Origin of the sequence: Methylobacterium ajmalii, from assembly GCF_016613415.1 — a bacterium.
In the GTDB taxonomy this organism is placed as follows: domain Bacteria; phylum Pseudomonadota; class Alphaproteobacteria; order Rhizobiales; family Beijerinckiaceae; genus Methylobacterium; species Methylobacterium ajmalii.
In genome coordinates this window covers 1-56659 of sequence record NZ_JACWCT010000062.1, presented here as the reverse complement: position 1 = coordinate 56659, position 56659 = coordinate 1, and the positions used below count along the sequence as shown (strand labels likewise).

49 protein-coding genes, 5 tRNA genes, 3 pseudogenes and 1 CRISPR repeat array (1 of these 58 cut by a window edge) are annotated in these 56659 nt (G+C 72.1%); of the genes and pseudogenes, 30 read left to right on the top strand and 27 right to left on the bottom strand.

All coding sequences use genetic code 11. The features are described 5' to 3' along the window. On the bottom strand, positions 1–491 hold the 5' portion of the coding sequence (locus tag HPY23_RS11980; protein ID WP_236012765.1) for a LysE family translocator. Its footprint begins 136 nt before the window's first position; only the first 491 of its 627 coding nucleotides appear in the window; the start codon lies at positions 489–491; the stop codon falls past the left edge of the window. Between the two features lie 125 nt (positions 492–616). On the opposite strand from HPY23_RS11980, the gene HPY23_RS11975 reads away from it, so the two are divergent. Beyond that, entirely contained in the window at positions 617–1093 is a 477-nt protein-coding gene (locus HPY23_RS11975; protein WP_060847342.1) for an Lrp/AsnC family transcriptional regulator, read from the top strand. Positions 1094–1212: 119 nt separating this feature from the next. Beyond that, a complete protein-coding gene (locus tag HPY23_RS11970) occupies positions 1213–1983 on the top strand; it encodes a class I SAM-dependent methyltransferase (RefSeq protein WP_200601852.1) in 771 nt (256 codons plus the stop codon). A 95-nt stretch (positions 1984–2078) separates the two neighbouring features. On the opposite strand, the gene HPY23_RS11965 is transcribed toward HPY23_RS11970, so the two are convergent. The 8 genes and pseudogenes from HPY23_RS11965 to HPY23_RS11930 form a co-directional block, all read right to left on the bottom strand. Beyond that, the gene (locus HPY23_RS11965; RefSeq protein ID WP_091888940.1) at positions 2079–3482 is read right to left on the bottom strand and encodes a sulfatase family protein; all 1404 of its coding nucleotides are present in this window, start codon (positions 3480–3482) and stop codon (positions 2079–2081) included. A gap of 80 nt (positions 3483–3562) precedes the next feature. Next, positions 3563–4039, bottom strand: coding sequence for a VOC family protein (locus HPY23_RS11960; RefSeq protein ID WP_091888974.1), 477 nt, complete (start codon positions 4037–4039; stop codon positions 3563–3565). Positions 4040–4057: 18 nt separating this feature from the next. Continuing rightward, positions 4058–4522 carry an SRPBCC family protein gene (locus tag HPY23_RS11955; RefSeq protein WP_091888938.1) on the bottom strand — a complete coding sequence of 155 codons (465 nt, stop codon included), beginning with the start codon at positions 4520–4522 and terminating at the stop codon, positions 4058–4060. Between the two features lie 57 nt (positions 4523–4579). Continuing rightward, entirely contained in the window at positions 4580–5005 is a 426-nt protein-coding gene (locus HPY23_RS11950; protein WP_060847346.1) for a VOC family protein, read from the bottom strand. Between the two features lie 82 nt (positions 5006–5087). After that, positions 5088–6358, bottom strand: a pseudogene (locus HPY23_RS11945) (RNA polymerase sigma factor). Continuing rightward, complete coding sequence (locus HPY23_RS11940; RefSeq protein WP_091888936.1) at positions 6355–6756, bottom strand: YciI family protein; 402 nt, start codon at positions 6754–6756, stop codon at positions 6355–6357. The pseudogene HPY23_RS11945 and the gene HPY23_RS11940 overlap by 4 nt, the downstream one beginning before the upstream one ends. A 102-nt stretch (positions 6757–6858) precedes the next feature. Further along, entirely contained in the window at positions 6859–8184 is a 1326-nt protein-coding gene (locus HPY23_RS11935; RefSeq protein ID WP_060847349.1) for a methyl-accepting chemotaxis protein, read from the bottom strand. A gap of 352 nt (positions 8185–8536) precedes the next feature. Continuing rightward, entirely contained in the window at positions 8537–11830 is a 3294-nt protein-coding gene (locus tag HPY23_RS11930) for an Rne/Rng family ribonuclease (protein WP_091888934.1), read from the bottom strand. Positions 11831–12638: 808 nt separating this feature from the next. Between HPY23_RS11930 and HPY23_RS11925 the strand changes: the two genes are divergently transcribed. The 9 genes from HPY23_RS11925 to HPY23_RS11885 all read left to right on the top strand — a co-directional run bounded on the left by HPY23_RS11925 (position 12639) and on the right by HPY23_RS11885 (position 22497). Beyond that, entirely contained in the window at positions 12639–13982 is a 1344-nt protein-coding gene (locus tag HPY23_RS11925) for an N-acetylmuramoyl-L-alanine amidase (RefSeq protein WP_418888695.1), read from the top strand. Positions 13983–14185: 203 nt separating this feature from the next. After that, positions 14186–16615, top strand: coding sequence for a penicillin-binding protein 1A (locus HPY23_RS11920; protein ID WP_060847351.1), 2430 nt, complete (start codon positions 14186–14188; stop codon positions 16613–16615). A 142-nt stretch (positions 16616–16757) separates the two neighbouring features. After that, complete coding sequence (locus tag HPY23_RS11915; protein WP_091888932.1) at positions 16758–17156, top strand: helix-turn-helix domain-containing protein; 399 nt, start codon at positions 16758–16760, stop codon at positions 17154–17156. Positions 17157–17240: 84 nt separating this feature from the next. After that, positions 17241–18369, top strand: a protein-coding gene (gene prfB / locus HPY23_RS11910; RefSeq protein WP_099053402.1) for a peptide chain release factor 2 whose coding sequence is annotated in 2 segments (ribosomal slippage) — positions 17241–17309 and positions 17311–18369 — 1128 coding nt in all. Because the reading frame shifts where the segments join, the coding sequence is not laid out codon by codon here. Positions 18370–18529: 160 nt separating this feature from the next. After that, complete coding sequence (locus HPY23_RS11905) at positions 18530–19429, top strand: polysaccharide deacetylase family protein (RefSeq protein ID WP_091888930.1); 900 nt, start codon at positions 18530–18532, stop codon at positions 19427–19429. 4 nt (positions 19430–19433) lie between these two features. Beyond that, positions 19434–19727, top strand: a complete 294-nt coding sequence (locus HPY23_RS11900) for a hypothetical protein (protein ID WP_091888928.1) — start codon at positions 19434–19436, stop codon at positions 19725–19727. Then, entirely contained in the window at positions 19724–20764 is a 1041-nt protein-coding gene (locus HPY23_RS11895) for a CobW family GTP-binding protein (protein ID WP_091888926.1), read from the top strand. Before HPY23_RS11900 ends, HPY23_RS11895 begins: the two co-directional genes overlap by 4 nt. Positions 20765–20814: 50 nt before the next feature. Beyond that, positions 20815–21141 carry a hypothetical protein gene (locus HPY23_RS11890; protein ID WP_091888924.1) on the top strand — a complete coding sequence of 109 codons (327 nt, stop codon included), beginning with the start codon at positions 20815–20817 and terminating at the stop codon, positions 21139–21141. A gap of 141 nt (positions 21142–21282) precedes the next feature. Next, a complete protein-coding gene (locus tag HPY23_RS11885) occupies positions 21283–22497 on the top strand; it encodes an MFS transporter (RefSeq protein WP_244537642.1) in 1215 nt (404 codons plus the stop codon). 15 nt (positions 22498–22512) lie between these two features. Here the strand turns inward: HPY23_RS11885 and HPY23_RS11880 are convergent, their stop codons facing one another. From HPY23_RS11880 to HPY23_RS11815, 14 genes and pseudogenes are all read right to left on the bottom strand, one after another. Then, complete coding sequence (locus tag HPY23_RS11880) at positions 22513–23355, bottom strand: alpha/beta hydrolase (RefSeq protein ID WP_091888922.1); 843 nt, start codon at positions 23353–23355, stop codon at positions 22513–22515. Then, the gene (locus tag HPY23_RS11875) at positions 23355–23798 is read right to left on the bottom strand and encodes a RidA family protein (protein ID WP_091888920.1); all 444 of its coding nucleotides are present in this window, start codon (positions 23796–23798) and stop codon (positions 23355–23357) included. The genes HPY23_RS11880 and HPY23_RS11875 overlap by 1 nt, the downstream gene beginning before the upstream one ends. Then, complete coding sequence (locus HPY23_RS11870) at positions 23795–25381, bottom strand: AMP-binding protein (protein ID WP_236012938.1); 1587 nt, start codon at positions 25379–25381, stop codon at positions 23795–23797. Before HPY23_RS11870 ends, HPY23_RS11875 begins: the two co-directional genes overlap by 4 nt. 153 nt (positions 25382–25534) lie before the next feature. Then, positions 25535–26680, bottom strand: coding sequence for an acyl-CoA dehydrogenase family protein (locus tag HPY23_RS11865; protein WP_091888916.1), 1146 nt, complete (start codon positions 26678–26680; stop codon positions 25535–25537). A gap of 194 nt (positions 26681–26874) precedes the next feature. After that, the gene (locus HPY23_RS11860; protein WP_175540027.1) at positions 26875–27708 is read right to left on the bottom strand and encodes an enoyl-CoA hydratase family protein; all 834 of its coding nucleotides are present in this window, start codon (positions 27706–27708) and stop codon (positions 26875–26877) included. 204 nt (positions 27709–27912) lie between these two features. Further along, positions 27913–28161, bottom strand: a pseudogene (locus HPY23_RS11855) (MarR family winged helix-turn-helix transcriptional regulator); the annotation flags it as partial. Between the two features lie 47 nt (positions 28162–28208). Beyond that, the gene (locus tag HPY23_RS11850; protein WP_060847360.1) at positions 28209–28970 is read right to left on the bottom strand and encodes an SDR family NAD(P)-dependent oxidoreductase; all 762 of its coding nucleotides are present in this window, start codon (positions 28968–28970) and stop codon (positions 28209–28211) included. A gap of 184 nt (positions 28971–29154) precedes the next feature. Beyond that, positions 29155–30411, bottom strand: a complete 1257-nt coding sequence (locus tag HPY23_RS11845) for a flavin-dependent oxidoreductase (RefSeq protein WP_060847361.1) — start codon at positions 30409–30411, stop codon at positions 29155–29157. A 4-nt stretch (positions 30412–30415) separates the two neighbouring features. Next, a complete protein-coding gene (locus tag HPY23_RS11840; protein ID WP_091888912.1) occupies positions 30416–30874 on the bottom strand; it encodes a cupin domain-containing protein in 459 nt (152 codons plus the stop codon). A gap of 24 nt (positions 30875–30898) precedes the next feature. Further along, a complete protein-coding gene (locus tag HPY23_RS11835) occupies positions 30899–31594 on the bottom strand; it encodes an ABC transporter ATP-binding protein (RefSeq protein ID WP_091888910.1) in 696 nt (231 codons plus the stop codon). Then, entirely contained in the window at positions 31594–32346 is a 753-nt protein-coding gene (locus HPY23_RS11830; protein ID WP_091888908.1) for an ABC transporter ATP-binding protein, read from the bottom strand. The genes HPY23_RS11835 and HPY23_RS11830 overlap by 1 nt, the downstream gene beginning before the upstream one ends. Then, the gene (locus tag HPY23_RS11825; RefSeq protein WP_236012936.1) at positions 32343–33311 is read right to left on the bottom strand and encodes a branched-chain amino acid ABC transporter permease; all 969 of its coding nucleotides are present in this window, start codon (positions 33309–33311) and stop codon (positions 32343–32345) included. Before HPY23_RS11825 ends, HPY23_RS11830 begins: the two co-directional genes overlap by 4 nt. A 17-nt stretch (positions 33312–33328) precedes the next feature. Further along, positions 33329–34252: a branched-chain amino acid ABC transporter permease gene (locus HPY23_RS11820; protein ID WP_091888904.1), complete on the bottom strand. Its 924-nt coding sequence runs from the start codon at positions 34250–34252 to the stop codon at positions 33329–33331. A gap of 221 nt (positions 34253–34473) precedes the next feature. Further along, positions 34474–35670: an ABC transporter substrate-binding protein gene (locus HPY23_RS11815; RefSeq protein ID WP_091888902.1), complete on the bottom strand. Its 1197-nt coding sequence runs from the start codon at positions 35668–35670 to the stop codon at positions 34474–34476. A 389-nt stretch (positions 35671–36059) separates the two neighbouring features. On the opposite strand from HPY23_RS11815, the gene HPY23_RS11810 reads away from it, so the two are divergent. From HPY23_RS11810 to HPY23_RS11780, 7 genes are all read left to right on the top strand, one after another. After that, a complete protein-coding gene (locus HPY23_RS11810) occupies positions 36060–38426 on the top strand; it encodes an oxidoreductase (protein ID WP_091888900.1) in 2367 nt (788 codons plus the stop codon). A 173-nt stretch (positions 38427–38599) separates the two neighbouring features. Then, on the top strand, positions 38600–40285 hold the full coding sequence (locus HPY23_RS11805) for a methyl-accepting chemotaxis protein (protein ID WP_091888968.1): 1686 nt from the start codon (positions 38600–38602) through the stop codon (positions 40283–40285). A gap of 648 nt (positions 40286–40933) precedes the next feature. Further along, the gene (locus HPY23_RS11800) at positions 40934–42505 is read left to right on the top strand and encodes a 2-isopropylmalate synthase (RefSeq protein WP_091888898.1); all 1572 of its coding nucleotides are present in this window, start codon (positions 40934–40936) and stop codon (positions 42503–42505) included. Positions 42506–42641: 136 nt separating this feature from the next. Then, positions 42642–42717, top strand: a tRNA-Lys gene (locus HPY23_RS11795). Positions 42718–42815: 98 nt separating this feature from the next. Beyond that, positions 42816–42891 (top strand) — tRNA-Lys (locus tag HPY23_RS11790). Between the two features lie 98 nt (positions 42892–42989). After that, a tRNA-Lys gene (locus HPY23_RS11785) sits at positions 42990–43065 on the top strand. 19 nt (positions 43066–43084) lie between these two features. Continuing rightward, on the top strand, positions 43085–43795 hold the full coding sequence (locus HPY23_RS11780; RefSeq protein WP_091888896.1) for an esterase/lipase family protein: 711 nt from the start codon (positions 43085–43087) through the stop codon (positions 43793–43795). On the opposite strand, the gene HPY23_RS11775 is transcribed toward HPY23_RS11780, so the two are convergent. After that, positions 43782–44111 carry a hypothetical protein gene (locus HPY23_RS11775; RefSeq protein ID WP_060847370.1) on the bottom strand — a complete coding sequence of 110 codons (330 nt, stop codon included), beginning with the start codon at positions 44109–44111 and terminating at the stop codon, positions 43782–43784. The genes HPY23_RS11780 and HPY23_RS11775 overlap by 14 nt on opposite strands. Before the next feature lie 674 nt (positions 44112–44785). On the opposite strand from HPY23_RS11775, the gene cas5c reads away from it, so the two are divergent. From cas5c to cas2, 6 genes are all read left to right on the top strand, one after another. After that, positions 44786–45460 (top strand): type I-C CRISPR-associated protein Cas5c, encoded by a 675-nt coding sequence (gene cas5c, locus HPY23_RS11770; RefSeq protein WP_289052626.1) that lies wholly within the window; start codon positions 44786–44788, stop codon positions 45458–45460. Further along, positions 45457–47283 (top strand): type I-C CRISPR-associated protein Cas8c/Csd1, encoded by a 1827-nt coding sequence (cas8c, locus tag HPY23_RS11765; protein ID WP_200602074.1) that lies wholly within the window; start codon positions 45457–45459, stop codon positions 47281–47283. The genes cas5c and cas8c overlap by 4 nt, the downstream gene beginning before the upstream one ends. Next, entirely contained in the window at positions 47273–48208 is a 936-nt protein-coding gene (gene cas7c / locus HPY23_RS11760) for a type I-C CRISPR-associated protein Cas7/Csd2 (protein WP_091888892.1), read from the top strand. The genes cas8c and cas7c overlap by 11 nt, the downstream gene beginning before the upstream one ends. Before the next feature lie 35 nt (positions 48209–48243). Then, complete coding sequence (locus HPY23_RS33020; RefSeq protein ID WP_244537641.1) at positions 48244–48414, top strand: CRISPR-associated endonuclease Cas1; 171 nt, start codon at positions 48244–48246, stop codon at positions 48412–48414. Between the two features lie 260 nt (positions 48415–48674). After that, positions 48675–48989 (top strand): CRISPR-associated endonuclease Cas1, encoded by a 315-nt coding sequence (locus HPY23_RS11750; RefSeq protein WP_329618776.1) that lies wholly within the window; start codon positions 48675–48677, stop codon positions 48987–48989. A gap of 9 nt (positions 48990–48998) precedes the next feature. After that, positions 48999–49289, top strand: coding sequence for a CRISPR-associated endonuclease Cas2 (gene cas2, locus HPY23_RS11745; protein WP_060847372.1), 291 nt, complete (start codon positions 48999–49001; stop codon positions 49287–49289). A gap of 186 nt (positions 49290–49475) precedes the next feature. After that, positions 49476–49768: direct repeats of the CRISPR family, unit length 31 nt; unit sequence GTCGCCCCCTCACGGGGGCGCGGATCGAAAC. Positions 49769–49825: 57 nt separating this feature from the next. On the opposite strand, the gene HPY23_RS34050 is transcribed toward cas2, so the two are convergent. Continuing rightward, positions 49826–52114 (bottom strand): CRISPR-associated endonuclease Cas3'', encoded by a 2289-nt coding sequence (locus HPY23_RS34050; protein ID WP_413231097.1) that lies wholly within the window; start codon positions 52112–52114, stop codon positions 49826–49828. Between the two features lie 258 nt (positions 52115–52372). Between HPY23_RS34050 and HPY23_RS11730 the strand changes: the two genes are divergently transcribed. Together HPY23_RS11730 and HPY23_RS33015 are read left to right on the top strand one after the other, a co-directional pair. Beyond that, a tRNA-Arg gene (locus HPY23_RS11730) sits at positions 52373–52449 on the top strand. A gap of 195 nt (positions 52450–52644) precedes the next feature. Continuing rightward, positions 52645–52930: pseudogene (locus tag HPY23_RS33015) on the top strand (transposase); the annotation flags it as partial. Between the two features lie 430 nt (positions 52931–53360). On the opposite strand, the gene HPY23_RS11715 reads toward HPY23_RS33015, so the two are convergent. Next, a tRNA-Thr gene (locus HPY23_RS11715) sits at positions 53361–53436 on the bottom strand. A 236-nt stretch (positions 53437–53672) separates the two neighbouring features. On the opposite strand from HPY23_RS11715, the gene HPY23_RS11710 reads away from it, so the two are divergent. From HPY23_RS11710 to HPY23_RS11695, 4 genes are read left to right on the top strand one after another with little or no spacing between them, the layout of a single operon-like run. After that, positions 53673–54155 carry a tellurite resistance TerB family protein gene (locus HPY23_RS11710; RefSeq protein WP_060847373.1) on the top strand — a complete coding sequence of 161 codons (483 nt, stop codon included), beginning with the start codon at positions 53673–53675 and terminating at the stop codon, positions 54153–54155. Next, positions 54155–54904 carry a glutamine amidotransferase gene (locus HPY23_RS11705; protein ID WP_091888890.1) on the top strand — a complete coding sequence of 250 codons (750 nt, stop codon included), beginning with the start codon at positions 54155–54157 and terminating at the stop codon, positions 54902–54904. Before HPY23_RS11710 ends, HPY23_RS11705 begins: the two co-directional genes overlap by 1 nt. Further along, the gene (locus HPY23_RS11700; RefSeq protein ID WP_091888888.1) at positions 54901–55272 is read left to right on the top strand and encodes a CidA/LrgA family protein; all 372 of its coding nucleotides are present in this window, start codon (positions 54901–54903) and stop codon (positions 55270–55272) included. Before HPY23_RS11705 ends, HPY23_RS11700 begins: the two co-directional genes overlap by 4 nt. Continuing rightward, a complete protein-coding gene (locus HPY23_RS11695) occupies positions 55269–55985 on the top strand; it encodes an LrgB family protein (RefSeq protein ID WP_091888886.1) in 717 nt (238 codons plus the stop codon). The genes HPY23_RS11700 and HPY23_RS11695 overlap by 4 nt, the downstream gene beginning before the upstream one ends. A 150-nt stretch (positions 55986–56135) precedes the next feature. Here the strand turns inward: HPY23_RS11695 and HPY23_RS11690 are convergent. After that, on the bottom strand, positions 56136–56659 hold a 524-nt coding region (locus HPY23_RS11690), incomplete at its 5' end, for a glutamate ligase domain-containing protein (protein ID WP_420891335.1).

Sequence of the window (56659 nt, the reverse complement as noted above, 5' to 3'; positions counted from 1 at the left end):
GCGAGCCCGGCCGCGACGAGGACGGCGCCGAGCACGACGAAGCGGGCGGACGCGTTCGCCTGGTCCGAGCGCACGAATTGCGGCAGCAACACGGAGCAGAACAGCAGCGCCTTCGGGTTGAGGATGTTGGTCACGAGGCCGCGCAGGAAGGCCGCCGCCGGCGAGAGGACGGGAGCGCCCCCCAGCTCGGGCAGCGCGACCTCGGCGCGCCACACCCGCCATCCGAGCCAGACGAGATAGGCGGCCCCGGCGAGGCGCAGCCACCCGAAGACGACGGGCGACGCCACCAGGAGAGCGGCGAGCCCGACGGCCGACAGGCTGACATGGACCGTGCGGGCCACGGCGAGGCCGAGGGCCACCGCCCGGGCCGCCCCCCGCCCCTGGGCCGCGCCGGTGCGCAGGATCAGCACCATGTCGGGGCCGGGCACCAGGAAGGCGACGGCCAGGAAGGCGAGGAAGACGACGAGATCGGTCATGGTGGGATCGGTCATGGCGGGCCCTTGGGCGAACGGCCGGACCCTAGCGCTCCCGGACTGGCCGATCCGGCCGAATGCGGCTTCGCGCGCGGCGATCTTTGGCATACCGTGCCAAGAAATCCGTTTCGGAAGCCGCACAGATGCCAAAAATGGTTCTCGACGCCATCGATCGGCGCATCCTGGCGGCGCTGCAGCGGGACGGGCGGCTGACCAACGTGCAGCTCGCCGAGGAGGTCGGCCTGTCGCCCTCGCCCTGCCTGCGCCGCGTCCGCCTGCTGGAGGAGGCCGGGGTCATCGGCGGCTACCGGGCGACGCTCGACCGGGCCGAGCTCGGCCTCGGCCTCACCGTCTTCGTCGGAGTCAAGGTCGTCCGCCACGACGAGAGCGGGGCGGCGGCGTTCCGGGGCGCGGTGCGCCTCCTCCCGAGCGTGGTGGCCTGCCACCTCGTTTCCGGCGAATCCGATTTCCTGCTCCAGGTCGTCGTGCCGGACCTCGCCGCCTACGAGCGCCTGCTCCTCGACACGCTGATGCGCCTGCCAGGGGTCAGCGACATCCGCAGCAACTTCGCGATCCAGACGGTCAAGGCCGAGGGCCCGCTACCCCTCGACCATCTCTGATCGCGGCGTCGCCGACCGGGCTTGCCCCGGCCCCTCTCCACCCGGATACCGGGCGTGCCGGGCGTGCCGGGCGTGCGACGCCGAACCCGGCCGGCCTGTTCCGCCAGGGGAGGACACCGATGACCGACCTGCATCCCGCCGCCGCGACCGGTTTCGCCTCCGGCGCCGAGACCTACGCGCGGGGCCGGCCCGACTATCCGGCGGCGCTCGGCGCCTGGCTGCGCGACGCCCTGCGTCTCGGTCCCGGCCGCAGGGCCGCCGATCTCGGCGCCGGGACCGGTAAGTTCACCCGCCTCATCGCCGCGACCGGCGCCGACGTGACGGCGGTGGAGCCCGTCGCAGCCATGCGGGACGCGCTCGCCGGCTCCCTGCCGGGCGTGACCGCGCTCGCCGGCTCCGCCGAGGCGATGCCGCTCGCCGATGCCAGCCTCGACGCGCTCGTCTGCGCCCAGGCCTTCCACTGGTTCTCGACGAAGGCGGCGCTCGCCGAGATCCGCCGGGTGCTCAAGGTCGGCGGCCGCCTCGGCCTCGTCTGGAACGTCCGCGACGAGGGCACGCCCTGGGTGGCGGATCTGACCGCGATCATGAACGCCCACGAGGGCGACGCGCCGCGCTACCACACCGGCGCGTGGCGGGCGCCGTTTCCGGCCGAGGGATTCGGGCCCCTGCACGAGGAGGTTTTTCCTCACGGCCATGCCGGCGCTCCCGAGCAGGTGATCCTCGACCGTGCCCTGTCGGTGAGCTTCATCGCGGCCTTGCCGGAGGCGGAGCGGGCGAGGGTGGCGGCGAGCGTGCGGGCGCTGATCGATCGCACGCCGGAGCTCGCGGGGCGGCCGGAGGTGACCTTCCCGTACCGGACGCACGCGTACTGGTGCGAGCGGTTGCACTGACCCGCCGCGTGTCCCGACGATCGGCGTCGTTCATCCCGGGGGCCGCGCGGCGGCCCCGCAATGCCGGGGAGCGGGTGCGCTCGCACGCCCGGACGTCATTTCCCCGCCGGCGCCCCGACCCCGAAATGGTCGGCGAGCTGCGCGCCCGTGTAGCTCTCGGTGAAGCTGTCCGACCGCTCCGGCAACATGCCGGCGCTCCAGGCGGTCCAGGCCGTCTGAAGTCGCGAAAAGTCCTCCGGACGGCGGTTCTTCAGGTTCGCCCGTTCCAGCGGATCGGCGACCACGTCGAACAGGAACGTGTTGTCCCGGATCTTGAGGTACTTGAGGTCGCCGTCGCGCATCGCCGCCTGGGCGTTGGCGCGGTAGCGCCAGAAGAACGTGCGGGGCCGCTCCGAGGCCTGGCCGGTCAGGATCGGCAGGAGGTCGATGCCGTCGGACGGATAGGCCGGATCGGGAGCGGAGCCGGCGGCGGCGAGCAGCGTCGGCAGCCAGTCCATGGTGATCATCGGCTGGGTTGAGACCGCGCCCGCCTTCAGCCGCCGCGGCCACGACACGATCGCCGGGATGCGCAGGCCGCCCTCCAGCAGCTCGGTCTTGCGGCCGGTGAACGGCCAGGTGTCTGAGAAGCGCTCGCCCCCGTTGTCGCTCGTGAACACCACGATCGTGTCCTCGGCGATGCCGTTGGCCTCGAGGGCGTCGAGGACGCGGCCGATCTGGGCGTCCATCTCGCCGACGATCCGGCGGTAGGTGGCTTGGGTGCCGCCGTCGAAGTGGCGCAGGTTGCTGCCGGCGATCCGGCGCGATTCGGCCTCGTCGTCGGGCGTCTCCCACGGCCAGTGCGGCGCGTTGAAGTGCAGGCTGAGGAAGAACGGCCGTCCGGCCTTCGCCGAGGCCGCGATCGTCTCGACGGCGCGCTGGCCCAGGAGGTGGGTGGCGTAGCCGGCCTCCTCGATCCGTACGTCGCCGTCCCACAGGTCCGGCTTGTCGTCGGTGCCGCGGTGGCTGAAGTAATCGATCGTGCCGCCGCGAAAGCCCCAGAACGCGTCGTAGCCGCGCTGCAGCGGCCCGTATTCCTGCACGCTGCCGAGATGCCACTTGCCGATGAGCGCGGTGCGATACCCGGCCTGCCGCAGCAGGCCGGGCAGGGTCGGATGCCCCGCCGGGATGCCGCCCGCGAACCGGGTCGTCACCGGCTCCTCGAGCCCGACGGCCAGGCGGTACTGGTAGCGTCCGGTGATCAAGGCCGTGCGGGTGGCCGAGCACACCGCCGAGTTGGCGTAGGCCTGCGTGAACCGCATGCCGCGGGTGGCGATCCGGTCGATGTGCGGGGTGGCGAGGTCGGGCCGGCCGTAACAGGCGACGTCGGCGTAGCCGAGGTCGTCGGCCATGATGAACACGATGTTCGGGGCGTGCGCCGCCCGTGCCGCCCGTGGCCCGGCGAGCGCCGCCGCCCCGGCGGCCGCGCTGCCCAGCACGCGCCTGCGCGTCACTCCCGCCATGGTCGATCCTCCCGCGCCGTTGCGGGTACGCTACGGGGCGAGGCACCGACGGGCAACCGGTCCAGGCATCGGCCCGCGGTTCAGCCCGCGGCCGCCCGCTCCAGCGCCGCCCCGTCGATCCGCACCATGCCCTGCATCGCGGAAAACACCCGGGCGGCGACGGCGGGGTCCGGGTGCGCGAGCAGGCGCGGCAGCACTTCCGGGAAGATCTGCCAGGGCATGCCCCAGCGGTCGCGCAGCCAGCCGCACTGGATCTCGGTGCCGCCCCCGGCGAGGAGCGCGTCCCATAGGCGGTCGACCTCCCTCTGGTTCGGGCAGGCGACGGCGATCGAGGCGGCGGTGCCGTAGTCGGCCCTCGTGCCGCCGTTGAGCGCCTGGAAGCTCTGCCCGCCGAGGGTGAAGCTCACCAGGATCGCGGCGCCGGGCTCGCCCCCGGGCCAGGGACCCGGCGCACGCAGGATCGGCCCGAGCTGCGAATCCGGGACGAGGGCGACGTAGGTGCGCACCGCCTCCTCGGCGTCGCGCGCGAACCACAAGCAGGTGCTGACGGAAGTCATCATGCGTCTCCTCGACGGTCAGAGGCGGGCTGCGAGATCGGCGAGCTGATCGGCGCAGCGGCCCCAGCCGTCGTGGAACCCCATCGCCTCGTGGGCGGCGCGATCCTCCGCCGTCCAGTGCCGGGCGAGCGCGGTGTAGCGGGTGCCGCCGTCCTCGGGCGTGAAGGTGATGATGCCGGTGAAGAACGGCTTCTCCGCCGGCTCCCAGGCGCATCCATAGGCGTCGGTGAAGACGATGCGGGCATTCTCGACCAGCTCGAGATAGACGCCGCGGCTGGTAAACTCGCTCCCGTCCGGCCCCCGCATGACGATGCGGGTCGCGCCGCCGGGGCGGGGATCGGTCTCGGCCTGCGCGACCGTGAAGGGATGCGGGGCGAACCACCGCTTGATCAGCTCCGGCTCGGTCCAGGCGCGGTAGAGCGCGGCGGCCGGGGCGGGGATCAGGCGGGTGAGGACGAGATCGCGTCCGGTCGGATCGGTCATCGGAGGGCTCGACGGGTGGGCGTGGGAGATCGGCGGTGTCCGGTTCCGGCGGCGGCTTCAGCGCTTCGGCTGGTTCATCGCCCAGACCACTCCGAAGGGATCGCGCAACTGGCCGTAGCGGTCGCCCCAGAACATCTCGGCCGGCTGCATGATCGCGGTGGCGCCGGCCTCGACGGCGCGGGCATAGCGGGCGTCGATGTCCTCGACCATCAGCGTCAGGGCGAAGCTCTGGGGCGGCAGAAGCGGATGGCCGTGCTCCGGATAGGCGTCGCACAGCATCAGCGACGAGCCGTTGACGTGGAGATGGACGTGGCAGGTCCGTCCCTGCTCGTCCGCCGGCAGGGCGGCGACGGTCTCGGCCCCGAAGGCACGGGCGTAGAATTCCGCCGCCTTCAGGGCGCCGTCCACCGTCACGTAGGTGACGAGGCCGCCCTTCACCGGAGGGATCGTGTCGGACGGGGTTTCGGACGTTTCGTCTCTCATGGTCCTCTCCGGGGTCGGGCCGGTCGTCGGTGCGGCCTCGTTGCAAGGACGGGCGGCGGGGGCCGTCCCCGACAGCCCCGCTTCAGATTCTTTCGCGGTCCTTCGACCCGTCCCCGGCCAGCCGGTCGAGCTGGAGGCGGATATGCGCGGCCTCGGCCGGGGTGCCGGCGAGCGCGATCGCCCGGCCCATCGCCTCCCGGGCCTCGGCGGTGCGGCCGAGCTGCTGCAGCAGGGCGCTGCGCAGGCCATGGAAGTGGAAGTAGCCCTGCAGCGGCCCGGCCAGGGGCTCGACGAGGGCGAGCCCGGCCGCCGGGCCGGCGACCTTGGCGGCCGCGACGGCGCGGTTGAGCGTCACCACCGGCGAGGGCTGCATCCGTTCGAGCGTCGCGTAGAGCGCGTCGATGCCGGCCCAGTCGGTGTCCCGCGGCCGCGCGGCCCGGGCGTGCAGGCCGGCGATGGCCGCCTGGAGCTGGTAGGGGCCGGGCGCGCGGTGGCGCATCGCCTTGTCGACGAGGGCCAGCCCCTCGGCGATCGGGGCCTTGCGCCAGAGCCCGCGATCCTGGTCCTCCAGCAAAACGATCTCGCCGTCGGCGTCGAAGCGCGCCGGGGAGCGGGCGTGCTGGAGCAGCATCAGGGCGAGGAGCCCCATCGTCTCCGGGTCGGTCGCGAATAGCCGCAGCAGCAGGCGGCCGAGGCGGATCGCCTCGTCGCACAGCTCCGCCCGCTCCGTGCCGGTCGCGGCCGAGTAGCCGGCGTTGAAGACGAGGTAGAGCATCGCCGAGACGGCGGCGCGCCGCTCCGCCCGCTCGGCCGGGCCCGGCGCGCCGTAGGGCACCGGGCTCTTGGCGATGCGGGCCTTGGCGCGGGTGATCCGCTGCTCCATCGCCGCCTCCGAGACCAGGAAGGCGCGGGCGATGCGCGGCACGGAGAGCCCCGAGACGATGCGGAGCGCCAGCGCGATCTGCTGCGTCGCCGGCAGGTCCGGATGGCAGCAGACGAACAGGAGCCGCAGGATGTCGTCGCGATAGCCCCGGCGTCGATCGTCTCGGCGAGCGGCGTCTCGGCGTCGCCGAGATCGGACAGCGCGTCGTCCGACGGCAGGGGAGCGAGGCGGGCGAGGTGGCGCCTGCCGTCGAGGGCGGCGTTGCGGCCGAAGAGGATCAGCCAGGCCGCCACGTCCCGCGGCGGTCCGGTGCGGGGCCAGGTCCGCAGCGCCCGCAGGCTCGCCTCCTGGAAGGCCTCCTCGGCGGTGTCGAGGTCGCGAAACACCCGCGACAGCGCGGCGACCACCCGGGGCCTCGCCGCCGCCAGGGAGGCGGCGAGCCAGGCGGCATCGGGCGAGTCCCCGCTCACCGGGGCCCGCCCTCGGGGCGCCCGTCCCGGGCCGGGCGCGGGTCCGGATTGTAGAGCAGGACCGGCCGCAGCTCGTAGGCGCCGCCCGGATTGGCCGCGGCGAGGTCGCGGGCGATCTCCAGGGCCTCGTCGAGGTCGGCGACCTCGACGACGTAGAAGCCCAGCAGCTGCTCCTTGGTCTCGGCGAACGGGCCGTCGATCACCAGTGGCGGCTCGCTCGCCTTGCGCAGGGTGGTGGCGGTGCTCGTCGGCAGGAGCCGCAGCGACGGGCCGAGCTTGCCGTCCCGCTCCAGCCGCGCGTGCACGTGCCCGAGCCGGTCCATCACGGCGGCGTCGTCCGCCGCGCTCCAGGCGGCGACGACGTCCTCGTCCTTGTAGCAGAGGATGGCGTAGAGTATGGCGGCGATCCCTCTCCGTCCCGGGACGCGCGAGGCGGCCCGGATCCGACGAGGATCGCCGAAATTTCGCCCGGTGGCGAACCCGCTCCGGGGCCCCGTGCTTCAGTGGCGCGTCGCGCCCTCGGCGGCGGTCACCAGCGTCTTGGCGGCGGCCTCGAAGGCCTGGAAGGCCGGGATCGCCTTGTCCCAGGCCCCGGCGCCCAGCGCCTCGACCATGGCGGCGGCGTGGCGGCGCGCCTCGGTGCAGGCCGCGACGATCTGGGGCGCGGCCGGGTGCGAGGCGTCCAGCCCGAGCTCGGCGGCGTCGCCCGTGGCGAAGGCCGGCACCGCCGCGGAGGCCTGGCCGAGCCCGACCAGGGCCGCCGCGAGGCGGCGCTTCCACATCCCCATGTCGGCGGGCAGGCGCAGCAGGCGGTAGCCCGGCAGGTCGCGCGTGGCGCCGGCGTCGAGGACCTCCTGGGCCTTGGTCTCGGCCCGCACCAGGATCGCCATCAGGCCCTTGATCTCGTCGCTCGTCTTCTGGGCCTTGCCGGCGACCTGCTGCACGCCCGACGAGATCTCGGCCGTGGCGGCCTCCTGCTGGCCCAGCACCTCGGCCAGCGCCCGGATCCCCTCCGCCGAGCGGGCGACCGCGTCGCCCTCCTGCACCACCCGGGCCTCGACCCGGGCCACCGCGGCGGTGCCGCTCGCCACGGCGTGGCGGCTCTCGGCCACCGCGGCCTGGATCGCCGCCAGCTCCTGCAGCAGCACCGCCAGGCGGCCGCGGATCTGCTCGGTCGCCCGGGCCGTCTGGCCGGAGAGCTGCTTGACCTCCGCCGCCACCACGGCGAAGCCGCGGCCCGCCTCGCCGGCGCGCGCCGCCTCGATCGTGGCGTTGAGCGCCAGCAGGTTGGTCTGGCTCGAGATCGCCTCGATCGTGCCGGCCATCTCCTGGATCTGAAGCGCCGCGCTCTCGAACCCGGTCAGGCGCTGCTCGATCTGCCCGGCATGGGTCTCGATCGCCGCCATCGTGCTGCTGGCCTCGCGCATGTCCGCCGCGCAGGACGCGATGCCGCCGCTCGCCCGCTCGGCGACTTCCGCGCTCGCCTGCGAGCGGCCCGCGAGCTCTCGGGTGGAGGCCGCGACCTCCTCGACCGCCGCCGCCATCGCTCGGGTCTGGCCGGCGATCTCGCTGGCGTCGTGCGTCATCCAGCCCAGCACCGTCGCGGCCTCGGAGGCCTCGGCGGCGACGCGGGCGGTGCTGCCGAGATCCGCGGCAGCGGCCACTTGCAGGCGCCCGACGAGCTGACCGAGGGAGCGGGCGAGGCGGCCGGAGCCCAGGTCGGACCCGCTGGCGCCGGCCCGCTCGACGAGACCGGCGAGGCGCTCCTCCACCATCTCCGGGGTCTCGACGGGAACGGGCGCAGGGGCGTGACGGGAGCGGAACATGGCGAGGATCCAGGGTGAGATGGCTCGATTTCCCCCGATCCCCGTATCGTTTCCGTTAACAGCCGGCCCGAACCCTGGTCTAGCGTGTGAGATGACGCATCGTCGTCTTAGGTTCCCCTGACGGTTCTGGCGCACGCCGAGCTCCGCGACATTACTCGTTCGCTCCGCGACAGAAGACCGGCAATCACTCCGTCCTGTATAAAATGCCGCGCTGTTCGGTCATCCGTCCTAGGCCGTACGCCCTATGGTGCACCGCCGCAACGGAAAGGGCCGCGCTCCTCTCGGAGCGCGGCCCGCATGCCTCGTCGTCACGCCCCGGCGGGGGTGGGGCTCCGCGCCCGCCCCGCGGCGGTCACTCGCCGCCGATCGCCGCCTTGGTGCGGGACCACCAGCCGGCCCGCTTCGGGCGGTCCGGATCCGACGGGGGGGTGAGCACGACGGCCACCGGCTCGGGCTCCGGCTCGGGGGCGGGCGCCGGCTCGGCCGGTGCCGGCTCCGCCGCGCGGGCGGGCTCGGCCTCGCCGAGCGGGGCCTCGATCGCCTCGGCAGCCAGGGCCTCGCGCTCGACGGCCGGGAGGTCCGGCGTCGCGACCGGATGGCCGATCGCCTCGGGCGCCGAGCCGGAGATCTCGTCGAGGGCGACGATCTCCTCCGCCAGGGCGTCCTGCACCAGGCTGCCCCCGGCCTCGCCGGGCTCGGTGCCGGCGACGACCTCGTCGCCGATCGTGCCGCCGGTCTCCTCGAAGCGGTCGCGGCCGCGACCGCCGCGGCGCCCGCGCCGGCGCCGCCGGCTCAGGGCGTCCTCGCGGCTCTCGCGCTCGTCGCGGGGAGCCGCCGCACCGTCTTGGGTGATCGGGATCGACACCGCCTCGCCCTCGACGGCCTGCTCGCGCGGCGCCTCGCCGGACTCGTCGCCCTCGTCCTCGTGACCCTCGGCCTCGCCGTCCTCGGACCCGGAGCGCTCGCCCCGGCCCCGCCGGCGGCGACGGCGGCGACGGCGCTTGCCCCCGCCCTCGTCCTCGCCCCGCGGCGCGCCGTCGCCGGCCTCCTCGTCGGTCTCTGCCTCGGCGTCGCCCTCGGCCTCGGCGGTCTCCTCGACCTCCTCGGCCTCCTCGACGATCTCCTCGTCCTCGTCATCCTCCTCCAGCGGCGGCGGCAGCACCGCCTCGGCCCGGATGCTGGTCACGGTCCGGGGCTCGACCCGCTGGGCCGGGTCGCCGCGATCGAGGTGGAAGGCCGAGGTCGCGGCCAGCCGGTCGTCGGCCGCGATGATGATCGCGACGCCGAAGCGCATCTCGAGCTCGTGCAGGTGCGCGCGCTTCTGGTTGAGGATGTAGAGCGCCACCTCGCTGCGGGTGCGCAGCACGAGGTTGTGGGTGCTCGACTTGATCAGCGCCTCCTCGATCGCCCGCAGGATCAGGAGGGCCACCGAGGCGGTCGCCCGCACGAAGCCCGAGCCGCCGCAATGCGCGCAGGGCACCGACGAGGATTCGAGCACGCCGGTGCGGATGCGCTGGCGCGACATCTCGAGCAGGCCGAAGGGCGAGATCCGGCCGACCTGGATGCGGGCGCGGTCGTTCTTCAGGCACTCGTTCAGCTTCTTCTCGACGGCGCGGTTGTTCCGCTTCTCCTCCATGTCGATGAAGTCGATGACGATGAGGCCGGCGAGGTCGCGCAGGCGCAGCTGGCGCGCCACCTCCTCGGCGGCCTCCAGGTTCGTCTTGTAGGCGGTGTCCTCGATGTCGTGCTCGCGGGTGGCGCGCCCCGAGTTCACGTCGATCGAGACCAGCGCCTCGGTCGGGTTGATGACGAGGTAGCCGCCCGAGCGCAGGGAGACGTGGTTGGAGAACATCGCGTCGAGCTGCTGCTCGACCCCGAAGCGGGCGAAGACCGGCGTCGGGTCGCGGTAGGGCTTCACCACCTTCGACTGCGTCGGCATCAGCATCCGCATGAAGTCCTTGGCCTCGCGGTAGGCGTCCTCGCCCGCGACCAGAACCTCGTCGATGTCCTTGTTGTAGAGGTCGCGGATGGCGCGCTTGATCAGCGAGCCCTCCTCGTAGACCAGCGCCGGCGCGGCCGAGGACAGGGTGAGCTCGCGCACGCTCTCCCACAGCCGCATCAGGTACTCGAAGTCGCGCTTGATCTCCGGCTTGGTGCGCGAGGCGCCCGCCGTGCGCAGGATGACGCCCATCCCCTCGGGCACCTCGAGGTCGGTGGCGATCTCCTTCAGGCGCTTGCGGTCGGCCGCGCTGGTGATCTTGCGCGAGATGCCGCCGCCCCGGCCGGTGTTCGGCATCAGCACCGAGTAGCGGCCGGCCAGCGACAGGTAGGTGGTGAGCGCCGCGCCCTTGGTGCCGCGCTCCTCCTTGACGACCTGGACCAGGATGACCTGCCGGCGCTTGATCACCTCCTGGATCTTGTAGTGCCGGCGCGGGGTGCGGGGACGCTCCGGGATCTCGGCCAGCGCGTCGCCGCGGCCGCCGACCTGCTCGACGATCGCCTCCTCGTGGTCGTCGTCCTCGTCGTCCCCGTCCTGATCGTCGTCCTCGTCGTCCTCGGACTCGTCGTCAGACTCCTCGTCGTCCTCGTCGTCCTCTTCCTCGTCCTCGTCGGACTCCGTGGCGTCGACCGGCTGCGAGGCGGCGACGGGCTGGGGCAGGACGCCCGCGTCGTCGCTCTCGCCGGCGGTGTCGGCCTGAACCGTGGTCTCGACGGGCTCGGACGCGACGGCAGCGGCCTCGGTCGCGTCCGCGACGGGGGCGGGCTCCGCCGACACGGCGGCGGCGATCGCCGCCGGGGTCTCGGCGCCGGCCTCGCCCTGCAGCGGGGCGGCCTCGACGGGGTGATGCTCGGCAGAGGTCTCCTGAGCGTGGGTCTCCTGGGCCTGGATCTCCTGGGCAGAGTTCTCCTGGGCCGGGCTCTCGTGAGCCTGGGTCTCCGGGATCAGGTTGTCCTGCGCGACGGCGTCGCCGGCCTGGGCCTCGGCCGGAGCCTCGTGGGCGGCCTGCGCCGGATGCTCGCCGCTCTCGGGCTGGCCGGGCGTCCCTTCGCTGAACGTCCCTTCGCTAAAGGTCTCCTGGGCGAGCGTCTCGCGCGGGTGCGTGTCCTGCCAGCCGGTCGTCTCGACAGCGCTCGTCTCGACACCTGTCTCCTGACCGGTCTCCTGGCCGGCCTCGTGCAGATCCTCCGCCGGGGCGCTCACCACGGCGTCGGACGGGCGCGACGAGGCCTCGGCCCGGCGGCCGCGGCGGCGGCGGCGGCGGGGCTGGTCGCCGCGCTCCTGGCGCTCGCCACGCTCCGAGCGCTCGCTGCGCTCACCGCGCTCCTGGCGTTCGGGGCGCTCCTCGTGCTCGCGCTCGGCCCGCGCCTCCTCCTCGAGGAGCGCCATCCGGTCGGCGATCGGAATCTGGTAGTAGTCGGGGTGGATCTCGCTGAAGGCGAGGAAGCCGTGGCGGTTGCCCCCGTACTCGACGAAGGCGGCCTGCAGCGACGGCTCGACCCGCGTGACCTTGGCGAGATAGATGTTGCCGCGCAGCTGGCGGCGGCTAGCGGACTCGAAGTCGAATTCCTCGACCTTGGAACCCTTGACCGTCACCACCCGGGTCTCTTCCGGGTGGGCGGCATCGATGAGCATCTTGTTGGCCATGACGAACTTTCGGCATGGCGACCGACGGCAGCGCCGCTGGACGGGGGCATCCGGGAACGGACCCTGAGGCGGGTGACCTCAGGGATCCTGGCCGTGCGCGGGAGGACGAGCCTCCGTAGTCCGGTGCCGCCCCGGGCGCGGAAACCTGCGCCGGGAGGGCTCTCCCGTGCCGTGCCCTTCCGGGCCCGGCGGATGATGTCGTGCGGGGGATGCCGTCAATCGCCGCTGCGCGCATCCACGCGCGCGAGGGGTTGACGATGGCCGGGGGCAGGGGGCGCGGACGGGCGCGACGCGGAGCGCGTGCGCCGGGGACGGCAGCTTCGAAATCCGAGGCTGTGCGTCCACGCATACTCCCACCGACCTTTCGAATCAGGGCGCGCGAGCCTGGAAGGCCCCGCGGCCGTTGGAAAACGGGCGACGACGTTCGGGAACGCCGCCGCGGATCACGCGACTCCTGCCCGGCACGCTGATCGTCGGACGATCTGCCGGCGGCCGGCCAACGCCGAAGCCGCTGCGAGAGCGTCCGGGCGGGCCCGCGGGCCGCGGCGGAAGAGCCGGCGGCATCGGGCAAGGGTCCATACCATTACAGAGTGTCGCGGCGAATTTGCAAGCATGTTCGCTCGCTTGTCCTGCCCGCGCGTCGCCGGTCCCCCGCCGGCCTCTTGCTGATCCCCCGCCGGCCCGGGCGTCCCTCCCTGTACCCGCCCGGCCACAGGCGCCGGGCGGACGATCCGATCGGCTTTGCGAAGCGTTAACCATGGCGCGGTTATCGCGTAACCGGGATGCCGCCAGAAGTCGCCGCGAGACCATGCCGACACGCGCACGTCCGATCCGCCTGCCGCTCCGCGCCGCCCTCGTGGCGCTGGGCCTCCTCGCGCCGCTGCCCGGCCTCGCCGCGCCGGAGCGTCCGGCCGTCGAGCGCCAGATGCCCGAGCGTCAGGCCGCCGAGCGCGCCGCCGCCGACCGGCCCGCGGTGGCGATCGGCGCCGAGATCTCGGCGGTCCCGGAGGGCACCCGCCTGACGGTGGTTTTGTCCCGGCCGGTCGAGGCCCGGGCCTTCGTGATGGAACGGCCCGACCGGGCGATCGTCGACCTGCCGGAGGTCAACTTCCAGTTGCCCTCCGAGGCGGGCCGCAAGCGCGACGGCCTCGTCGCCTCCTACCGCTACGGCCTGTTCGCCCCCGGGCGCTCGCGCATCGTCATCGACCTCGCCCAGGCCGCGACCGTGGCGCGGGTCGCGACCACGACCCGGCCGCGGGACGGGGCGACGCTGCTCACCATCGATCTCGCCCGCAGCGACCGCGAGGCGTTCCGGCGCGCCGCCCAGCCGGCCGCGCCCGCCCGCGCCGAGGGCCCGCCGGCCCGCGATCCGGTCGATTCGCGGCCCCTCGTCATCGTCGACGCCGGCCATGGCGGCATCGATCCGGGCGCCATCGCGGGCAACGGCGTCTACGAGAAGGACATCGTGTTCGGAGTCGCCCAGGGGCTGGTCCAGCGCCTCGAGGCCACCGGCCGCATCCGGGTCCAGATGACCCGCGACCGCGACGTGTTCGTGCCGCTCGCCGAGCGGGTGCGCATCGCCCGCGACGCCCGCGCCGACCTGTTCGTGTCGATCCACGCCGATTCGATCTCGGCCGCCCCGCAGGTGCGCGGCGCCACGATCTACACCGGCTCCGAGAAGGCGACCGACGCCGAATCGGCGCGGCTGGCCGACCGCGAGAACAAGGCCGACGCGGCCGCCGGCGCCGACCAGGGCGAGGGACCGGGCGACGTCGCGACGATCCTGCAGGAGCTCACCCTGCGCGAGACCCGCGGGTTCTCGGCGCGGTTCGCGCAAGGGTTGCTCACCAACCTCTCCGGCGTGATGGAGATGAGCGTGAAGCCCCACCGCGAGGCGGGGTTCCGGGTGCTGCGGTCGCCCGACGTGCCCTCGGTGCTGGTCGAGCTCGGCTACCTGTCGAGCAAGCGCGACCTCGACCTGCTGCTCTCCGACGAGTGGCGCACCAAGGTCACGGCGCAGATGGCCGGGGCGATCGAGCGCTTCTTCGCCGGCCGGCTGCCGCCCGCCGGCCAGGCGATGACCGCGCTGAACGCCGACGGCTTGCGCCTCAGCCGGGCCGCCGAGCACGCACCCGCCCCAGTTTCACCATAGATCCCGTGTCGATAGGGCTCTGTCGGCCCCTCGCTGTCCTGGCTTTCGCGCCCGTCCTCCGCTAATCGCGGGAGCGGCTGCGCGTCGTCATGGCGGGTAGCGTTCCGGTGGGGAGCCGCGCCGAGGCGTGGCCGTCCGCTGCGGGCCTCGGGCTTTCGATCGGCCAGAGGGCCGCCGCGGCATCATCGACGGATCGGGTTTCGATGCGCTTCATCCTCCGCTTCTTCGGCTTCCTGTTCAGCATCGCGGCGATGCTCTTCGTCGTCGGCGCGGCCGCGGGCGGCTACTTCTACTGGAAGTACTCGCGCGACCTGCCCGACCACGCGGCGCTCGCCAATTACGAGCCGCCGGTGATGACCCGCGTCCACGCGGCCGACGGCAGCCTGCTCGCCGAGTATGCCCGCGAGCGCCGGCTCTACCTGCCGATCCAGGCGATGCCCAAGATCGTCGTCGCGGCCTTCCTGTCGGCCGAGGACAAGAACTTCTACAAGCACGGCGGCATCGACCCCGAGGGCATCGTCCGGGCGATCGTCACCAACGCGTCCAGCGGCAAGAAGCAGGGCGCCTCGACCATCACCCAGCAGGTCGCCAAGAACTTCCTGCTCTCCTCCGAGCAGACCCTCGACCGCAAGGTCCGCGAGGCGCTGATCGCGCTGCGCATCGAATCGACCTACTCGAAGGACAAGATCCTCGAGCTCTACCTCAACGAGATCTTCCTCGGCACGATCGTGCCGGGCCGCAACCTGCACGGCATCGCGGCCGCCGCCCTCGACTACTTCGGTAAGTCGGTGCACGAGCTGACGATCCACGAGGCGGCCTATCTCGCGGCGCTGCCCAAGGGCCCGAACAACTACCACCCCTACCGCCGCACCCAGCAGGCGCTGGCGCGCCGCAACGAGATCATCGGCCTGATGGCCCAGAACGGGTACATCACCAAGGAGGAGGCCGAGTCCGAGCGCAAGCAGCCGCTCGGCGTCAACCCGCGCACCATCTCGCCCAACACCGCCAACGCGAACTACTTCGCCGAGGAGGTCCGCCGCGAGATCTCCGAGCGCTACGGCGAGAAGAAGCTTTACGAGGGCGGACTGTCGGTGCGCACCACCCTCGACCCGAAGATGCAGGCGATGGCCCGCAAGGCGCTGGTCGACGGCCTGGTGCGCTACGATCAGGCCCGCGGCTGGCGCGGCCCGAAGAGCCGCGTCGAGCTCGCCGGCCGCGACTGGGGCATGGCGGTGGCCGAGGTGCCGGCGCTCGGCGACGTGCAGCCCTGGCGCCTGGCCGTGGTGCTCGACACCTCCGGCGGCCGCGCCACGATCGGCCTGCAGCCCAAGCGCGAGAGCTCCGGCCAGGTCTCGAAGGACCGCGAGACCGGGATCATCTCGGCCGAGGGCGTGCGCTGGACCGGCCGCAGCGTCGCGGCGGCGCTCAATTCCGGCGACGTCGTCTACGTCGAGCGCATGGAGGGGGCCGGCAACACCTACCGCCTGCGCCAGATCCCGGAGGTCTCCGGCGCGATCGTGGCGATGGACCCCTACACGGGACGCGTCCACGCGATGGTCGGCGGCTTCTCCTACGACGAGAGCGAGTTCAACCGCGCCACCCAGGCGATGCGCCAGCCCGGCTCGTCGTTCAAGCCGATCGTCTACTCGGCGGCCCTCGACAACGGCTACACCCCGTCCTCGATGGTCCTCGACACGCCGATCACCATCGAGGCGGGCCCCGGCCAGGAGGCCTGGACCCCGACCAACTACGGCGGCAAGGCCGGCGGCGGCCCCCACACCCTGCGCTACGGCATCGAGCATTCGAAGAACCTGATGACGGTGCGGCTCGCCAAGGATGTCGGCATGCCGCTGATCGCCGAGTACGCCCGCCGCTTCGGCGTCTACGACGACATGCTGCCCGTCCTGCCGATGTCGCTCGGCGCCGGCGAGACCACCGTGATGCGGATGGTCACCGCCTACTCGATGCTCGACAACGGCGGCCGGCGCATCCGCCCGACCCTGATCGACCGGATCCAGGACCGCAACGGCGAGACCATCTACCGCCACGACACCCGCAAGTGCATCGGCTGCGACGCCGACAAGTGGTCGGGCCAGGACGAGCCGAAGCTGGTCGACGAGTCCGAGCAGGTCCTCGACCCGCTCACCGCCTACCAGATCGTCTCGATCATGGAGGGCGTGGTCCAGCGCGGCACCGCCACGATCCTGAAGGAGATCGGCAAGCCGCTCGCCGGCAAGACCGGAACCACCAACGACTCCAAGGACGCCTGGTTCGTCGGCTTCTCGCCGGATCTCGCGGTCGGCATCTACATCGGCTACGACAAGCCCCGCTCTCTCGGCGACAGCGCCACCGGCGGCGGGCTCGCCGCCCCGATCGCCCGCGACTTCCTGAAGGCCGCCCTCAAGGACAAGCCGCCGACGCCGTTCCGCGTGCCCCCGGGCATCAAGCTGATCCGCGTCAACGCCGCCAGCGGCACCCGTGCCGGCGGCTCGGAGGGCGGGCTGCTCGAGGCCTTCAAGCCCGGCACCGCCCCGCCCGACAGCTACTCGGCCCCGCCGAGCGCCCAGCCGGCGGCGCCGGCGGCGGTACCCCCGGACGCGGACCGGGCGGCCCAGGCGGGCGGGCTGTACTGACGGCGACAGGGAGGGCGGGGCGCCGGCGGGTGCCTCGCCCTTCGCGTCAGAGCGCTTCGGCATGTCGCGACGAGCCCTGTCCGGGAAAGAAGAGGCGCGGGTTTTCCTCGGACCGTCCAGCATCCCTCTGCGAGGCTCGCTGATGACCGAACAGATCTCGGACTTCGATCCCGCCGCCTCGCTGAGTTCGAACGAGGCCATCGCGGTGTTCCTGTCCGATGCCTTCGAGGCCGGAGCCGCATCCCACGTTGCGTCGGCTCTCCGCGTGGCGGTTCGTGCCGCACACCAGACCCGAACCGTCGAAGCGGCCAGCTTGCCGCACTGCGACCTCGACCTCGACGATCTGCCTCTCGCGACTGAGCTCTCGGTGCTGAAAGCTCTCGGCTTGCGTCTCACCGTCGATCTCGCCGACCCGGCTCCAGACAAGCCGCGCCGCATCCCGATCGCCGAGCTTCTCGTCGGTGCCGAGCACCTGCCCGAGATCTGCCCGGATATCGCCGGCACGCTCGACGGTCCTCCCGTCGGGCGCGAACTCGGCTGACCGAGGCGCTGCCCCGCCGTTTACACCCGCGCCCCCCGGCGCTATCACCCAGCACCCCACCTCACGCGAGTGAACCCACACCAGATGCGCGCCGAGATCGAGCAACTCTCGGATGCCGCCAAGCAGTCGATCGGACTGCTGAGGAGGCATCTTTGACTGGGATACCGTTGACAAGCGCCTCGCGGAGCTGAACGCCCGCTCGGAGGACCCCTCGCTCTGGAACGATCCGGAGGAGGCCCAGAAGGTGATGCGCGAGCGCACGCAGCTCGACGACGCCGCGACCGCGATCCGCCGCCTCGAGCAGGGGCTGGAGGACGGCGCCACGCTGATCGAGCTCGGCGAGATGGAGGCGGACGCCGCCACCATCCGCGAGGGCGAGGAGCAGATCCGCGCCGTGCAGGTCGAGGCGGCCCGCCGCCAGATCGAGACCCTTCTCTCCGGCGAGGCCGACGGCAACGACACCTATGTCGAGGTCCATGCCGGCGCCGGCGGCACCGAGAGCCAGGACTGGGCCAACATGCTCCAGCGCATGTATTCCCGCTGGGCCGAGCGCCGGAAGTACAAGGTCGAGATCGTCGAGTGGTCCGACGGCGAGGAGGCCGGGATCAAGGGCGCCACGCTCCTGATCAAGGGCCACAACGCCTATGGCTGGCTGAAGACCGAATCGGGCGTCCACCGCCTGGTGCGGATCTCGCCCTACGATTCCAACGCCCGGCGGCACACCAGCTTCGCCAGCGTCTGGGTCTATCCGGTCATCGACGACCGGATCACGATCGAGATCAAGGAATCGGACTGCCGGATCGACACCTACCGGTCGTCGGGCGCGGGCGGACAGCACGTCAACACCACCGACTCGGCGGTGCGCATCACCCACAACCCGACCGGGATCGTGGTGGCGTGCCAGCAGGAGCGCTCGCAGCACAAGAACCGGGCCACCGCCTGGAACATGCTGCGCGCCCGCCTCTACGAGCTCGAGCTGAAGAAGCGCGAGGAGAAGGCCAACGCCGAGGCGGCCTCGAAGACCGATATCGGCTGGGGCCACCAGATCCGCTCCTACGTGCTCCAGCCCTACCAGCTGGTGAAGGACCTGCGCACCGGCGCCCAGTCGACCAGCCCCGACGACGTCCTCGACGGCGACATCGACGACCTGATCGAGGCCTCGCTCGCCCACCGGGTCTACGGCGGCGCCGAGGCGGTCGCGGATATCGACTGAGGACCCGCACGTCTCTTCGGTCTGAGATCAGGGCGCGGCGTCTCCCCCGGACCGGGGGAGGGGCCGCGCCCTTTTTATGGTCCGGTGCCGGGCCTGTTACGGCTTGACCCCGCCGCGCCGCCGGTTGTCAGATGCCCGCCGGGCAGGCGGGATGACGCGCATGGCGAAAGAGATCTTCGTGTCCTACGGCGTCGACGTCGACGCGGTGGCGGGCTGGCTCGGATCGTATGGCGGCGAGGACAGCCCCTGCGACATCTCCCGCGGGGTCTTTGCCGGCAGGGTCGGGTCGCCGCGGCTGCTGCGGATGTTCGCGCGCTGGGGCATCCAGACGACCTGGTTCATCCCCGGCCACTCGATCGAGACCTTTCCAGAGGAGATGAAGGCCGTGGCGGCGGCGGGCCACGAGATCGGGATGCACGGCTACAGCCACGAGAACCCGATCGCGATGACCCCCGAGCAGGAGGAGGCGATCTTCGACAAGTGCGTCGGGCTGATCAGCGATCTCGCCGGCAAGCCGCCCCGCGGCTACGTCGCTCCCTGGTGGGAGTTCGGCCCCAAGACCAACGAGCTCCTGCAGAAGAAGGGCATCCGCTACGACCACTCGCTGATGCACAACGACCACCATCCCTACTACGTGCGGGTGGACGAGAGCTGGACCAAGATCGATTACTCGCAGCATCCCTCGACCTGGATGCGCCCGTTCGAGCACGGCACCGAGACCAGGCTGATCGAGATCCCGGCCTCCTGGACCCTCGACGACCTGCCGCCGATGATGTTCGTCAAGGCGGCGCCCAACAGCCACGGCTTCGTCAACCCGCGCGACATCGAGCAGATGTGGCGCGACCAGTTCGACTGGGTCTATGCCAACTACAACTATGCCGTCTTCCCGATCACCATCCACCCGGACGTCTCGGGCAAGCCGCACGTGCTGCAGATGCACGAGCGCCTGTTCCAGCACTTCAAGGCCCATGACGGCGTGCGGTTCGTGACGATGGAGACCATCGCCGAGGACTTCGCGAAGCGCTTCCCGTTCGAGGGCACGGCGCGGCCGGAATCCTGATTCGATGTGCGGCCTGTGCGGCGCCTTCGGGGCGCCCGACCACTGGAGCGACGGGGTGGCCCGCCCGGGCCCGGCCCAGGCCGGGCGGCGGGCCCGGGCGGAGGCCGCCAACCGGGTGCTCGGCCTCTACGGCTTGCGCCTCGCGGCCTGGGCCGATCGCTACACCCTGTCGGGCCGCACCGGGCGGACCGCGCTGGTCGACCATCTCGGCACCCTGTGGCCGGCCGCCGAGCGCCTCGCCGGTCGTCCCTGCGATCCCCTCGATCTCGCGATCATCGTCGCCCTGGAGGCGCGGTGACCCGTCCTCCGGCGACGCCCATCACCCTGCTCACCGGCTTCCTCGGCGCCGGCAAGACGGCCCTGCTCGCCCGCCTCCTGCGCTGGCCGGCGCTACGCGACACCGCGGTCCTGATCAACGAGTTCGGCGAGGTCGGCCTCGACCACCTGCTGGTCGAGCCGCTCGCGGGCGAGGTGGCGCTCCTGCGCGGCGGCTGCGTCTGCTGCAGCATCCGCGGCGACCTGAAGGCGGCGCTGATCGACCTGCACGACCGGCGCCGGCGCGGCCTGGTGCCGGATTTCCGCCGGGTGGTGGTCGAGACGACGGGCCTCGCCGATCCGGGCCCGGCCGTCGCCACCCTGGTGGCCGATCCGGTCCTGCGCCACGCCTTCACGACGGCTGCCATCGTCACGGTGGTGGACGCGGTGAACGGCGCCCGCACCCTCGACATGCACGAGGAGGCGGTGCGGCAGGCGGCCTGCGCCGACCGCCTGATCCTGTCGAAGACAGACCTCGCCCCGCCCGCGGTCGCCGCCGCCCTGCGGGCGCGGCTCGCCGCCCTCAACCCCCTCGCGCCGGTCACTGACCTCACCCTCGACGACGCGCCGGAAGCGGCCCTCCTCACCGACGACCCGACCGGAACCGCGAGCGCCCGGCGCTGGCTCTGCGCCGAGATCCCATCGCAACCCCACGGCGCAGCCGGGGCGGTGACGATCGAGAGCGGGCCGGTGGACTGGACCCGGTTCGGCCTCTGGCTCGGCATGCTGCTCAACCGTCACGGCGCCCGGATCCTGCGGCTCAAGGGGCTGGTGGCGGTCGAGGGCGTCGCGACGCCGGTGGTGATCCAGGGCGTGCAGCACCTCGTCCATCCGCCCCGGCACCTGGCCGAATGGCCCGAGGGCGGGGCCCGCACCCGCCTGGTGCTGATCGGGCACGACCTCGACGGTGCCCTGCTGCGCCGCTCCTACGCCGCCTTTACCGGCGCGCAGCCTCCCGCCACCTCGCCGGGCGTCCCGGAGGCGCACGCCGCCGCCGCACCGGCGGCAGCCGATCGTTAACCCTGCGGGTCCTACACCTCCGCTCTGTCCGGCCGTCGGGAGGGTGAGGCGTGAACGCACTGGTGCCGAAGGAACTCGCCGCGAAGCTGAGCGCCCTGCCGCGCCGCCCCTGCGCGCTGGGCGAGGCCGGGCACGAGCCGCACAAGCCGGTCTTCGCCGAGATCCTCGACCGGTCCGGCCACGGCACCGGCCACTTCGTCCGCCTGCCCCAGAGCATGGTGGAGATGATCACCCGCGAGGCCAAGGCGCCCGAGGCGGTGCAGGGCCTGGAGAAGGAGCCGGCAAGCGAGCCGGTGCGCGAGCCGGAGGCCGCCGTACCGGCGGCAAGGCCCCGCCGCAAGCCCGCCGCCAAGCGAGCGCCCGCCAAGGCGGAGTGATCGGAAGCGGGCTCGCGCCGGTGCGTCCCCGCCCGCGGTCCCCCGCATCGGTGCGGGGTTGCAAACTTGCCGGTCCTCAGCCCTGCTCCGGGACGGTATGACCCCTCTCAACGCGCGCCACGCGCGAGGGGAGGACGGCCGGTGCGGACCATCGAACGGGAGCCGGACATCGCTGCCGCGCGGCCGGGGAGGGCTGGGCTCCACCCGGTCCTGATCGGCCTCGGGCTGATGCTGGTGGCCTTCAACCTGCGGCCCGCCCTGTCGAGCGTCGGCCCGCTCCTGCCGGGCATCCGCGCCGAGACCGGCCTCTCGGGTGCGCTCGCCGGGGCCCTCGTCACCGTGCCGGTCCTGTGCCTGGGGGTGTTCGGCCGCCTCGCGCCCGTGCTGGTGCGGCGCGTCGGGCCGGATGCCGGCGTGCTGGCGGCGCTCCTCGTCCTGGCGCTCGGCCTCGGCGTGCGCGGCCTCGGCGGCCTGCCGTCTCTCTTCCTCGGTTCGGTGATCGCCGCGGCGGCGATCGGGATCGTCGGCGTCATTCTGCCGGGCATCGTCAAGCGCGACTTTCCCGACCGGGCCGGCCTGATGACCGGGCTCTACACCGCGCTCCTCTGCCTCGGCGCCGCCGCGGGGGCGGGCTTCACCGTGCCGGCGCGCCATGCCCTCGGCCTCGGCTGGGAGGGGGCCCTGATGCTCTGGGCCGCCCCCGCCCTCGTCGCCGCGGCGGCCTGGCTGCCCTTCGCGCGGGGCCGCGACAGACCCGACGGGGGCGCGGCGCGGCCGAGCGGGGCGCTGTGGCGCGATCCCCTGGCCTGGCAGGTCACCGCCTTCATGGGCCTGCAATCCTCGCTCGCCTACATCGTGTTCGGCTGGCTGCCCGCGGCCCTGGTCGACCGGGGCCTCGACATCGTGGCGGCCGGCCTCGTCGCCTCGGTCTCGGCGCTGGCGCAGGGCGTGCTCGCCCTCGTGGTGCCGACGCTGGCGGCGCGCCGGCCCGACCAGCGGCCCTGGGTGGTGCTCGTCGTCAGCCTGCCGCTCGTCGGCTTCGTCGGCCTGCTCGTAGGTCCGCTCGCCTTCGCCTGGGGCTTCGCGCTGCTGCTCGGCCTCGGCCTCGGCGGCTGCTTTGGGCTCGCCCTCACGCTGATCGTGCTGCGGGCCGGCGACCCCCGGGCCGCCGCCGAGCTCTCCGCCATGGCGCAGGGCGTCGGCTATTGCGGGGCGGCGCTCGGCCCGTTCCTGGTCGGGATCGCGCATGACTGGAGCGGCGGCTGGGGCCTGCCGGCGGCGCTCTATGCCGCCGTGTGCCTCTCGGCCGGAAGCTTCGGCCTGCTCGCCGCCCGCAACCGGACGGTGCGGATCTGAAGGAAGCGGGCGGCCTCAGCCGCCCGCCAGCGCCCGCGTCAGCGCGCTGGCCGAATCGGCCAGGTCCTCGACGACGCCGAGGTGGTGACGCCCCGGGATCTCGAACGCCTCGGCCCGCGCCCCGAGCCCGTGCCAGATCGTCGGCAGCAGCAGGTTCTGGCGCAGGAATTCGGGCAGCTCGTCGCCCCCCGCCACCGCGATCAGGTGCGCGCCGGGACGGGGCTCGCGCAGGGCCGGGCTCTCGGCTCGGGCCTCCCCGGGATCAAGGCGCAGGGTCGCGTTCATGGCCGTGCCGAGGAGCGGGCGCAGGTCGTGGACGCCGCTGATCGACACCACCCGGTCGATCCGGCCGGCGCAGGCGAGGGTGATGTCGGTGCAGAGCATCCGGCTGACGAGGTGCCCGCCCGCGGAATGGCCGGCGAGGCGGATCGGCCCCGCCACCTCGGCGCTCGCCCGGTCGAGGAAGGCGGCGATCTCGGCGGTGATGTCGGCGATGCGGGCCTCGGGGCAGAGCGTGTAGCTCGGCACCGCGACGGCGTAGCCGTGGGCGAGCGGCCCGGCGGCGAGGTGCGACCAGACCGAGCGGTCGAACGCCTTCCAGTAGCCGCCATGGACGAACACCGCGAGGCCGGCGGGTGTGCCCTCGGGCAGGAAGAGGTCGTAGGCGTGGCGCGGGCCCGCCCCGTAGGGCAGGCCCAGGCGAGCGCGCCCTTGCGCGACGAGGCCTTCCCGGAACGCCGCAGCCGCCGCGATCCAGCGCGGCGGATAGGTCTTGGCGTCCAGGATGGCGCCGAGATTGTCGTAGGCGCGGTCGATGTCGCCGAGCGTCCCGCCGGTCGTCCAGGAGACGGGTCGCATCACGCGGCGTCCGGCACGATCGCGGTGGCCTCGATCTCGACGAGCGCGCCCGGCTCGACGAGGTCGGCGACGCCGACGAGCGCCATGGCGGGGAAGTGGCGGCCCATCACCCGGCGGTAGACCGGCCCGAGCTCGGGCAGGCAGGCGCGATAGGTGTCGACGCTGCGCACGTACCAGGTGAGCCGCGCGACGTGCTCCGGCCCGCCCCCGGCCTCGGCCAGGACGGCGAGGATGTTGCGCAGGATCTGCTCGACCTGGGGGAGGAAGCCCTCGGCCAGCACCTCGTTCTCGTCCCAGCCGATCAGGCCCCCGGTCATCACCACGGTACCGCGGCCGGCCATGCCGTTGGCGTAGCCCTTCGGCTTCTTCCAGCCCGGCGGCTGCAGGGTGGTGAGCGCGGGCGCCTCCGTCGCGGGGCGGAGCGGGATCGGGCTGGCGGTCATGCGGTCTCTCCCTGGACGGTCGCCGCCTCCGCCTCGGCCTGCCGGCGCAGGGCGAAGCGTTGCAGCTTGCCGGATTCGGTCTTGGGCAGGGCGGGCACGTAGTGCACCGCCCGCGGGTACTTGTAGGGCGCGAGGTCGGTCTTCACGTGCTCCTGCAGCGCCTTGGTCAGGGCCTCGGTCCCGTCGAAGCCGGGGTTGAGCACCACGTAGGCGGCGACGATGCGGCCGCGCTCGGGGCAGGGTGCGGCGACCACGCCGACCTCCGCCACCGCCGGATGGGCGAGCAGGCTCGCCTCCACCTCGGGGCCGGCGATGTTGTAGCCGGCCGAGACGATCATGTCGTCGTTGCGGGCCTGGAACCAGAAATAGCCGTCGGCGTCCTGCAGGTAGGTGTCGCCGGTGACGTTCCAGCCGTCCTGCACGTAGACGATCTGGCGCTCGTCGGCGAGGTAGCGGCAGCCGATCGGCCCGCGCACCGCGAGCCGCCCCGGCACCCCGGGCGGGCACGGCCTGCCGTCGAGATCGATCACCCTGGCCTCGTAGCCCGGCACCGGCCGGCCGGTCGCGCCGGGGCGGATCTCGTCCTCGGGCGAGGCGATGAAGATGTGCAGCATCTCGGTCGCGCCGATGCCGTCCATCAGCTTGAGGCCGGTCGCCTTCGCCCAGGCGTGCCAGGTCGGCGCCGGCAGGGTCTCGCCGGCCGAGACGCACTTGCGCAAGCTCGACAGGTCGTGCTGGCCGATCAGGCCGAGCATCGCCCGGTAGGCGGTGGGCGCGGTGAACAGCACCGTCGCGCGGTAGCGCGCGATCGCCGCCGCGAGGTCGGCCGGGCCCGCCCTCTCGAGCAGCACCGCCCGGGCGCCGACCCGGAACGGGAACAGCACCAGTCCGCCGAGGCCGAAGGTGAAGGCGAGCGGCGGCGAGCCGATGAATACGTCGTCTTCCGTCGCCCGCAGCACCTCGCGGCCATAGGCGTCGCAGATCACCAGGAGGTCGCGGTGGTAGTGGATCGTCGCCTTCGGCAGGCCGGTGGTGCCGGAGGTGAAGCCGAGCAGGCACGGATCGTCGGCCCGGGTGAGGGGCGGCTCGAACCGGTCGGAGGCGTCGCGGAGGAGGTCGCCGAGTTCGCCCCCGGCGGTGCCGCGCCAGGTGACGACCCGCACCGGTTCGGCGCGCCCGTCCGCGGCCTTCGCCATCTCGTCGATCAGGCCGGCATCGCAGAGCGCGAGCGGGATCCGGGCCTTGTCGAGGATCTGGGTCAGTTCCCGCGCCCGCAGGAGCGGCATGGTCGCGACCACGATTCCGCCCGCCTTGATGATCGCGAGGTAGAGCGCGACCTTGGTCGGGTTGTTGGCCGAGCGCAGCAGCACCCGCCCGCCCGGGACGAGGCCGAGCCGGTCGACCAGCACGTTCGCCATCCGGTCGATCCGGCGCGCCAGCTCGGCATAGGTCCAGGTCACGTCCGGCCCGACGAGGGCCACCCGCTCGCCGCGCCCCTCTGCGACGTGCCGGTCCACCAGTTCGACCGTGGCGTTCAGGTGCTCGGGATAGCCGAGCCGGTCGAGGTTGACGAAGTCCGGCATCCGGTCCGGCGGGGGCAGGTTGTCCCGCACGAAGGGGTCCGGCCGCCGGGCCCACGGGCTGCCGCCCGGGCGGGGAGCGTCCCCGGCGACGGCTTCGGGATACGCGATGGGACGAGTTTCCGGCACGGCAGCCTCCATCGGACGAACCTCCTCTCAGGCGAGAATCTGGCGGGCGATGACGAGCTTCTGGACCTCGGTGGCGCCCTCGTAGATCCGCAGCGCCCGGATCTCGCGGTAGAGCGTCTCCGGCACCGAGCCCGAGCGGACGCCCTCGCCGCCGTGGAGCTGCACCGCCCGGTCGATCACCTCTTGCGCGGCCTCGGTCGCCACCATCTTGGCCATCGCGGCCTCGCGGGTGATGCGGGGCGCCCCCGAATCCCGGGTCCAGGCGGCGCGGTAGACGTGGAGCGCCGCCGTATCGATCGCCGTCGCCATCTCGGCGAGGCTGGTCTGGGTCAGCTGCATCGCGGCGAGCGGCGCCCCGAACAGCGTGCGGTTCTGCGCGCGGGCGAGCGACGCATCGAGGGCGCGGCGGGCGAAGCCGAGCGCGGCGGCGCCGACGGTGGAGCGAAACACGTCGAGCGTCGCCATCGCGACCTTGAAGCCGGCGCCCGCCTCGCCGATGCGGTTCTGCGCCGGCACGCGGCAATTCTCGAAATGCAGCCGTGCGAGGGGATGGGGCGCGATGGTGTCGAGCCGCTCCGCGATTCTTAGGCCGGGCGTGTCCGCCGGCACGAGATAGGCCGAGAGGCCCCGCGCCCCCGGCGCCTCGCCGCTGCGGGCGAAGACGACGTACGTGTCGGCGATGCCGCCATTCGAGATCCAGGTCTTCTCGCCGTCGAGCCGGACCATCCCGTCGCCGGCCGGCTGCACCGCGAGCGCGATCTGGGCGACGTCGGAGCCGGCCTCGGGCTCGGTGAGCGCGAAGGCGGCGATGCGGCGGCCCGCCCGCACACCGGGCAGCACCGCCTCGCGCTGGGCCGGCGTGCCGGACAGCGTCAGCGCCCCGGTGCCGAGGCCCTGCATGGCGAAGGCGAAATCGGCGAGGCCGTCGTGGCGGGCGAAGGTCTCGCGCAGGAGGCAGAGCGCCCGCACGTCGAACACCCCGTCCTCGGGGGCGGCGAAGCGCAGGAACCCCGCCTCGCCGAGCGCCGCGACGAGCCGCCGGCACGAGCCGTCGACGTCGTGGTGGTCGACGAGGGCCGGCACCGTGCGGGCGGCCCAGTCGTCGGCCTGCGCGGCGAGGTCGCGGTGGCGCGGCTCGAAGAACGGCCAGTCGAGGAAGGTCCGGTCGGGCATGGTCAGGGCCTTCCCACTTGGTTCATCCTACCCACGACCTCATCCTGAGGTGTCAGTCGATCGATGATCGACTGACCTCGAAGGAGGGCTCCAGGAACCACGGCGATGTCTGGAGCCCTCCTTCGAGGCTCCCTGCGGTCGCACCTCAGGATGAGGTCGCAGGTGGGATTGATGCCGATGTGAAGCGTCATCGCTCAATTCCCCTCGAAGACCGGCTTGGTCTTGCCCGCGAAGGCCTCGAAGGCGCGGCGGAAATCCTGGGTCTTCATGCAGAGCGCCTGGGCCATCGCCTCGGCGTCGATGGCGGCATCAACCCCCATCGCCCATTCCATGTGCAGCATCCGCTTGGTCAGGCCGTTGGCGTAGGCCGGGCCCTGCGTGAGCGCGCGGGCGGTCTCGCGGGCCGTGTTCATGGCCTCGCCCGCCGGGACCAGGCGGTTGAAGAAGCCCCAGCGCTCGCCCTCCTCGGCGCTCATGAAGCGGCCGGTATAGAGAAGCTCGGAGGCCCGGCCCTGGCCGATGATCCGGGGCAGGATCGCGCAGGCCCCCATGTCGCAGCCGGCCAGCCCCACCTTGTTGAACAGGAACGCCACCTTGGCGCCGATGGCCGCCACCCGCAGGTCGGAGGCCATGGCGACGATGGCGCCCGCGCCCGCGCAGACGCCCTCGACCGCCGCCACGATCGGCTGCGGGCAGGCCCGCATCTCCTTGACGAGGTCGCCGGTCATCGTGGTGAAGGCGTGGAGGTCGGCGGCGCCCATGGCGGTCAGCGGCTCGATGATCTCGAACACGTCGCCGCCGCTGGAGAAGTTGCCGCCGGCCCCCGTGATCACCACGGCCGTCACGCTCTCCTCGAAGCGCAGGGCCCGGAAGGTGTCGCGCAGTTCCGCGTAGCTCTCGAAGGTGAGCGGGTTCTTCTTCTCCGGCCGGTTCAAGGTCACGGTCGCGATGCCGCCTTCGATCGCGAAGCCGAAATGCTGCGGCGTGAACCCGGCGAGCGGGGCCGCGATGGCGTTCTGGCGCCTCATGGTGCCTCCCTGACGTTTTGGTTTTGATTTGGTGCCGCCCGGCCGGACCGAGGCCTTGAGGGCGGAGAGCTGGGTGGACAGGGCGTCCTGCTCGGCGGGGTCGAGGGCGCCGACGAGCTCGGCGATCCAGTCGGCATGGGCGCGGGCCATCTCGGTGAAGACGGCGCGGCCCCGGGCGGTCAGGCGCACCTGCACCGCCCGGCGGTCGGTCTCCGAGACCTGCCGGTCGATCAGCTCCTCCTGCGCCAGCCGCTCGACGAGGCCGGTGACGTTGCCGTTCGACACCATCATCCGGCGCGACAATTCTCCGAGCTGGATGCCGTCCGGCGCACGTTCGAGCTGCGCCAGCAAGTCGAAGCGGGGGAGCGTGGTGTCGAAGCGGTCGCGCAGGCGGCGGCGGATCTCCGCCTCGATGGTGTTGGCGGTGGTGAGCAGGCGCAGCCACAGCCGCACCTCGCTGCGGTGGGCCGGGGGCTCGGCGGAGATCTCGGTGGGGGCGTTCACAGCTCGCCTCCCGCCACCGCGACGGCCTGGCCGGTGACGGCGCCGGCATTCCGCCCGGCGAGCCACAGCACGGCGTCGGCCACCTCCTCCGGGCGGACCAGCCGGCCCATCGGGTTGTGGCGGGTGAACTCGGTGAGGAGGTCGCCGCGGCCGCGGCCGGTCTTCGCCTCCAGCCCGTCGATGGCACTGCCGACGAGGTCGGTGTCGGTGAAGCCGGGGCAGACCGCGTTGACGGTGATGCCGGTGGTGGCGAGTTCGAGCGCCAGCGCCCGGGTGAGACCCACCACCGCGTGCTTGGCGGCGCAGTACGCGCCGACATAGGCGTAGCCCTTCAGCCCGGCCGTGGAGGCGACCGAGACGATCCGCCCCCCGCCTTGCGCTTTCATGCCGGGCACGACGGCACGGGCGGCGACCAGCACCGGCTCGAGGTTGAGCGCCATCATCCGCCGCAGGGTGTCGACGTCGCTGCGGGCGAGCGGCGCGGTCTCGGCCCCGCCGGCATTGTTGACCAGCACCGCGACCGGGCCGGCCCGCTCGGCGGCGTGCGCCAGGGCGCGCTCCAGGGCGGTCGTATCGGTGACGTCGGCCGCGACGGCGTGGGCGGCACCGAGTTCGGCCTTTGCCCGCTCGGCGCTCTCCTGTGTGCGGCCGAGCACGGTTACCCGCTCCCCCGCCGCCACGAACCCGGCCGCGATCGCCCGCCCGATGCCGCGGGTGGCACCGGTGACCAGGATGTGGCGGGGAGAGGTGTGGGTCATGGATATTTCAACCTTAAAGGATTTGGGCGCGGGTCGTTCGTGAGTTGGTCGCTTCCCCTCCCCCTTGTGGGGAGGGGTCATGGGGATCGAAGATCCCGCGTGGGGGTGGTGCCGGAGAAGTCTCGCGCTCTATCCTGCACCACCCCCACCCCTAGCCCCTCCCCACAAGGGGGAGGGGAAGGCGCTACACCGCCACCCGCAGCGGGCTCACGTTCCCCGCCACCGCGAACCCGGCCTTGCCGGCATAGCCCCCGACAATCGCCTGGCGCTCGGCGTGGCTGAGCACCTCCTCGATGCGGGAAAACCCTGCCGGGGCCCGCTTCTCGACCTCGTCGATCACCCGCTCCGGCCCGCCCTTGCGGTTGAGCATCACGATCTCGGCGGTCTTCGGCCGGCGCTCGGCCTCATACCTGTGGAGCGCCTGCATCGGATGCTCGGCGCCCGCCAGCGCGTCGCCGAGCGCCCGCGCGTCGAGGATCGCCTGCGAGGCACCATTCGACCCGACCGGGTACATCGGGTGGGCGGCATCCCCCAGCAGCGTCACCCGGCCGTGGGTCCAGCGCGGCAGCGGATCGCGGTCGCACATCGGGTATTCGAAGATCTGCGGCGTCGCCTCGACCAGCGCCGCGAGGTCGAAACCCGGCAGGGCGAAGCGGCGGGCGTAGGGCAGCACCTGCGAGCGATGGGCGGGGCGCGACCAGCTCTCCTTCGGGGGCGGCGAGATCGTGCCGTCCGCCATCTTCACGAACACCACCCAGTTCATCAGCTGGCGGCCGCCCTCGGCCTCGGCGATCGGGTAGAGGACGCATTTCGCCCCCATGCCGCCGCCGATCGCCATGGTGCGGCCGTCGCCCCAGGGCGCCCACTCGGTGGCGCCGCGCCACATCAGCACCCCGTCCCAGCGCGGCGGGCCCTCGTCGGGGAAGAATTTTTTACGCACCACCGAGTGGATACCGTCGCAGGCAATCAGCACGTCGGCCCGGATGGTCCGGCCGGCATCGCCCCGGAGCGCGTCGGTGAAGTGGGCCGTGACCCCGCCTTCGTCCTGCATGAAGCCGGAGAGCGCCAGCCCGGTCCGGACCGCGTCTGGGCCGAGCCGCTCGCGCACCGCATCGTACAGGACTGCCTGCAAGCGCCCGCGATGGATCGAGAATTGCGGCACCGGATGGCCGGCCTCCAGCCCCCGCGGCTCGCGCCAGACCTCCTGGCCCTGGCGGTTGAAGTAGGCGAGTTCCCTCGTGCGGATCGCCACCCGGTCGAGGGCCGGCAGCAGGTCGAGCTCGGCCAGTTCCCGGATCGCGTGTGGCAGGGTGTTGATGCCGACGCCGACTTCCCGCACCTCGGAGGCCTGCTCGACGATCGTGGCGCGGATGCCGCGCCGGTGGAGCATCAGGGCGGTGGCAAGGCCCCCGATCCCGGCGCCGACGATGAGGACGCGCATCGGCTCACTCCGCGTCCGGGGGCGGCAGGAAATCGACCTCGTGCTTGGCCGAGATCGCCACCACGTCGGCAGGGTTCGCCTGCGGCCCGAGATTGTGCAGGGCCCAGAACAGGTCGTAGAGGCGGCGCGCCGGCGAGACCCAGAACACGCACTTCACGTCGGCGTCCGAGCGGTTGAACAGCCCGTGCGGCTGGCCCCGCGGCAGCCGGATCGTGTCGCCGGGCTCGGCCACGCTCTCCTGCCCGTCGAGCACGGCGGTGAGCCGGCCTTGCAGGATGTACAGGAACTCGTCCTGCGTCGGGTGGATGTGCGGCGGCACGAAGGTGCCCGGCGGGAAGGTGGCGTGCCAGGACAGCGAACTCTCGGAATGCTGCTTGGGCACGTAGATCTGCCCGAGGATGTTCCAGCGGACGCCCTCGATGCCCTCCCCGGCGCGGGTGATGCCTGCGGTCATGGGGGTCATGGGCCTACTCCTTCGACGGATGTTTCACACATGAAGGAACCGGTCCTTCACCTCCGGCGCCTCGCGGAGCGCCGTGCTGGTGCCGGTCCAGACCACGCGGCCCTTCTCGATCACCACGTGCCGGTCGGCGAAGCGGGCCAGCGCATCGACGTTCTTGTCGATCACCAGGATCGCCTCGCCCTCGTCCTTGATCGCCCGCAGGCAGGCCCAGATCTCCTCGCGGATCAGCGGGGCCAGCCCCTCGGTCGCCTCGTCGAGGACGACGAGGCGGGGATTGGTCATCAGGGCCCGGCCGATCGCCAGCATCTGCTGCTCGCCGCCCGAGAGCTGGTCGCCGCCGTTGCGCCGCCGCTCCTTCAGGCGAGGGAACAGGCGGTAGACCGCCTCGAGGCTCCACTTGGCGCCGCGCCCGCCGCGATGGGTGGCGACCAGGTTCTCCTCGACCGAGAGGGTCGGGAAGACCTGGCGGCCTTCCGGCACCAGCCCGAGGCCGCGCCGCGCGACGAGGTGGGACGGGCGCCCGGCCATGTCCTCGCCGTCGATCAGGATCCGGCCGGCCCGGGGCTTCAGGAGGCCGAAGATCGACTTCACGGTGGTGGTCTTGCCCATGCCGTTGCGGCCGAGCAGCGTCACCACCTCGCCCTTGGCGACCGAGAGGTCGATCCCGAACAGGATGCGGGAATCGCCGTAGGCGCTCTCCAGGCCCTCGACCGTGAGCATCAGGCCGCCTCCTCCTCGCCGAGATAGGCGGCGCGCACCGCCGGATCGGAGCGGACCACGGACGGCGCGCCGCTCGCGATGACGCGGCCGTAGACCAGCACGCTCATCCGGTCGGCGAGCGCGAACACCGCGTCCATGTCGTGCTCGATCAGCACGAGGGTGTGGGTGGATTTCAATTCGCGCATCAGCCCGACCAGGATCGCCGATTCCTCCGGGCCGGTGCCGGCCAGCGGCTCGTCGAGGAGGAGCAGGCGGGCCTTCGTCGCGAGCGCCACCGCCAGTTCGAGCTGGCGCTTCTCGCCATGCGACAGGCTGCCGGCCCGGCGCGCGGCGCGGTCGGCGAGGCCGACGCGGCCCAGCGCATCCATCGCCTCGGCGTTGAGCGCCGTCTCGCTCGCGGCGGGGCGGAAGAAGCGGAAGCTCGAACCGGATCGGGCCTGGACCGCCAGCGCCACGTTCTCCAGCACCGAGAACCCGTCGAGGATCGAGGTGATCTGGAACGAGCGGGCCAGCCCCCGGCGCACCCGCGCCACCATCGGCAGGTCCGTCACGTCCTCGCCGGCGAGATGGACCGTGCCGGAATCGCTCGGCAGGCTGCCCGACAGCTGATGGATCAGCGTGGTCTTGCCGGCGCCGTTCGGGCCGATGATCGCGTGCAGTTCGCCTGAAGCCACGTCGAGGCTGACGTCGTCGGTGACCTTCAGGGCGCCGTAGGACTTGCGGAGGTTGCGAACGGAGAGGAGCGGAGTCACGCGCGCCTCCCGATCTTCGCCGCCAGCCCCGCGAGGCCGCCGCGGGAGAGGAGCACCACGGCGACCAGCATCAGCCCGAGGCCGAGGCGCCAATGGTCGGAATAATGCGCCAGCACCTCTTCGAGGGCGATCAGCGCGGCGGCGCCGACGACCGGCCCGACCAGCGTGCCCATGCCGCCGAGCACCACCATGACGATCAGCTCGCCCGAGCGCTGCCAGCTCATGTAGGCCGGCGAGACGAACTCGGCCTGGTTGGCGAGCAGCACCCCGGCCAGCCCCGCGATGGCGCCGGCGATCACGTAGGCGGTGAGCCGGTAGGGCAGGGGCGAGAAGCCGATCGCCTGCATCCGCACCGCGTTGTCGCGGCTGCCGCGGAGCACCCGGCCGAAGCGCGAGGCGACGACGCGGCGGAGCACCAGCAACGCCGCCGTGAGCACCGCCAGCACGCAGTAGAACAGGGCCGGGTCGCCCTCGATCAGCCGCATCCCGAACAGGGTCGAGCGGCCCGACAGCGGCAACCCGTCGTCGCCGCCGTAGGCCGCGAGCGACACCATGAAGAAATACGCCATCTGCCCGAAGGCCAGCGTGATCATGATGAAGTAGACGCCGCGAGTGCGTAAGCTGATCGCCCCGGTGACGAGGGCGAAGAGCGCGCAAGCTCCGGCCGCCACCGGCGCCTGCACCGCGAGGTCGCGGATGCCGTGGGCGTCGAGGATGCCGACCGCGTAGGCCCCGAGCCCGATGAAGGCGGCGTGGCCGAACGACACCATCGCGCCGTAGCCGAGCACGAGATCGAGGGAGAGGGCGGCGAGCCCGAAGATCATCATCCGGGTCGCGGTGACGACCAGGAAGGGGAGGCCGGCGGCCTCGGCCGCGACCGGCAGGGCGGCGAGCGCGGCGAGGACCAGCCCGGCCAACGCCGCGCCGGGGAAGACGGCCCGGCGCCGGGGCGGCGCGGCGGCCATGCGGGCGACGAGGGTGCTCATCGCGCCCCCCGCGCCGGAAACAGGCCGGAGGGCCGGAAGAACAGGATCGCCGCCATCAGAATGTAGATCAGCATCGGGGCGAGCGTCCGTCCGGTCTGCGAGGCGGCAGAGGCATCCATCACGCTGCGCAGCAGGATCGGCCCGAAGGTGCGCCCGAGCTGGTCGGCGAGGCCGACGAGGAGACCGGCGACGAAGGCGCCCCGCACCGAGCCGACGCCGCCGATGACGATGACCACGAAGGTCAGGATCAGCACCGAATCGCCCATGCCGGGATCGACGGAGAGGATCGGCGCCACCATCGCGCCGGCGAAGCCCGCCAGCATCGCACCGAGGCCGAACACCACCAGAAAGAGCCGGCGGATGTCGATGCCGAGCGCCGCCACCATCGGGCCGTTGCTGGCGCCTGCCCGCAACCGCATGCCGAGCCGGGTGTGGTTGACGAGGAGGTGCAGGCCCAGAGCCGTGGCGAGGCCGGCGGCGATGATCGCGACCCGGTAGAGCGGGTAATGCAGGGTGCCGACGAGGCGGACCGAGCCCGACAAGGCGTCCGGCACCGGCACGCTCATGGGGGCTGCGCCCCAGACGATCCGCACGCCCTCGTTGAGGATCAGGATCAGCCCGAAGGTGGCGAGCACCTGGTCGAGGTGGTCGCGCCCGTAGAGGTGGCGCACCACCAGGACTTCGAGGGCGAGGCCGAAGAGGAGCGTCGCCGGCAAAGCCAGCAGGAGCCCGAGGCCGAAGCTGCCGGTGGCGGCGGTGAACGTCGCGGCCAGATAGGCGCCGATCATGTAGAGTGCGCCGTGGGCGAGGTTGATGAGGTCCATCACCCCGAAGATCAGCGTCAGCCCCGCCGCGACCAGGAAGAGCAGGATGCCGAGCTGGACGCCGTTCAGCGCCTGGATCAGGAACAGGTTGAGCATGACGCGACTTGCGGGTGAGAGGTCTGCCCTGCGGTCTCCAAGACCCTCCACGTCATCCCGGGGCCGCGAAGCGGAACCCGGGATCCATAACCGCTGACGCGGCAGGCAGAGGTGGAACGGTTCCGCTTCATCCGGCATCCTCGGCGGTTATGGATCCCGGGTTCTCGCCTGCGGCGAGCCCCGGGATGACGTAGCGAGACGAAATCTCCAGGGAAAATTATTTACTTCATCTTGCACTCGGCGGCGTAGTTGTCCTGATAGTTCGAAAAAATCTTCTCGGCGATCTGGGTCTCGTACTTTCCGTCCGGGCGCTTGGCGGCCTTGACGAGGTAGAAGTCCTGGATCGGGTAGTGATTGTTGCCGATCTTGAAGTTGCCGCGCAGGGACTGGAATTCGGCGGCCTTGAGGCCGGCGCGGATCGCATCCTTGTCCTTGAGGTCGCCCTTGGCGCGCTTGACCGCGGCGTCGATCATCAGGGCGGCGTCGTAGGCCTGCATGGCGTAGGTGCCGGGCACGCTGCCGTACTTCTTCTCGTAGGCGGCGACGAAGGCCTTGGATTGCGGATTGTCGAGGTCCGGCGCCCAGTTGGCGCCGCCGTAATACCCGACCGCCGCGTCCTTCTGGGCCGGCAGGGTGCTCTCGTCGACCGTGAAGGCGGAGAGGAACGGGATCGTGCTCAACCCCGCCTGGCGGTACTGGCGCACCAGGTTGACGCCCATGCCGCCGGGCATGAAGGCGAACACCGCGTCGGGCTGGGCGGCCGATATCTGGGCGAGCTCGCCCGAGAAGTCGAGCTGGCCGAGCGGGGTGAACATCTCGTTCACCACCTCGCCCTTGTAGGAGTGCTTGAAGCCGGCGAGCGAGTCCTTGCCGGCCTGGTAGTTCGGCGCGAGCAGGACCAGGCGCTTGTAGCCCTTGTTCTTGGCGTACTTGCCCAGCACCTCGTGGACCTGGTCGTTCTGGTAGGAGGAAACGAACAGGTTCGGGTTGCACTCCGTCCCGGCATAGTTCGAGGTGCCGGCGTTGGGCGAGATCAGGAAGGCGCCGCCGTCGGTCACCGGGCGCACCACCGCGCGCAGCACGTTGGAGAAGGTCGGTCCGACCACGAAGTCGACCCGGTCGCGCTTCACCAGTTCCCGCGCCTTGTTGGTCGCGACATCGGGCTTCAGCTCGTCGTCGACCGTCACCACCTCGGTGTCCAAGCCGCCGAGCTTCTTGCCCAGGGTGTCCAGCGCCAGCAGGAACCCGTCGCGGCCCTGCTCGCCGAGCACCGCCGAGGGACCCGAGAGGGTGAACATCAGCCCGACCCGGACCTTCCCAGATCCTTCCCCCTGGCCCTGCGCGGCGGCGGGGCCTGCCAGCAGCGTGGCGCCCAAGAGAGCGGCCGCGAGGCGGCTGGCGTTCCGGATCGGCGTCATCCCGTGTGTCCCTTGTCTGTCGAGAGCATCGTCGGCACTTGTCCGGTGCGAAGCGGCCGAAGTCGAGTCGGCACGGGGCGCGAAGGCGACGCTCTTTCGTTGGATCCCGGCCTGTCCCGCCCGGAATACTTTACGCATGAAATATCGTCTGGCAACCGCCCTCGATGATTTTTCCGCCATGCCGCATTGGTGTGCAGTGCAACGAGCACTATGCTGAAAAACAAGACGTTTTGCTCGCCGCATCGCAGCATTCGGACGGCCGCTCACGATCGGCCGCCGGGCCGACGGCGGGCCGGTCGGTGCGCCTTCGCGAGGCCCCCTTGCGCCGCGATATTTCAAGTATAAAGTTTCTCTGCCGGCGGACCCGCCGCCCCACGAAGGAGCCCTTCATGCGCGTCACGGTGATCGGCGGCGGACCCGGCGGGCTCTATTGCGCGCTCCTGACCAAGAAGCGCCGGCCCGGCTGGCAGGTCGAGGTCTACGAGCAGAACCGGGCCGACGACACGTTCGGCTTCGGCGTGGTCTTCTCCGACGAGACCCTGCACGAGTTCCTGTCGCGCGATCCCCGCTCGTTCTCCCGCATCCGCGACGCCTTCTCGTACTGGGACGACGTGGCGATCCACAAGCAGGGCACGGTGATGCGCTGCGGCGGCAACGGCTTTGCCGGGGTGAGCCGGATGCGCCTGCTCCAGATCCTGCAGGAGCGCTGCCGCGAGGAGGGGGTGGCGCTGCATTTCGGAGAGAGCGTCCCGCCCGACCGGCTCAAGGAGCGCTTCCCCGATTCCGACGTCATCGTCGCCTGCGACGGCATCAACTCGCGCATCCGCGAGCATTTTCGCGATGCGTTCCGGCCGGAAGTGGAGATCAAGTCCAACCGCTTCTGCTGGATGGGCTCGACCCGGCCGATGGACGAGTTCAACTACTTCTTCCGCGAGACGCCGCACGGCATCGTCTGCGCCCATACCTACCAGTACGAGCCGGGCCGCTCGACCTGGGTGTTCGAGATGGACGAGGCCTGCTGGCAGGGCCACGGCTTCACCGAGGCCGACGAGGAGGGCGCGCGCCGGGTCCTCGAGGTGATGTACGCCGAGGAACTGCAGGGCCACGGCCTGCTCCTCAACCGCTCGACCTGGCGCCGCTTCCCGCGGATCTTCTGTCACAACTGGTCGTACGGCAACATCGTGCTGCTGGGCGACGCCAAGGCCTCGGCGCATTTCTCGATCGGCTCGGGCACCAAGCTCGCGATGGAATGCGCCATCGCGCTCTCGGACGCGCTGGTCGAGAAGGCGGAGGACGACGTCCAGGCGGCGTTCGCGGCCTACGACCGGGCGCGCCGCACCCCCTGCCAGGTGGTGCAGCACAATGCCGACGTGTCGCTCGCCTGGTTCGAGCACATGAACCGCTCCTGGGACATGGACCCCGCGCAGTTTTCCATGGTGGTGATGTGCCGGGCGAAATCCGTCACCTACGACAACCTGGTGGTGCGCGATCCCGCCTACGTGGCCGCCGTCGACGACGCGTTCTACGCCCGTCTCCAGGCCGAGACCGGCGAGGATTACAAGGAGAGCCGGCCGACGCCGATGTTCACGCCCCTGCACTTGCGCGAGATGCGGATCCCGAACCGCGTCGCGATGGCGCCGATGGCGCAGTACTCGGCGGATCGGGACGGCAACCTCACCGACTGGCACTTCGTGCACTACACTTCGCACGCGCTCGGCGGGCCCGGCCTGCTGTTCACCGAGATGACCTGCCCGTCGGCCGAGGCCCGCATCACCCCCGGCTGCCCGGGGCTGTGGACCGACGCGCACGAGGCGCAATGGGCCCGCATCGTCGATTTCGTCCACGCCCATACCGACACGAAGATCGTGATGCAGCTGGGGCACGCTGGTCGCAAGGGCTCGACGCAGGTCGGCTGGGAGCGGATGGACCACCCGCTGCTGGAGGGCAACTGGCCGGTCGTCTCGGCCTCCCCCGTCCCGTACCTCGACGGCGTGAGCCAGGTGCCGCACGCCCTCGACCGGGCCGGGATGGACCGGGTGCGGGACGAGTTCGTGGAGGCGACCGGGCGGGCGGCGCGGGCGGGCTTCGACATGCTGGAGCTGCACTGCGCCCACGGCTACCTGATGGCCTCGTTCCTCTCGCCGCTGACGAACACCCGCGCCGACGATTACGGCGGCTCGATCGAGAACCGCCTGCGCTTCCCGCTCGAGGTCTTCTCCGCGATGCGGGCGGCCTGGCCGGCGGAGCGCCCGATGTCGGTGCGCATCTCCGCCACCGACTGGGCCGAGGGCGGCATGACCGAGGCCGACACGGTGGCGGTGGCCGAGGCCCTGCACGAGGCGGGCTGCGACCTCGTCGACGTCTCGGCCGGGCAGACCGTCGCCGACCAGCGCCCGGTCTACGGCCGGATGTTCCAGGTCCAGTTCGCCGACGCGATCCGCAACCGCGCCGGCAACCGCGCCCCGATGGCCGTCATGGCGGTCGGCGCAATCACGGAGGCGGGCCAGGTCAACACCATCCTGCACACCCGCCGGGCCGACATCGTCGCGCTCGGCCGGCCGCACCTGTGGAACCCGAATTTCTGCCGCCAGGCCTCGGCCTGGTACGACGCCCGCACCCAATCCTGGCCGAAGCCCTATCGGCCCGGCCGCGACCAGGCCCACCGCGAATTGCCGAAGGCGCGCGAGCAGGAGATCGCCTTGCGCCGCAAGGCCCGGCCGCGGCCGCACCAGGCCGGGCAGACGGCGGCGGAATAGGCCGCAGCGGCGACGGCGTGCCGCCCGCACCGGCGGCGCTGCCGATCTTTTCGACGCCGTGACGCTTTGTGCGCCAACAACAGTGTGATTCATCAAGCTATAACAAGTCCGGACCTATGCATGTCGGCGCCTCGGTTCGTGAGGCGCGACCATCGATGCCGGGCGGTTTCGTGATGAAGTTGTCGATCAAGCAGGTCCTGATCGGGACGATTCTGACGTTGATGCTTTTCGGCGTAGCGCAGGGCGGCAACGGCATCTTGCGCCTGATGACGCTGCGGGACGATATCGTGGCGATTGCCCAGACCCGGCTGCCGGCCTCGAACCTGATCAGCCAGATCTACGCCGAGACCCAGAGCTACCGGCTCAACCTGTACCGCTTCGTCGTGACCTCGACCGACGATGCCGCCTACGACCGCAACGAGCAGGCCCTGATCAAGGGCCGCCAGGCGCTGGTCGACCTCCAGGCGCGCTACGCGCCGCTGATCTCCGGCCCCGAGGAACGGGCGGCGTTCGACCGCTTCGTCACGAAGTGGAGCGAGTATCTCGAGGGCCAGAAGTCGGTGACCGGCGCGATGGCGGCCGGAGACCAGGCCTCGGCGCTCGCGACCCTGACCGGGCCGGAGATGACCGCCACCAACGCCCAGGCGACCGGCGCCCTGAAGTCCATCGTGGCGATGAACGCCGAAGCGGCGCTCGCCAGCGCCGAGCGCAGCAGCGCCAGCGCCGGCGGCGGCATCCTGGTCGCCGGGGTGATGACCGCGCTGGCCCTCGCCGCCGCCATCGGGGCGATCGTCTTTTCCCTGCTCGGCGTCGCCCGGCCGATCGCCCGCATGACCGCCGCCATGGAGCGGCTGGCGCGCCACGACCTCGCGGTACCGGTCCCCGGCATCGGCCGGCGCGACGAGATCGGCGCGATGGCGGGCGCCGTGCAGGTGTTCAAGGAGAGCATGCAGCGGGCTCGCGCCCTGGAGGAGGAGACCGCGCTCGCCCGCGCTTCCGCCGAGGAGCAGCGCCGGGTCGGGATGCGCCAGATGGCGGATGCCTTCGAGGCGGCGGTCGGCGGCATCGTCGGCCGGGTCTCGACCTCCGCGAACGAGCTGCAGGCAACCGCCGAGGTGATGACCGCGACGGCGCGGGAGACCGCCGCGCAATCGACCACCGTCGCGGCGGCGGCCGAGCAGGCCTCCTCCAACGTCGGCACGGTGGCGGCGGCGGCCGAGGAGCTCGGCGCCTCGGTCCAGGAGATCGGCCGCCAGGTCGACGGCTCGGCCCGGCTCGCCCGTGCCGCGGTGGCGGAAGCCGGACAGACCGCCGACCAGGTCCGGACCCTGACCGAGGCGACCGCCCGGATCGGCGACGTGGTCGGGCTGATCGCCTCGATCGCCAGCCAGACCAACCTCCTGGCGCTCAACGCCACCATCGAGGCCGCCCGCGCCGGTGCGGCCGGCCGCGGTTTCGCGGTGGTCGCCGCGGAGGTGAAGGAACTCGCTGGCCAGACCGCCCGGGCGACGCAGGAGATCACCTCGCAGATCGCCGCGATCCAGGCCTCGACGGGTCTCGCCGCCGGCGCGATCGGCGGCATCACCGCGCGGATCGAGGAGATCTCGACCGTGGCGACCTCGATCGCCGCGGCGGTCGAGGAGCAGGGGGCCGCGACCCAGGAGATCGTCCGCAACGTCTCCCAGGCGGCGGCCGGCACCGGCGAGGTCACCGGCACCATCGCGGGCGTGGCGGGCGCCGCCGAGGAGACCGGGGCGGCGGCGGGCCAGGTGCTCACGGCGGCCTCCGCCCTGACGCGCCAGTCCGAGCACCTCGCGGCCGAGGTCGCGCAGTTCCTCGCCACCGTCCGGGCGGCCTGACCGCCTGCTCGACGGGATCGACGCGGCCCATCCCATCCACGGCCTCATCCCGAGATGTCAGTCGAGTGCAAGTCGACCGACATCTCGGAGGAAGGATCCATGGATCTTCGCGTCGACTGGAGGGATCGTTCGAGGTCGGTCCGTCAAAGGTGGACTCGCGCCTCGGGACGAGGGGCGGATCGGATCAAAATTCTCTCGCGAGATCCACGTTCTTTCCCAAGGAGAGGCCGGGGTTTCCTTGATCGAGCGCCCGCATCGTCCCGCCCGGGGGACGATGCGGGCGCTCGCCGTGTGACGAACCGGCAGGGCGGGGGCTTCACGCGTCGGGAAGGCCGCCGCCGGGCCGCCGGGCCGATCGCGCCGCGGCTTGTCATCGCGCCCGCGGACCGGTAAACGACGAGTCTCGCACCGGGTCCCGCACCCTTTAGGAGACGCGAGCCGTGGCTCATGCCGGCTCCCTGCTGACGCCCCCGACGACCGCCTTCGCGGCGGCGCGGTCGCGCGCGCTCCTCCTCGCCGGCCTTCTCCTTACCAGCCCCTGAGGGCCGTCCGGGCGCGCGCCTGGGCCCTTGGGGGATCTGAGAGACCTGCAGACCAGCTGCGCCCGCGCGACCTTTGCGATCCCGGGCGAACCAGGATTTTCCGCACATGACCGACACGACCGCCCGCACCCCCGCCGCTTCCGAGCGCGTCCTGATCTTCGACACCACCCTGCGCGACGGCGAGCAATGCCCCGGCGCCACCATGACGCTGGAGGAGAAGCTGGCGGTGGCCGAGATGCTCGACGCGATGGGCGTCGACATCATCGAGGCCGGCTTCCCGATCGCCTCGAACGGCGACTTCGAGGCGGTGGCCGAGATCGCCCGCCGCGCGAAGTCCGCGGTGATCGCCGGCCTCGCCCGTGCGATTCCCGCCGACATCGCCCGGGCCGGCGAGGCGGTGAAGTTCGCCCGTCGCGGCCGCATCCACACCTTCGTCTCGACCTCGCCGATCCATCTGGCCCACCAGATGCGCAAGACCGAGGACGAGGTCCTGGAGATCATCCTGAAGACCGTGGCCCAGGCCCGCGACCTCGTCGAGGACGTCGAGTGGTCGGCGATGGATGCCACCCGCACGCCGATCGACTACCTGTGCCGCTGCGTCGAGGCGGCGATCCGGGTCGGTGCCACCACCATCAACCTGCCCGACACCGTGGGCTACGCCACGCCCGAGGAGTACCGGGCGATGTTCCGGGCCGTGCGCGAGCGGGTGCCTAATTCCGACAAGGCGGTGTTTTCCGTCCACTGCCACAACGATCTCGGCCTGGCGGTGGCGAACTCGCTGGCCGGCATCGAGGGCGGCGCGCGCCAGATCGAGTGCACCATCAACGGCATCGGCGAGCGGGCCGGCAACGCCGCGCTGGAGGAGATCGTGATGGCGATCAAGACCCGCGCCGACGTGCTGCCCTATGCCACCGGCATCGACACCACCCAGCTGGTGCGCGCCTCGAAGCTGGTGGCTGGCGCCACCCACTTCCCGGTGCAGTACAACAAGGCGATCGTCGGCCGGAACGCCTTCGCCCACGAGAGCGGCATCCACCAGGACGGGATGCTGAAGAACCAGACCACCTACGAGATCATGACGCCGGAATCGGTCGGCGTGCACAAGACCTCGCTGGTGATGGGCAAGCATTCGGGCCGCGCCGCCTTCCGCTCGAAGCTCGACGACATGGGCTACCAGCTGTCCGACAACCAGTTCCAGGACGCCTTCGAGCGGTTCAAGGCGCTGGCCGACCGCAAGAAGCACGTCTACGACGAGGACATCGAGGCCCTGGTCGACGAGAACCTGGCGACCGCGCACGACCGCATCAAGCTCGTCTCGCTGACGGTGATGGCCGGTACCCGCGGCCCGCAGCGGGCGACGATGAAGCTCGACATCGAGGGCCAGGTCGTCACCGAGGAGACCGACGGCAACGGGCCGGTCGACGCGGTGTTCAAGGCGATCCACGCCCTGGTGCCGCACGAGGCCGCCCTGGAGCTCTACGACGTCCACGCCGTCACCGAGGGCACCGACGCCCAGGCCGAGGTCTCGGTGCGCCTGCGCCAGGACGACCGCATCGTCACCGCCCGCGGCGCCGACCCGGACACCCTGGTCGCCTCGGCCAAGGCCTACCTCGCCGCGCTCAACAAGCTGATGGCCGGCGCCAGCCGCCTGCACGCCCAGCACGCCGCCGCCGAGTAACCCGAGCGCCGGCGCGAGCCGGCAAAAAATCGACCGGCCGGCGGGTTCGGGGCTGGACAGCCCTCCGCCGGCCGATTAAACGACCCTCACCGCCGGGGCGGTTTGGTGGCTTCCCCGGACGTTCTCTTGTGAGAGCGGGCGCATAGCTCAGTTGGTAGAGCAGCTGACTCTTAATCAGCGGGTCCTAGGTTCGAGCCCTAGTGCGCCCACCAATCCAAGTTACTTTCACGGTAACTGATCCCGGAAGCCTCGCGGTCTCCGGCACCAGAGGAACGGTTGGTGGCCGTTCCCCTTGTCGCCTCCCGGCGATGGGCGCATAGCTCAGTTGGTAGAGCAGCTGACTCTTAATCAGCGGGTCCTAGGTTCGAGCCCTAGTGCGCCCACCATTCGGGTTGCTCTCGCAGTGACCCACCCCGGATACCCTCGCGGTCTCCGGTATCGGCGGAACGGTTGGTGGCCGTTCCCCTCATCGCCTCGCGGCGACGGGCGCATAGCTCAGTTGGTAGAGCAGCTGACTCTTAATCAGCGGGTCCTAGGTTCGAGCCCTAGTGCGCCCACCATCCTCTCCCCGAGATCCCGATGACCGAAGCAGCCGCAGGCGGCACACCCGCGACGGTGGTGCTCCTGCACGGCCTCGGCCGCACCCGGCGCAGCATGGCGCGCCTCGCCGCGCATCTCGACGCCGCCGGCCATCGCGCGGCGTGCCTCGGCTATCCCTCCCGCCGCCTCGACCTCGCGGCCTGCGCCGATCACCTCTACCCCGCCGTCGCGGCGCTGCGGCACCGGGCCGGCGTCAAGCTCGTCCTCGTCGGCCATTCCATGGGCGGCCTCGTCGCCCGCCACCTCGCCGCGGCACAGCCCGATCTCGCCGCCGGCCTCGTGACCATCGGGACGCCGCATCGCGGCAGCGAGGCCGCCGACCGCGTCTCCGCCTTCCGGCTCGGCCGCGCCCTGTTCGGCCCGGCCCTCCTGGACCTGCGCCCCGCCGCCGCGGCGACGATCCCCATGCCCGCCTGCCCGCTCCTGGCGGTGGCCGGCACCCGGGCCCTGATCCCGTTCTTCCACACCCGGCTCGCGACGCCCCATGACGGCCTGGTGAGCGTGGCGCGCGCCCGTCCCGGCCTCGGCGAGGCCTGGATCGCGGTTCCGGGCGACCACACGCGCCTGATGGACCACCCCGGAACCGTCGCGGCCGTGCTGGCCGCCCTGGCCGCCTGGACGCCGCCCCGGCCGGGCGATGCCGGCGGGGGAGGGGGCCGGCTCGCGCCGAGGGCGGTCAGCCCAGGCTGAAGGTCGCCCCGGACTGCTTCGTGCAAAAGTCCTCGAGGTTTTTCTTGTGGCCGAGGGCCTGCGGGCTCCGGATCCGGAACTGGGCGTCGTCGGTTCCCATGCACCACTTGTAGTAGGAGCCTTCGGCCCCGTTGAAGGGGGCCTTGAGGCGACACCCGGCGTTCTTGGCCCGGGTGTTCCATTGCACCGCGTACCGCGCGAAGGAGGCGCAGACCGGGTGCCGGCTCATGTCGCCGGGCGCCGCCCCGGCGGTCGCCGCGGGCAGGGTCACCGCCGATGCGGCCAGCAGGGGCAATGCGAGAACGAAGGTCTTCATGGGATCCGGCCTCTGCTCGGGACGCCCCCGACGTGACGGCATGCCGGCCTATCGACGCGCAAGCTTGGCCGTCAATGTCGGTTCCGCAGCGGCCCATGTTAGGCGATGTTAAAAGATGCGGCCGGATGCACGCCGCTCTCCTGACGAAGACCGGTCCTCCTCCATCGAAGGCGGTTATCCGCTGCCGCCCGCACCATTCGAGGGGCCGGACGGGCCGCGGGCGATCACCGATTCCCCGCTCCGGTGCGACCGGAACCGGCGGGCCCGCGGGTTCGGCGTGTCGTCGGCGCGGTCCCGGGCGGGAGGGAAGGGCGAAGCGGGTGGACCCGGCCCGCCGGACCGAGACGCTGCTCCGGGTCTCCGATCCTGCCGCTTCGTCGAAAAATGCTCCCGCTCGGACGGCGGCGCCTCCTCGTCGAGTGGCAACTTTGGCACGCGAACCGGGATCGGCGCGCATGAGAGCGGCAAGACGCTCGCGTTCGGTTGCATCGAGCCCCAGTCCTCGCGATGCTGTCGCCACGAACAAGCCTCCGGTTACAAGAATTGCCCGCGATGGCGTTCGGCGAAAAGCGGATGTCGCCGTCCGATCGACTCCACCTGAAAGTCATCGTGTCCCGGGAGATCGGGCACGAGTCGCAATCGAAATACACTGTCAGGATCATCGGAGGCCGCCGGTGGGATACGGCATCAAGCTTCACGTCTGGGGCGACCGGGCGTGCTTCACGCGACCCGAGATGAAGGTGGAGCGCGTCTCCTACGACGTCATGACGCCGTCGGCCGCCCGCGGCATCCTCGAGGCTGTTCTGTGGAAGCCGCAGATGCGCTGGGTCGTCGACCGGATCCACGTCCTCCGGCCGATCCGCTTCCAGTCGCTGCGGCGCAACGAGGTCGAGGACAAGGTGTCGTCGGCCCTCGCCGAGCGCGCCATGCAGGCGGGCTCGACGGCGGGGCTCGGCCTCGTCCTCGAGGAGAAGCGCCAGCAGCGGGCCGCGACCCTGCTCACGGACGTCGCCTACGTCATCGAGGCGCGTTTCGCCCTCACCGACAAGGCCGGCCGCGACGACACGCCGGCCAAGTACCTGAGCATGTTCAACCGCCGCGCGGCGGCGGGCCAGTGCTTCCACCGGCCCTGCCTCGGCACGCGCGAGTTCCCGGCCGACTTCGCCCTCCTCGCCGTGGCCGATCCCCTGCCGGAGAGCACGCTGCCCGCCGACCAGCGCGAGCGCGACCTCGGCTGGATGCTGCACGACATCGTCGGGCCGGAGCGGGCGTCGCGGTTCTTCCGCGCCCGCCTCGCGGACGGCGTGCTCGACGTGCGGGCCTGCCTCGCCGAGGGGACGGCGACGTGACGATTCTGCAGGCCCTCGACCGCTACTACGACCGCATGGCGGCGCGGGGCGAGGCGGAGGCGCCGGGCTTCTCCCGCGAGAAGATCGGGTTCTGCCTCCGGCTCGCGCCGGACGGCGCCGTCGTCGAGGTGCGGGACCTGCACGAGACCGCAGGCCGCAAGCGCCAGCCCCGCCTCGTCGACGTGCCGGCCGCGGTGAAGCGCACCGCCGGCATCCTGCCGAACCGGCTGTGGGACAAGACCGCCTACGTCCTCGGCCGCACCGCCGGCCCGGGCCGCCGCACGGCCGAGGAGCACGCCGCCTTCAAGGCGCTGCACCGCGACCTGTTGGCGGGAACCGACGATCCGGGCCTCCTGGCCCTCGCCCGCTTTCTCGAATCCTGGAATCCGGCGGCGTTCGACGCCGCGCCGTTCGCGCCCGAGATGCTGGACGCCAACCTGGTGTTCGAGCTCGCTGGCGAGCACGCCTACCTCCACGAGCGGCCCGCGGCCCGGCGCCTCCTGGCGGGCGGCCCCTCCGCGGAGGCGGCCGGTCAGGTCTGCCTCGTCACCGGCCGGCCCGCCGCCCCGTTGCGGCTCCATCCGACGATCAAGGGCGTGGAGGGCGCGCAATCCTCCGGGGCCGCGCTCGTCTCCTTCAACAAGGACGCCTTCACGTCCTACGGCAAGGTGCAGGGCGACAACGCACCGGTCTCGGCGGAGGCGGGCTTCCGCTACGGCGCGGCCCTCAACCGGATGCTCGACCGCGCCAGCCGCAACCGCCTGCGCCGGCCGCTCGGCGACGCCACGGTGGCGTTCTGGGCCGACACCTCGGCCACGGTCGGCGAGGACGCGGCCAGGGCGGCGGAGGACACCTTCGCGTCCTGGTTCGATCCCGCCCCGGGCCCGGCCCCCGACCGGGACGCCGCCGAGGCCGCGCTGATCCGCGACGCCCTCGCGGCGCTCGCCGCGGGCCGCCCGGTCGAGGCGGTGGCGCCGAAGGTCTCGCCCGGCACCCGCTTCCACGTCCTGGGGCTCGCGCCCAACGCCGCGCGCCTCTCGGTGCGGTTCTGGCTCGAGGATTCCTTCGAGGCCTTCGCGCGGCGCCTGGCGCAGCACCACGCCGACCTCGCCCTCGCGCCCCGGCCCCGCGGCTGGGGCGGATCGCCCGCCATCGGGCGCCTGCTCGTCAAGACGACGGCGCTGCAGGAGAAGTTCGACAACATCCCGCCCCTGCTCGCCGGCGAGGTCGCCCGGGCGGTGCTCGCCGGCACGCGCTACCCGCGCAGCTGGCTCGCCGCCGCCCTGGTGCGGCTGCGGGCGGGCGACGACCCGGCGACCGGCTGGCACGCCGCCGCCATCCGCGCCTGCCTGACGCGCGACCTGCGCCTCAACGGTGACCGAGGAGAGATTCCGGTGAGCCTCGACAAGGACGATCCCAGCCCCGCCTACCAGCTCGGGCGCCTGTTCGCGGCGCTCGAGGCCGCGCAGCGCCTCGCCCTCGGCCGAGGGATCAACGCCACCATCCGCGACCGCTACTTCGGGGCGGCCTCGGCGACGCCGGCGGGCGTCTTCCCGCTGCTCCTGCGCGGCGCGCAGAACCATGTCGGGCGCCTGCGCAAGGACGGCAAGGATTACTGGATCGAGCGCGAGATCGGCGAGATCGTCGAGCGGCTGCCCTCGGCGCTGCCCCGCGTGCTCCGCCTCGAGGCCCAGGGGCGCTTCGCCATCGGCTACTACCACCAGCGCCAGGCGCAGTTCGCCGGCCGGCCGGCCCTCGCGGCCGCGGTCGAGGCCGAGACCACCCAGGACAGCCGGAGCGAGGACAGCCAGGATGACGTCTGAGGTCGCCGGCGTGACCCGCCGCCACGAGTTCGTGTTGTTCTTCGACGTGCAGAACGGCAACCCGAACGGGGATCCGGATGCCGGCAACCTGCCCCGGCTCGACCCCGAGACCAACCAGGGCCTCGTCTCCGACGTCGCCCTCAAGCGCAAGATCCGCAACTACGTCGCGCTCGCCCGCCCCGAGGCGCCGGGCCACGAGATCTACATGCGCGACGGCGCCACCCTGAACGCCGAGCACCGGCGGGCCTGGGCCGCCGTGATGCCGGAGGCCAAGCCGGAGGACCAGAAGAAGCTGCCGAAGGAGGCCAAGGCGCGGGAGCTGACGCGCTGGATGTGCGCCAATTTCTGGGACATCCGCACCTTCGGGGCGGTGATGACCACCGGCGTCAATGCCGGCCAGGTGCGCGGCCCGGTCCAGCTCGCCTTCGCGCGCTCGGTCGAGCCGGTCCTGCCGCTCGAGATCGCCATCACCCGGCTCGCCGCCACCACGGAGGCCGACGCCGAGGCCAAGGGCGGGCGCACCATGGGCCGCAAGCACATCGTGCCCTACGGCCTCTACCGCGCCCACGGCTTCGTCTCGGCGCCGCTCGCCTCGCATCCGGTGAAGGGCACGGGCTTCTCGGACGACGACCTCGCATTGCTGTTCGAGGCGCTCGGGCAGATGTTCGACCACGACCGCTCCGCCGCCCGCGGCGAGATGGCGACCCGCAAGCTCGTGATCTTCCGTCACGCCACGGCGCTCGGCAACGCGCCGGCCCACGCGCTGTTCGACCGGGTGCGAACCCTGCGGGTGCACAAGGGCGAGGCGCACGAGATCGGCGCCGACGCCACCGACAACTGGCCCCCGGCCCGCAGCTTCGCGGATTACCGCGTCACGGTGGACCGGGACCGGCTGCCGGAGGGGGTCGAGGTGATCGAGCGGTAGCGGGTGGCCCCGGGATCGCCCGGCGCGCGCCGAGCGTGGACGACGTCGCGGGGCTGCGCGGCCATGAGTGCCGGTCGGCCCTGGAGGCGCACGGGCTCGACCCGCAGGTCGGCTTCCTGCACACCGACCGCCCGGGCCGCGCTAAGCAGACTTGCGTCGGCAGGGCATACGATACACGACACGGGCGTGAAGCTTTTTGGCATTAAGGCTTTCCAACCCGCAACCTCATCCTGAGGTGCGAACGCAGTGAGCCTCGAAGGAGGGGTCCAGTGATCTCGGAGGCATCTGGAGCCCTCCTTCGAGGCTCACTGCGTTCGCACCTCAGGATGAGGTTGCGAGTGGGATAGGCAATCATCTTGGGTTCACGTCACTGTCGTGTGCCGTGGGCAGGTCAACGCTTCGCCCGCTTAGCTTCTTGTTCTGCCGCAGATTTTTGCCGCCGAACCGGTGTCCAATTCGGTGAAATCTGCTTAGACTCGCCCTCGACCTGATGGAGGAGCTGCGCCCCGGCCTGGCCGACCGGCTCGCCCTCAGCCTCGTCAACCGGCGCCAGCTCGGCGCCGAGGATTTTGCCGTCGAGGAGACCGGCGGCGTGCGGCTCACCGAGGCCGGCCGCAAGCGGGTCCTGGTGGCCTGGCAGGAGCGCAAGCGCGAGGAGCTGCGCCACCCGTTCCTCGACGAGACGATGCCGCTCGGCCTCGTCTGCCATGCCCAGGCGCAGATGCTCGCCCGCCACCTGCGCGGCGACCTCGACGGCGACCCCGCCTTCGTCTGGAAGTGAGGCGGCGCCATGCTGATGCTCGTGGCCTACGATGTGAGCACCGAATCCGCCGCGGGACGCCGGCGCCTGCGCCGCGTCGCCCGTGCCTGCCTCGATGACGGCCAGCGGGTGCAGAACTCGGTCTTCGAGTGCGAGGTCGAGCCGGCCCAGTGGACCGCTCTGCGCGCCCGCCTCGTCGCCGAGATCGATCCGGCGCAGGATTCGCTCCGGTTCTACCGGCTGGGCGCCCAGGCCCGCGGCCGGATCGAGCATGTCGGCGCCAAGCCGATCCTCGACCTCGAGGGACCGCTGCTCTTCTGAGCGGCCTGCGCGAACCCCGAGCGGACAGCCCCCGCCCGGAGGATTCGCGCAGCGGTGATCCCGTTGCGGCCACACGCCTTTTCCACCCGCTTCGCCCCTGCCGCAACTCGGGCCGCCCCCCGCCGGGGGAGGTTCGCGCGCAGGCGCGATATTTCGTTTTCAGCGCAAATGGTTACTGTGGTGGCCGTCGCCCCCTCACGGGGGCGCGGATCGAAACCCACATCAGCACGGCTGGCCGGGGTGAGGGGGCTGGTCGCCCCCTTACGGGGGCGCGGATCGAAACGTCAGCTCTCGACATGGGATGTCTCCTTGGGTGGGGTCGCCCCCTCACGGGGGCGCGGATCGAAACTTGGGGCGGTGCTTGGCGCTCTCCATGCCGAGGAGTCGCCCCCTCACGGGGGCGCGGATCGAAACATCACCCAGGAGGTCGAGCATGGCCGGTGATCGTGTCGCCCCCTCAAGGGGGCGCGGATCGAAACGTCGTATTCCTCCATCACCGGCGCGTCGTGGGTAGGTCGCCCCCTCACGGGCGCGCGTCACGCGATGATGTTGTCCTCCGGGGCGCGGTAGGCGTCGTCCTCCAGGCGCAGGCCGGTCCGGGGATCGTAGAACGCCATGTCGTCGAGGCGCAGCAGGGCGCCTTCGAGCAGGGGGTGGACGGGCCGCAGGCGCCCGAGCGCCAGCCAGCGGGCGCGCAGGGCCGGGGGAACCGGCACGACGTAGGCCTGGAGGCGGCGCAGGTCGTCGCCGAGGGGGCGGTCCATGGCGGCGATCCGCGCGAGCAGCGTCTCCGCCCGGTCGTCGTCGGGGGCGGCGCGCCAGGGCACGATGACCGGCTCCATCGCCTCGTCGATGAGGCGGAACGCCCGGGCAATGCGGGCGAAGGGGAAGGCCTGCGTCGTCGCCCGCTCGGCGAGGGCGGGCAGGATCGGCCAGGTCTCCCCGTCGAGCCGCGGCGCGTCGAGGGCGTGCTCGCCCCGGCGCCAGTAGACCTCCTGGAAATACGCCCGGATGGCGTCCGGGGCGAGCGGGTCGTCCCGCGTCCGCAGGACCTCCTCGGCGGCGCGCCGGGCCGTCTCGAGGGCGCGGGGCGGCGGTGCGTCGGCCGGATCGAACACCACCACGCGCCCGGGTTCCGGGAGGGCGCCCTCGCGGTTGCACCGCCCGGCCGACTGGGCCACCGCGTCGAGCCCGGTCGCGGCGCGCCAGACCTCCGGCAGGTCGATGTCGACGCCCGCCTCGATCAGCGAGGTGCTGACGATCCGCACCGGCGCCTCGCCGCGCAGGGTGGTGCGGGCGGCGTCGAGCACGGCCCGGCGGTGGCGCGGGCACATCAGGGTGCTGAGGTGGACGGCGCCCGGCAGGGGCGCGATCCGGTCGAACAGGGCCTTGGCGTGGCGGCGGCTGTTGACGATGCAGAGCATCCGCGGCGCCGCGGCGAAGCGGCGCGCCACCGTCTCGTCCGGGGTCGCGCCGGGGATGCGCTCCACGGCGACGCGCCGCAGGGTGCGGGCGAGCCGGGGCGGATCGGGGGCGAGCTCGCGGGTATCGTCGATCGGCAGCCCGGCCGCGAAGCCGTCGATCCGGCGCAAAGCCGGCTGCGTCGCCGTGCAGAGCACGACGCTGGCGCCGTAGTTGCGGGCCAGTTCCTCGATCGCGGCGAGGCACGGCTTGAGCAGGGGGAGCGGCATCGCCTGCGCCTCGTCGAGGACGATGACGCTGCCGGCGAGGTTGTGCAGCTTGCGGCAGCGCGCGGTGCGGTTGGCGTACAGGCTCTCGAACAGCTGCACCGCCGTGGTGACGACGACCGGCGCGTCCCAGTTCTCGGCGGCGCGGCGCAATCGGGAGACCGGATCGAGGCCGGTCCCGTCGTCCCGGGTGCCGTCGTCCCGGGACCGGGCCGCGGCCGCCTGCCAGTCGAAGGTGGCGTGGTGCTCGAGGATGCCCGCCTCCTCGCCCAGCGCGGTGCGGAACACCGCGGCGGTCTGCTCGATGATCGCGGTGAACGGCGCCACGTGGACGACCCGGCGCAGGCCGTGCCGCGCGGCGTGGTCGAGGGCGAAGGTGAGCGAGGCCAGCGTCTTGCCCCCTCCCGTCGGCACCGTCAGGGTGAAGAGCCCCGGGTTCAGGGCCGCCCGCTCGCGCACGGAAGCCAGCACCTCGGCCCGCACCGCGTTGACCCGGCTCGGCGGCGCCGTCGCCGACACCGCGTCCATGTGGGCGCGCAGCCGCGCCTGCAGGGTGGCGATCCCGGGATGGCCGCCGCGAGGGACCGGTCGCGCGCCGGCGTAGAAGCGCTCGGTCTCCAGGAAGTCGGCGTCGACCAGGCAGGAGAAGAGCATCCGGATGAGGAATGCGTCGGTGAAGCCCTGCGGCCCGCTGCGGGCGAAGCGCCGCGTCGGCGCCAGCCGGGCCATCGGCGGGAGCGCCGCGGCGTGGCTCTGCCAGCCGTCGAAGGCCGGGATCTCGGTCTGGCGCGGATCGAGCCGGCGGTCGATCCCGTCGCCGTCGTCGAGGCCGGCATGATGACCGGCGACGAGGGTGGCGAGGATCCGCCCGACCGGGTGAGGGTAGTCGGCCGCGGCGACGCGGGCGCCCGCCGTCGAGTGGTCGCAGCTCGGCGCCCGCCCGTGCAGATAGGCCTGGAACGCCTCCGAGGCCTTGCCGATATCGTGGAGCGTGCCGGCGAGCCGCGCCAGTTCGCCCCAGCCGAAGACCCCGGCGAGGCGCGCCGCCGTGTCGCCCACCCGGGCGAGATGATCCGCCAGGGGCTCCCATTGCACGGTCGGCCGGCCCGGCACCGAGTGAGCGTAGATCCCCGTCATGCCCGATCCTCCCGGCGCATGTCCGCCGCGACGGCGAGGCCAGACCAGCACGGGCGCCGCCGGCGCGCCAGCGGCACCGCACGCCGTCCACGCCGCCGGCCCTTCCCGGCTCAGCCCCGTCTCCCCCGGCGCATCCGACACGCTTCGACCGTGCGCCCACCGCCGCCGAGGCCCGCGCCCGGATCCCGTCGAGCGGAGGCGCGATCCCTTTCCCTGTTGCGCTCCGGGTCGGGTCGGGCTACAGAGGCTTCGCGGTCAGCACCCGTAGCTCAGCTGGATAGAGCGTTGCCCTCCGAAGGCAAAGGTCACACGTTCGAATCGTGTCGGGTGCGCCACTATTTTTTGATGTTTAGCGTGAAGCTGTTCTTGCTAAATAAAAACACCCAGAAACGTATTTTGACTTGACGTTTCTGAGCTTTTGTAGGGACCGATAAGCCTTGCACTGCATATTTTCGCAGCGCGCCTGTCACTTCATAAACGTTATCGGCCGATATAACGATCAAGTCGGCGACCTGCCCCCGCTGTAGATCGCCTTCGCGCACGAGGATGCCGAGGCGGAGGCTAATCAACGTCGGCCCAAGGTTGCCAGGCGGATCGTTTTGATGGACACGGCTGTGACCGACGTCCTGCCCTGCATGGGCTTCCCCGGCTGCCCATTGCGCCGAGCTGTACTCGACCAACCCGTTGGAGCGCCTCAACGGCGAGACCAAGCGGCGCATCGAGGTCGTCGGCATTCTCCCCCCACACGAGCCTGTGATCCGTAGACTCATCGGTACGATGCTGCCCGAGCAGAACGATGAGCGGGTCGTGCAACGCTGCGACGGCGCTTGTGGACATCGGCGCCCGACGCGGCCACATCATCATCGGCCTTTTCTGAAATCTGGTTGATGAGATCCTTGCCGAGAGGGTGGCGGCAGCCCGCATCGCGGGCGGATCGTGGAAGCCGCAATAGGTGTAGCGAGAACAATCGCCGCCAGGGCTCATGGCGAGCCTGCCGACGGCGTTTGAGCCTTTTTGGTTAGTCTACGCCTGCCCGAACGGCTGCTGGTCAATCCGTAATCGGTTTGATTTGCGGGCGCGCGCGAACCACCCATTCCGGTCCGCCGCAGATTCGTCAGATCAGGCGCAGAATGCGTCTGCTATGTCGAAAAAGTGCAAGGCAGCACTGCTCCAGCCCCTGTTCGCCACCGGAGAAAAATCCGTAATGCACTAGGCGCTAGGCCACGAGCCAACTGCTCGAAAATAATGGTGCCGCAAGAGGGATTCGAACCCCCGACCCCCTCATTACGAATGAGGTGCTCTACCAGCTGAGCTATTGCGGCGCCGACCGGGCCGGCGATGCGGCGTTCGGTGGCGCTCTCATAGCCGGGGGCGGTCGGGTTGGCAAGGCGGGTCGAGACGGTGCCGGCGCCTGCGGCCGCGGGGTGGTTTCCGGGCGACACCGGGGCGGACTTGCTGCCCGTGCAGGGCTTCGGGGCGGTGCCGGCAGGGAACGGCGCTTGACGCTGGGCCGCCGAATCCGGACGATGGGACGAGCCGGAAAAACCCAATCCTCCCAATGCCTCTGATCGCCCGCCTTCGCGCCTATGCCGCCGAGATGTTCGGCGCGCCCGCCCTGCCGCTCGATGCCGAGGCCGAGCAGCACCTCGCCGCCGCGGCGCTCCTCGTCCACGTCGCGCGGGTCGACGGGACGCTGGCGGCGGTCGAGCGCGACCGGCTGGCCCGTCTCCTAACCCACCGCTTCGCCCCGAACGAGGCGCAGGCGAAGGCCCTGATCGAGCGTGCCATCAGCTTCGACGACGAGACCCGCGATGTCGCCGAGCTCGTCGAGATGATCGGCCGCGACCTGCCGGAGGAGGAGCGGCGCGGGCTTCTCGGCCTCGCCTGGGCGGTCGCCGCCGCCGACGGGCAGGTTCACGAGTTCGAGGACGACCTCGTCTGGCGCGTCGGCCAGCTTCTCGGCTTCGACGACGCCGCGATCACCGCCACCCGGGCGGTCGCCCTGGCGGGACTGCCGGCCCAGCAGGTGCCGGCCCGGTGATGGCGAGTTCCGTCGCGACGCCGGAGGCTCCGCGCAAGCCGGTGCTGCTCATCCTCCACCAGGAGCAATCGACCCCCGGCCGCCTCGGCCGGCTGTTCCAGGAGCGCGGCCACCCCCTCGACATCCGCCGCCCGCGCTTCGGCGACCCGCTGCCCGAGACGCTGGCGCACCATGCCGGCGCGGTGATCTTCGGCGGGCCGATGAGCGCCAACGACGGCGACGACTTCGTGCGCCGCGAGATCGACTGGATCCGGGTGCCGCTGCGCGAGCAGCGCCCGTTCCTCGGGCTCTGCCTCGGCGCCCAGATGCTGGCGAAGTGCCTCGGCGCCCCGGTCCGCGCCCACCCGGAGGGCCGGGCCGAGATCGGCTACTATCCGCTGCTGCCGACCGAGGCCGGGCGGGACTTCGCCGGCGAGATCGGCCAGCCCTGGCCGTCCCACGTCTACCACTGGCACCGGGAGGGGTTCTCCTGCCCGGCCGGGGCCGACACGCTCGCCACCGGCGACGATTTTCCCACCCAGGCGATCCGGGTCGGGCCGGCGGCCTTCGGGCTCCAGTTCCACCCCGAGGTGACCCACGCCATGATCTGCCGCTGGACCGTGCGGGCCGCCGAGCGCCTGCGCCTGCCCGGCGCGCAGGACCGGGCGCGCCAGATCGAGGGCCGGTTCATGCATGACGGCCGCGTGGCCGCCTGGCTCGACGCCTTCCTCGATCACTGGCTTTCCGGCCCGTCCCGGGCGGCGGCATGATCCTCAGCCTCACCCTCCTGCTGCTCTGCCAGCTCGTCGGCGAGATCCTGGCCCGCGCGCTGGCGCTGCCGGTGCCGGGGCCGGTCGTCGGCATGGCGCTGCTCCTCGGGGTACTGGTCCTGCGCGACCGCCGCCCCGGAGGGCTGCCCGCCCCCCTCGTCGACGGCACGCTGGAGCGCACCGGCAAGGGGCTCCTCGCCCATCTCTCGCTGCTCTTCGTGCCGGCCGGCGCCGGCGTGATCGGCCGGCTCGACGTGCTCGCCGCCCACGGCCTCGCGCTCGCCGCCGCCCTGGTGGTCTCGACGGCGCTCGCCCTCGTCGCCACCGTGCTGACCTTCTCGTACGTCGCGAAGCGGACCGGGCGATGACCGGGGATTTCGCCCTCTGGGTCTTCCTGTCGCGCACGCCGCTGCTGTGGCTGACCGTGACGCTGACCGCCTACGTCGTCGCCGACCGGGTCTCCGCCGCCACCGGCCGCCATCCGCTGGCGAACCCGGTCCTGCACGCGATCTGGATGGTCGGCCTCGTGCTGATCGTCACCCGCACGCCCTACGCGGTGTATTTCGAGGGCGCGCAGTTCGTGCACTTCCTCCTCGGCCCCGCCACGGTGGCGCTGGCGATCCCGCTCTACGAGCACCGCAAGACCGTGACCCGGGTGCTGGTGCCGATGCTGGCCGCCCTCGTCGTCGGCTCCACGGTCGCGCTCGTCGCCGGCATCGGCACGGCGAAGCTGCTCGGCGTGCCCGATCCGATCCTGATCGCGCTGGCGCCCAAATCCGTCACCGCCAGCGTCGCCATGGGCATCACCTCGGCGCTCGGCGGCGACCCGACGCTGACCGCCGTCCTGGTGATCCTCACCGGCATCCTCGGCGCCATCCTGGTGACCCCGCTCCTCGACCGCCTCGGCGTCACCGACTACCGCGCCCGCGGCTTCGCCGCGGGGCTCGCCGCCCACGGCATCGGCACCGCCCGCGCCTTCCAGGTCAGCGAGGTCGCCGGCACCTTCGCGGGCATCGCCATGGGGCTCAACGCCTTCCTGACCGCCGTGCTGGTGCCGCTGGCGCTGGCGTTCCTGCGGTAGGCGCCAGAGCTTCCCTCATCGGGGGCGATGTGTGCCCGACAGCGGCCGGGGGCCTATGGCTCCGGTGGTCCGGTACATCCCGGTGCCGGCATCGCGTCCGTGATCGGGTGAGGCGACGATCCGCGCCGGCCGCTCCCGCCACGGCTCCGGTCAGGGGGACCGACACCGATCCCGACCCGGCGCCTCGGCCTTCGTCGCTCCCCGCAACGCCCCGACGAGGTGGAGCGAGCCGGTGACGAGCAGCCAGCCCCCGCGCGCCGCGGCGAGGTCCGCGGCGCGGGCGAGCGCCGCCTCCGGCGACGCCTCCGCCTCGGCGGCGATGCCTGCGCCGGTGGCCAGACGCCGCAGCGCTTCGGCGGCATGGCCGCGGCGCTCGGGCATCTCGGTGCAGACGATCGCCCCGGCGGACCCGGCCAGCACCGCGAGGAAACCCGCCGCATCCTTGTCCCCCGCCATCGCGACGAGCGCGCAGAACGGGCCGGGCAGGTCGCCGGCGCGGGCGAGGTCGCGCAGGACCGCCGCGAGGTTGAACGGGACGTGGGCGCCGTCGAGCACCACCGGCACCGGGCCGGCCGCGGTCGAGACCGTGCGCCGCTCGAGCCGCCCGGGCAGGCGGGCCACCGCCCGGGCGGCGCCGTCGAGGAGGGCGGCGCCCAGGGGGGTGCCGCCGGGTC

Coding starts and splice junctions, on each gene's coding strand:
- HPY23_RS11710 (WP_060847373.1), top strand. CDS start 53,673: ATGCCTCTGATCGCCCGCCTTCGCGCCTATGCCGCCGAGATGTTCGGC.
- HPY23_RS11865 (WP_091888916.1), bottom strand. CDS start 26,680: ATGCCCGACCGGACCTTCCTCGACTGGCCGTTCTTCGAGCCGCGCCAC.
- HPY23_RS11880 (WP_091888922.1), bottom strand. CDS start 23,355: ATGCGACCCGTCTCCTGGACGACCGGCGGGACGCTCGGCGACATCGAC.
- HPY23_RS11875 (WP_091888920.1), bottom strand. CDS start 23,798: ATGACCGCCAGCCCGATCCCGCTCCGCCCCGCGACGGAGGCGCCCGCG.
- HPY23_RS11850 (WP_060847360.1), bottom strand. CDS start 28,970: ATGACCCACACCTCTCCCCGCCACATCCTGGTCACCGGTGCCACCCGC.
- HPY23_RS11950 (WP_060847346.1), bottom strand. CDS start 5,005: ATGAGAGACGAAACGTCCGAAACCCCGTCCGACACGATCCCTCCGGTG.
- HPY23_RS11965 (WP_091888940.1), bottom strand. CDS start 3,482: ATGGCGGGAGTGACGCGCAGGCGCGTGCTGGGCAGCGCGGCCGCCGGG.
- HPY23_RS11975 (WP_060847342.1), top strand. CDS start 617: ATGCCAAAAATGGTTCTCGACGCCATCGATCGGCGCATCCTGGCGGCG.
- HPY23_RS11915 (WP_091888932.1), top strand. CDS start 16,758: ATGACCGAACAGATCTCGGACTTCGATCCCGCCGCCTCGCTGAGTTCG.
- HPY23_RS11835 (WP_091888910.1), bottom strand. CDS start 31,594: ATGCTCACGGTCGAGGGCCTGGAGAGCGCCTACGGCGATTCCCGCATC.
- HPY23_RS11815 (WP_091888902.1), bottom strand. CDS start 35,670: ATGACGCCGATCCGGAACGCCAGCCGCCTCGCGGCCGCTCTCTTGGGC.
- cas2 (WP_060847372.1), top strand. CDS start 48,999: ATGCTGATGCTCGTGGCCTACGATGTGAGCACCGAATCCGCCGCGGGA.
- HPY23_RS11935 (WP_060847349.1), bottom strand. CDS start 8,184: ATGTTCCGCTCCCGTCACGCCCCTGCGCCCGTTCCCGTCGAGACCCCG.
- HPY23_RS11825 (WP_236012936.1), bottom strand. CDS start 33,311: ATGGCCGCCGCGCCGCCCCGGCGCCGGGCCGTCTTCCCCGGCGCGGCG.
- HPY23_RS11930 (WP_091888934.1), bottom strand. CDS start 11,830: ATGGCCAACAAGATGCTCATCGATGCCGCCCACCCGGAAGAGACCCGG.
- HPY23_RS11905 (WP_091888930.1), top strand. CDS start 18,530: ATGGCGAAAGAGATCTTCGTGTCCTACGGCGTCGACGTCGACGCGGTG.
- HPY23_RS11870 (WP_236012938.1), bottom strand. CDS start 25,381: ATGCCGGACTTCGTCAACCTCGACCGGCTCGGCTATCCCGAGCACCTG.
- HPY23_RS11810 (WP_091888900.1), top strand. CDS start 36,060: ATGCGCGTCACGGTGATCGGCGGCGGACCCGGCGGGCTCTATTGCGCG.
- HPY23_RS11970 (WP_200601852.1), top strand. CDS start 1,213: ATGACCGACCTGCATCCCGCCGCCGCGACCGGTTTCGCCTCCGGCGCC.
- HPY23_RS11780 (WP_091888896.1), top strand. CDS start 43,085: ATGACCGAAGCAGCCGCAGGCGGCACACCCGCGACGGTGGTGCTCCTG.
- HPY23_RS11840 (WP_091888912.1), bottom strand. CDS start 30,874: ATGACCCCCATGACCGCAGGCATCACCCGCGCCGGGGAGGGCATCGAG.
- HPY23_RS34050 (WP_413231097.1), bottom strand. CDS start 52,114: ATGACGGGGATCTACGCTCACTCGGTGCCGGGCCGGCCGACCGTGCAA.
- HPY23_RS11955 (WP_091888938.1), bottom strand. CDS start 4,522: ATGACCGATCCGACCGGACGCGATCTCGTCCTCACCCGCCTGATCCCC.
- HPY23_RS11695 (WP_091888886.1), top strand. CDS start 55,269: ATGACCGGGGATTTCGCCCTCTGGGTCTTCCTGTCGCGCACGCCGCTG.
- HPY23_RS11900 (WP_091888928.1), top strand. CDS start 19,434: ATGTGCGGCCTGTGCGGCGCCTTCGGGGCGCCCGACCACTGGAGCGAC.
- cas7c (WP_091888892.1), top strand. CDS start 47,273: ATGACGTCTGAGGTCGCCGGCGTGACCCGCCGCCACGAGTTCGTGTTG.
- HPY23_RS11805 (WP_091888968.1), top strand. CDS start 38,600: ATGAAGTTGTCGATCAAGCAGGTCCTGATCGGGACGATTCTGACGTTG.
- HPY23_RS11700 (WP_091888888.1), top strand. CDS start 54,901: ATGATCCTCAGCCTCACCCTCCTGCTGCTCTGCCAGCTCGTCGGCGAG.
- HPY23_RS11800 (WP_091888898.1), top strand. CDS start 40,934: ATGACCGACACGACCGCCCGCACCCCCGCCGCTTCCGAGCGCGTCCTG.
- HPY23_RS11925 (WP_418888695.1), top strand. CDS start 12,639: ATGCCGACACGCGCACGTCCGATCCGCCTGCCGCTCCGCGCCGCCCTC.
- HPY23_RS11705 (WP_091888890.1), top strand. CDS start 54,155: ATGGCGAGTTCCGTCGCGACGCCGGAGGCTCCGCGCAAGCCGGTGCTG.
- HPY23_RS11860 (WP_175540027.1), bottom strand. CDS start 27,708: ATGAGGCGCCAGAACGCCATCGCGGCCCCGCTCGCCGGGTTCACGCCG.
- HPY23_RS11920 (WP_060847351.1), top strand. CDS start 14,186: ATGCGCTTCATCCTCCGCTTCTTCGGCTTCCTGTTCAGCATCGCGGCG.
- HPY23_RS11960 (WP_091888974.1), bottom strand. CDS start 4,039: ATGACTTCCGTCAGCACCTGCTTGTGGTTCGCGCGCGACGCCGAGGAG.
- HPY23_RS11820 (WP_091888904.1), bottom strand. CDS start 34,252: ATGCTCAACCTGTTCCTGATCCAGGCGCTGAACGGCGTCCAGCTCGGC.
- HPY23_RS11845 (WP_060847361.1), bottom strand. CDS start 30,411: ATGCGCGTCCTCATCGTCGGCGCCGGGATCGGGGGCCTTGCCACCGCC.
- HPY23_RS11775 (WP_060847370.1), bottom strand. CDS start 44,111: ATGAAGACCTTCGTTCTCGCATTGCCCCTGCTGGCCGCATCGGCGGTG.